The organism is Candidatus Saccharibacteria bacterium (genome assembly GCA_016700375.1).
In the GTDB taxonomy this organism is placed as follows: Bacteria; Patescibacteriota; Saccharimonadia; order Saccharimonadales; family UBA4665; genus JAGXIT01.
The window spans coordinates 1,206,146-1,256,494 of the sequence record CP065016.1 but is presented as its reverse complement, the minus strand read 5'-3'; the positions used below and the strand labels follow the sequence as shown (position 1 = coordinate 1,256,494).

Here is a 50,349-nt window from a genome sequence, read left to right as displayed (position 1 = left end):
TATCGTTATTTTGCATATCCCAAAATCTCCTTACTTAAACCGCTATTTCGAGCTATTGCCTGTGTCAGTTTGGTGTACGTAACAGATACGGAATTGTCTTTTAGGCTGATCTTCTCGAATAGTTTGGTTAAAATTATTCGTTTGTCGTCACTGCTTGTATTTTCGTCTGCGAATAGCCGTTTAGCGTCCTGTGACAGCTCTATCTCGGATATCCCATTCATGTACTTAGTTTCGTATTCTTGGCTTACGCCTCCTTTCTGCTTTTGCAGATCATTAATTTCACTAATGAATGAATCATGCTTACTCTGATAGCGCTCGCCAGAAATAAGTCCGGCCAGCTTATCGTCATACAGCATGTCATCCATCCGCTTGATACGCTCAATTCGCTCGTCAAGGGCTTTCTGGGCCTCTTCGACGTTGTTGACTGACAGTTGGAAGTCTTGATGCAGTAACGTCGTCAGCCACGTTATAACCTCAGGAGATGGGCAGATAAGTTCGTCCAGCTTGCCTTGGATAAGCTCTAGGACGGCATCTTCGCGGACAAAGCTCTGTTTCTTGCAAGCCTCTAACTTACGCTGACATGAGCCGTACAATCGGCCTTTCTGGAGCTGCCACGTAATGTTCTTACCACAGTGTTCACAGATCATTACACCCTTGAGTAATGGGTTGTGCTTGCGATACTTCGCAGGTCGTTTGCGTGAGATTTTGGCTTGTACTGCATTAAACAGCTCTTCGGATATCAGGTGTGGCTGCTTACCTGGGTATTCGTTGCCATTAAAGCGAATGGTTCCTATGTAGAATGGATTTGTCAGTATTCTATGTGCATGGCTCTTGGAGAATGGTCTGCCTTTACCGGTCACCAGCCCAAACTCTGTCATTTTATGACGGATCGTTTCTATGGTGTACTGAGGTTCAAGCATGAGCTGAAAAATTCGCTGCATAGACTTGTAGGTTTCGGGGTTGAAGTCGTGAATACGCTTACCATCGCGAACAACGGTCATATAGCCTGGGGGTGGTGGTGCTGGCATCCAGCCTTGCGCTAGTTTTTCGGCCCATCCTTTCATGGCTTCTTCACGTAGGTTATCGATGTAGTTCTTAGCAAGAACGACACGCATACCCCAGTTAAGCCACTCTTGAGATCGAGAGTTTTTATGTAGAACAATTGCATCTTTAACGAAGTGTACTTTTCTCGTCTCGTCTTTAGTGAGCCAGTCATGCGTCTCGACCGCATCATGCAGATTGCGCACATGGCGGTCTACCTTTTCGACAATGAGGTTCTTAACGTGTTTTTTCTCCACAAACTGCATGGCTTCTTTGAATATCTTGCGCTGCTCAGTCTTTGATGCGGACTCAGCAATCTTGAAGACTTTAATCGGATTGATTCGCGTATTCGTACAATACATCCTCAGATTTTTAACCTGAGCCTCAAGCGAATAACCCTCATCTTCCTGCCCCTTAGTTGAGACACGAGCGAGAATAACGCCTATTTCATCAGGATTCATCATTTCCTCTTACTCCAATAGGGGGCGTCCTATCCCTTGCCAGACACTCGTAGAGTGACACGAGCTGTATGCCCACCTCCTGCGCTTCTTTGAGCGAAACTGATTCATGTGATTCTTTCTGCAATATAGATTGCAGCAATACAATCTGCTCCTCACTCGGAGAGTAGAAGCCTGCGGCGACTTCCTGCGAATTGTTTGTACTGTTGCGATCCATATTACCCTCCGTAATACGTTAAAAAAGACGTTCCGAGGCTGGTACGTCTTAACAATTCGGCTAGATAATAGTTTTATTTATCCCAGGGTCGTCCTGGCTTTGGGCGCTCATCGAGTTCTTTTTTAGCTAGCTCTTTGAGCTGCTTGTCTCCAGTGCTTGCCAGCAGTTGAAGTATAAGCTCACTTAACGTAAGCCCATTTTTCTTTGCAACAACCTTTGCTCGTTCGCGCAGGTCGTCTGTGACACGAATTTGCATACTGACTATCTTTCTGGACATATGTCCTTATTTTAACATGTAATGCTATTTAATGGCCACAAGTCTCACATTTATGTGAATGGCTAACGATAGCCTGTAAGTCGCTGTCTGGTGTCTCATAAAGCGTGTCCGCTAGGTCGTAATACCAGCACGCACACACTTCCGCCATTGCTTCTTTTTCGAGTAATTCTCTGTCAATCATACCCCTCCTTTTTACCTGTAACTAGCCGAATTATTAATGTACAACCTCTATATAAATAGTATTACTAATTAAAATAAAAAGCAATACTAATTACCCAATATCTTGATGTATAATTTACCTACTGTGCATAGCAGGTAAATAGGTATTTATTAACAGATACAGAAGCTATACATTTACTCTCCCTTTATATATACTACGTATAGGAGAGAGAAGTAGTGATGGATGGAGATGTAAAAGGTCAAAAACTAACAGGTCAGCAGCAACGTGTCTTAAAGTTATTATTCAAGTTTCGATTTGTATCAGCAGGATTATTAGCAGATGTTATGGGTATTCATAGGGTCAGTGTCTATGAAGTATTAGAGCAATTAGTTAGTAAAAAGTTAGTGGCAAAAGTCTATGAGCCGAAGTTCCGTATTGATAGAAAGCCTGCCTATTATTACCTGAATAAAAGCGGCGTTACGGCCGTCCGCAAGCTCATGGATGTCAAAGAGTCTGTTGTACATGCCCTGTACAAGAATGATGAAATGACTGATGATTTCGTTAGTCATAGCATGAAGCTCATACAATGCTACACGGCTATTATCAAATACCTGCCTAAAGACTCGGCCGTGTTCTCAAAGACCGAGATCAACCGTTTCCGACAATTCCCCAAAAACCGTCCAGACCTCTACATACGCACACCAGACGGTAAAGAGGCTATCGTAGTCATTGCCGATGATAAGCCACCATATATAGTCCGCAAGCGCCTCGATGAAATTATCACGCATAGCGAAGATGAAAGCTGGGAGGGTGATAACTATCCCCATATATGTTTTGTCTTAAAAGATAGCGCCGCAAAGTTCAGCTTTCTCTATACCACAAACAAGAAGCTAGAGGGCATGGGCATGGATGAGGGTGAACTGCCGATACTCGCCTCAGCACTCACGGCGTTCGACAAACCAGCCGCACATATCTGGTCTTCCCCCTTTAACCCGAAAAAACAGACTGCGCTTTTCGATTAGTTTACGGATATGAGGATAGCGTGACGATGACGCGTAAGCTTGCGTCGTGTCATGGTCGCGCCTGTTTGATCTATTACGAGCCTTTGTTGCCAGCGAGTGCGTCGGGTGTGTACGTTTTCTCCAAAGGAGAATACGTGCCGCCCGTCGTGCTTGATGGTGACTAATCATTTAATTATTAACCGATGTCGTACCAGAGGTACGTCCAGGACATGATTCATTCTTGCACACGAGGACTTCACTGCGGGACGCATGTGATAGTCCGAGGGGGTAAGTATGGAGCGGTGTCGTTATCTGCTGCTTGAGCTGGACGGACGATGCAACTAGCCCAAAGGGCTATGTTGCATGGTGCGGCCAGTGTGCCTGTTCCTGATGAGTAGTTTTACATCTTACTCAGGATGAGGGCTACTTACAGCCCTGGATAACTGATGGGTCGCCCCTCGGTTATCTCGTTATATTCGTCGATACACTCGAACTCATACATCCGATCCTGATAGTATTCTCGCAGCTCATCGGCTAGCTTGATGAGTTTCTCATCTTGCCGCCAATCCTCGACAGTACAGCTATTACCAATCGAGCCAAGCATGCCACCACCTAGATAGTTTTGGTAAGCACTCAAAAGCTCATCTTCGTAGCCAAACTCAGTCAAGTTCAGCTCGCAACCGCCGCCACGGTAGCTATATTCTTCTCGTAGGATATTTTCACTAATCTTCATAACATTCTCCTTAAATTAAAAAAGCGAGCCGTTTATCGTCATGCTCAGGACGTACTGCTTAGTTATGGCAGTCTACTTGGACAACCCATAATCTAGTGGTATCTTTCAAGTACCATTCAAGCTGCTTCTGGCTCGTGATGGAATCTCCACCCTCACCGAAAAGCTGGCACGCATTCGCATGGTAGCCGCTCGCTCGACTGAACTGATATCGAGACAGGTAGTGTCCATCCACTTGCTGGAACTCCTCGTTAAATATCTGCTCGTCACTATAGCTGTCTAGCATAATGCGGATAGTCGCTATTGTTTGCTTGAACTCTGCAAGTTGACCTTGCATCGCATCCTGTACCATAGCTTGCGCTTTCTTGGTGCTCAGACGCATCGGTTTCCAGCAATCTTCCCACCGGCTATCGTCAGCTTCGGTGTGATACCAGTCAAACTCTCTCCATTCGATGAGATCCATCATCACGGAATCTGCCTGACTATTCGCTTCTTCAGCGCTATCAGCTTCAACTATTAATCGTACTAAGTAATGCATATCTAAACTCCTTTAGGATTAAACTTTGTCGGGCAGTTTCATAAGTCCTACCCAGGACTAAAAAACCGAGGAGCTAGTACTCCTCGGCTAACATGATGGTGAGAACTCGTCTACACCCCGGGTCTAGCGGATCGCACCCACTAGACAAGTCCTGTGTGTAGTAATCTATCTTCCAAAAGACTTTGTTACCGGCTACCGTAAACGAGCCAAAATCATGCTCGCCGTAGGGATCGTTGTCTTCCGTGAATTTGCTAAAGTCCTGCACGGCGACGAAGATTTCACCGATAGTCACTTCATCGAGCGACATGATGCCTCGTGTCGCCATGTAGTTCGCAGCATTACTGCGTGCCGCGTCATTCAACGCAGCAATCTTTGCTGATGTTTCGTTTGCTATTGTTTCGGTGTCCATAAGACCCTCCTTGCTTTATCGAGAGGACTTCCTGCCTCTCTGTCAAAAGGGCTCGGGATGAATCCGCAAGGGTCAAGGTGGAGCGCCCCTTGACGTTTACCAAGGGACGAACGACCTTGGGGCTTGTGGTTCACCCGTATAATGAAAAGACAGAGGGAGGAAGCCTCTTACATGAACACACTGATGCTTGTAACGCTTATGCCATTTTGATGCAACAAGGTATACTACGGGTATGAATACTAGGAAACAAACAATTCATTTTCAAAAATCAAAACTACTTATCGCGCTGATTGTCTTAATCGCAATTGTTACACTCGGTATTACATTATGGGTATGGCATCAAAAGTCGGAGGCTGCATCTACCGCTCAAGAAAAGACCCATCCCGTAAAATTTGTGTACGATAACGCAAAAACTCCAGGCTGGTGGACATCTGGCAACAATTATCCAGATCCTAGTACTGCTGACAGTAATACGCCAAAAGATACTAAGTGGCCTATCGCTGATATTTCTCTGCATCAGTGTAAGGTCACGACAAAATGTAGTAATCCCGAGCAAGATACAGCAGGCGCGCACTGCTTCGTCTCAACATTCTATATGGACGGTACGATCGAACCCGATAAGGCTATCGCCGACATGATTAGCCAAAACAAAGGATGGGGCACGACCGTTACAGAGGTTGGGAGTAAAACCTTAACAATGAACACGCCAGACGGAGATACATCATACGTTCTTCACCAATTTGATTACAACACGAATGGCGGCGAGACGTTCAAGCGAGGTAATGCGCAGGGTTACATCCCACTAGATAGTGGCTACATAGATATTCGAGCGGTCTGCGATGAAGCTAGTCAGCTAGATGAGGCTACTCCAGCCTTGAGTGCGATTAGTCTCATAAAGGCTTCGTAAAAAAGCAGTTTTTCGTCATACTCAGGACGTGTCGTGGCTACTCCATGTTAGCTTCGACAATTCGGTGCCAGTCCACTCTATCGAGTGCCGTGCCGATGATGTCTGACCAAAAGGTCGGATAGTCGTACATATCTTCAAGCTGGTCTTGGAACTGCGTCTCAAGCTCTTCGGCCTTCTCCCACAGCTTGCAATCCTTGCGGCAGATTTCTTGCAATTGCTCGTAACTACCCATGTCGTTGTTCAGCCACAGGTTCGTGAGCCACGTCTCGCGATTAGTCCACCCGTTGTACTCGGTGGTTACAGTTGATGATTCTAGAGCTACGCTAGTCATGTCTTCCTCCTTTACTTTACGTAACGGCTTGCCAGTACGGGGTCGCATGGCAAAGGCGTCACAGGTGGAGATTCCCCTTGAATACATCAATTAAAAGAAAAATCGTATTCAGGGGTGAATACGACCTTGATGCGTTTGCTCGACCCGTATAATGAACGAGTACGTGAAGTGAAGAGATTAATTAATAATACTTTTTATTGTATAATCGAGCCATGAGTACCGAAGTAAAAGAAAAGACTGAGAACAAAAAACCAACCAGGCTTCGTCGATTCCTCTATGGACTATCGTGGGCAGCAATATGGCCAATCGTAATAGCTGTTCCTGCATTCATTGTGATGCTATCTATCCTTGGGGTCGTGCTAACGAACAATATTCAGAATAAAGAGTTTGCTGATACCGTAGGCACGCAAGGTATATTCCTCCTTGAGCTATACTTCTTTGGTTTCGTGACCATTCTAGTTGCCGTGCTACTACTCGTTAAGTGGCTACTAAAGACGCGTAAGCGTCTATTCTTCCGATCAGGCGCAAAAGTTCTTGGCGTATATATTTGGGTTGGTATCTTTGCTACAGGACTAACAATGGCTTTCATTACGCGCAATCCTGAGGCAATTAAGCCGCCGGTGTCACGCGATGACAACATAGTCGCCATACTGCATGCCGTCGGTGGTAAAGACGAGCTTACTGATAATGTAACTATGAAGTATGTAGACGGGTATGATAATGCCACGACCAATGGTGAATACTCACCAGTCATAAATAGCGACGGCACCTTCTCATACGGTACGATCACTGTCAAAAAGGGCGTCGATCCAACCTATGAAAAAACTGTTGTAGCGCACGAGTATTTGCACCACATCTGGCAAGCGCAGCTTGACCAGCAAACGCTACATGACCTGACGAGCCAGCTTATGACGCTTTACGGGAATGACGAGTGGATCAAAGACCGCACTAACTGGTATTCGGACACGAACATGCTATTGCCGACAGAACTGTTTAGTTTCTACTGCACAGAAGTTTCCGATAAGTACCTGTCTCAATATGTCCTAAATACCTGCAATAAGTATATCGACCGTTCATCACTAACTTTCACAAGGGCGTAACTATGAGTACATGGGTAATCGCATCAAATCCAGCAACCTACAATGCCGAGGCATCGCTTCAAACTAATGGCCAAATGGACTGGGTAACGAACAATAAGTTTGAGGTTGGTGATTTCGTGTATGTATACGAAGTTATCCCTCCCCGTGGGCGAGGTGGAATAGTTTATAAGTTGGAAGTGGTGGCTGACGATATTACGATGGCCACTAAAATTGATGACCGTCGATTCTGGGCTGGGGGTGTCTACCCTAAAGACCTCGCAAGCTTTCCACGAATTTTTCGCTTGAAGCTTTTAGGTGAAGCTGAGGATGGGGTTATCCCTCTCAAAGAGTTGAAGAAGCGTGGATTTACAGCACCGCAGGGGCTGGCGAATTCACTTGATGCTCACCCCGCCTTGATTGAATATATCGAGGATTTCATCGTATGAGTTCGAAAAAGAAGAGACGACCACTGACTCAACAGGAGACTGACGAGATTATTACCGTCATTCTACCTACAATCAACCAGAACGGGTAAGGAAGCAACGCGAAAAAATATTTACTGATAAATAGCTGATGCATGTAGTAAAACTGACCACTAACAGCTATAATCGGAAATGTCTAGGTTAAACAACACGAAAGGTCTTTTGATCTTGGTCAAGCTTTGAAAGCGGCAACCATTCGAAAGACACTGGAGCTTGACTCTTGTTGTTTGGCCTAGACAACCTAGAATGGTTGTCGTTTTTTTAATTTTAGAGAAAGTGAGGAACATACGACATGTCAGAAGCGAGCAAAACAGAACAGACGGGTGGTCAAGGACACTCAACGGCGGCATTAGTACTTGGCATTTTGGCAATCGTTGCTTCTATCGTATGGTATATTGGCATTCCTTTAGGTGTTATTGCTATTATCCTTGGCGTGAACTCTCTCAAGAAACAAGGTCACAAAAAGGCAGTAGCGGGTATTGTTACGGGCGTCATTGGCATCGTTATTAGCTTACTGATCGTTTGGATGGTACAAGCTGCACTTCCCGCATTACAGAAGAGCCAGCGCGATACTGCCCGTAAAAATGACGTTACCGTTTTGACTACTGATGTACTGAACTTCCAAACGACTAATCGCGGACAGCTTCCAGCTCCAAGCGATCTTTCAACCTCTAGTCTTGGTCAGGTTACAGCTCTCACTAGTGAGGGTGACCCAACAACAGATAGCGCCGTCTATTCAGTCGGTAAAAACTGCGATGGTGCATCATCTGAGCGTGCTTACTCAATCACTATTCTCCTTGAGAACGGTTCAACATACTGCCAGGGTTCGTAGGTGTTAATATGGAACGATTCTTTACCGGTCTCATTACAGCGCTAAGCGCTCCTATTCTCATACTGAACGTACTCGGTGGAATTGTTGGCGGTATATGGCTAATGGTCGCTGGTGAGTGGTCACTATTTATCGGTGGCTTACTCTATATGATGTTTGGCGCGATGATTATTGGTCTATTCCTTATGCCTAGCTTGCTCTTTGCCGCACCAGCGGCGGCTTTTGCCGAAAAGCGTAAATATGTATTGTTTTTCATCTTTGGCTTGCTGGGTATTGCGTATACGTATGGGCTTATCGCTGTCTCGACATATTACATCGCAGATATTGCGTTAAGCTCGCCATCCGCACCGCTTTGGGCAAGTCTCCTATGGCTCTATGCTGTTGTGCTTGCGCCATGGCAATACATGGCATCTAAAGAACAGGACAATACCTCGACAGGTATGACAACATTTTTCCTTGCACTCGGTGTTGTCGCACTTATGATCTGTATTGGTATATTCGGCATGACTCTCGGGCAAGCATTCCCTGTGCTTGTTACTATCCTCATCATCTCATTGGTTATTCAACTACTGTTTACATATGCTCTTACTCGTGCCGAAAAACACGCAACCCGACACGATGAAGTTATAGATATCGAGCAGCCAGATGACACTAAACGAACATGGGGAGACCTAGAGTAATGACGCAACAAAAACAAAGCCTAAAACTACCAATATTTTTGATTATCGGGCCAGCACTCGGACTCATATTATCAATTATTTTGTATGCAATTATCAACTTTATTCTTGCAGGCTCCGCGCCCGTGTCTGATACTTCATCACCAAGTCTTTCGGATGGTGCAAGCATAGCGCAAGGTGTAGACGGACAGGAACTGAACGGCAGTGACAATACGTCAATGTTTCGGACTATCTCGAATGTCGTACTGTTCCTACTCGGTGCCGGAAGCATGCTAGCTTTTGTGCCATGCCTCGTCTTCGGTATTATCATTCTCAATAAGCGTCGCAATCCTCAAGGGAGTACTGCGACTGCTACAAAAGATAAAGATTCGCGAGACTGGGGAGATTTAGAATAGTGCAACTTCCACACTCAAAAACTCGCCAGACTTATATAGAACAAATTAAAGTCGTCGAGGCAAACCTCAAAGATGCAACATCTCGCGAAAAAGATAAAGCACTACTGGCTCTAGTTCAAAAACGACTCGATTCCTTAGCTGAAAAGTACCAATATAGTGACGAAATCGGTACGGCGAGATATAAACTTTATGAGTTACAGGCGTTAGTTCATTACTTCAATGGACATGACGATGATGCGCTAGATTTTATCAATCAAGCGATAGATATGCGTGGCGAAACTTATGCGAAAGCAGAAAAGCTGAAAAATCAATTGTCGCCTGGAGATTCCTACCTTACAAAAACCACTAATCCCGACAAAATAACAAAAGAGCAACGACGCGATCAGAAGATCGGACTTGAAGGCTGGCTGGCATACTTTATTGTCGGGCTAGGTATCGCGATCATTTATAATATCTTTCAAATCTTTACGTACCCATCCGCATTCAACGAGATTGAATCTGTAAGGTCACAAGCTCCCGGGTTCGTTGCGGCCATGATGCCTGCTCTATGGTTTGAAGTCTTCCAGTTCGCAGCACTAGCCGCTGTAGCAATCTGGTTAATTGTGCTCCTTGCGCAGCATAAACGACTCGCCAAACATGTTGCTATCGCATTCTTGGTGGCAAATATAGTTCTTGGTGTCGTAGATTACGCATGGGCAAGCTCAATCTTTAGCGAGTACAACATAAATGTCGATAGCGAGATGAGTAAGCAAGGTGGGTCTATTGGTCGAGCCATTATCTTTTCTTGTATCTGGATCCCATACTTCCTTGTTTCTAAGCGGGTAAAGGCTACGCTAACGAAATGACACAGCATAAAGAAAACTATTCATGGGTATATATCGGACTCGCGATACTAATAGGTGTTGTTATACTATATGCAATCTTTGCATCCCCTGGCTCTGGCTATGTGAATGTTAAATACCGTGATGATAAAGTAAATATTTCAGCTAGCAATTTTGAGCCACTCGACAAGTCAGACTCAACTGTAAAAGGTGCTTGGTATGATAGTGTGAACGAGTATTTGGTCATCAAGCTTGGCAGTACCTATTATCATTATTGTGGCATGCCTAGCAGTACGTGGAGTGGTCTTAAATCATCTGCATCCTTGGATGCATACTATCAACAGGACATTAAAAGTAATTTCGATTGTAGAGAGAATCCTGTTCCGAGATATTAAATATGAAAAATACCGTATCTATCAATAAATATGTACTCGTCGCCTTTATTATTGCTGCACTGGCTGGTGGTGCTTATGGGGGTTTTTATTTCACCTCTCAGCACTACAAAGACAAGGAAGCGAGTGAGCTGAGCAAAGAAGCCGAAACAGATGAGAAGAACTTGATTTGTGAGGCACGAGTTCAACGCGGTAAAACAGGAGATATTAAGAGTGATTACTTTATCTTTGAGCGCAGCGCAAAGCAGGAAGACTGCGAGAAGTTCATAGAGTATAAAAACATCCCTGACGATACCGAAAGCTACTGGCTAGGTTTTTAATCACTTCGATTTTTCTGCAAGAAAAGTCGAAGTCCCATCCTAGTAAAACTAGGATGGCCGTATACTAGAAAATCATTAAGCGATACTTGCTATACTAAACAATATGAATAACTCCTCCATACTGCCACCGATAGACCTATTGAAAGAACAGAGCTCTTTGCGTAGCGCTATTGAATCAGAAGAGCTTATAAATGCAGCTTCACCCCTGGTATTTCCTGTTGGCACAAATGCCGATGGCGTACTAACGGTAGCCGATTTTCGCGCCACTGGACATTTTATCTCAAGCGGCCATGTAGGATCGGGCCACGCTAGCTATGATGAGGGGGCGTTCGTGCTGAGCTTGCTGTATAGATACACCCCTGATGACCTAAAGCTGGTATTGATTGATCCAAAGATGGTGCAATTAACTCCGTATGAGGGCATTCCTCATCTTCTTGCTCCGATTGTTCAAGACCCCGAATCAGCAGAGCGAGCGGTTAGTCAGGTACTTGAAGAGATGGATCGACGATTTGAACTTTTTGCGAATGCAGGAGTGAATAATATTGACCAATACAATCAAGCTCAAGGCAAGCTACCTTATATCGTAATAGTCGCCACGGAAATTGCCGATCTCATGATGGTCAATGGCTCGTTTTATGAAAAAGCATTTATCACATTAAGTCAAAAAGCAAAAGCAGTTGGCATACACATGTATCTGGCAACTCAGCGACCAAGCAAGGATGTCGTCACAGATATACTGTTAGCTAATATCTTTGGCCGCATTGTTTTTGCAGTTGCATCTGAAATTGATAGCGTACGATTACTTAATAGTACAGGCGCTGAAAAGTTATCTTCCCAAGGTGCACTTCTATATAGCGATCTAACTACAAAAGATGTTGTCCAACTTCAAGCGCCTTATGTGTCAGATGAGGAAGTAATGAAGATTGTCGAGTATCTAAAGGAAGAAGCTTGAACGTCTACCTAGATATTGATGGCGTTCTACTTGCCAATGAAGAGAACCTTGCAATCGGTGCAACCGAGTTCATCAAGTATGCCGTCGAACACTTTGATGTCTACTGGCTTACGACTCATTGCATGGATGGCACGACAGAACATGCCATTGAGTATCTCCAACGTGCGAGTCATGAGAACATCCGTCCATGGCTTGAAAAGTTCAAGCCGGTAACATGGAGCTTGAAAAAGACGGAAGCAATCGACTTCACTAAGCCGTTTCTTTGGTTTGATGATGACTGCTTCACTGGCGAGAAAATAGATCTGCATGAGCACAACGCAGTAAACTCGTGGATTGAGATAGACCTTCGTAATGTGCCTGACCAAATGATTAAGGAACTCGTTACACTTCAAACTTTTACTGAAAAAATAAACGTTTGATACAATAGGCTCAGAAGATTCGTGTTTCACCGCTTGCGAGGGAACAGGAGTCTTCTTTTTTGGCGACTTTTACTACCACTTCGATTTTTCTTTAGAAAAGTCGAAGTCTCACGCGACCTACTAGCTATGATAAATCACCTATAGCTTTCTTGGTCGCGTGATTTTGCGCTTGCTGTGAGTCGTCGGCCCAAACTACGTTACGGATAGTTTGCGAGAGCCTATAGGCATTTGCATGAGAACATACCCCAAGGTAAGACAAGTAATTGTCGGCATTAACTTTTGAATGTACTCTCTTTTGTGTTTTTGTGCGGACCACGGTGGCGTGTGGCAGTAAGACGTAGCCAAGAAAATCTATGCCCTGTCTCCATGATCGAATCGACACTTTTGATGGATGCAAATCAAGTTGAAGTTCGGTTTTTAGAAAATTACGAATGGGTGTAATGAGGCTTTCGAGGTATGCTCTGTCCGATGAGACGATCACAAAGTCATCACAGTAGCGAATATATTGCTTAACTCCAAGGCTTTGTTTCATAAACCAATCCAATTCATGGAGATATATGTTCGCAAACAACTGGCTGCTAATATTGCCGAGCGGAATGCCTTTACCGGTTTCAGCACCATGGCTCAGAATAATCGTTCGTATCAGCTCCAAAGTTGCATCATCTTGAATATGGTGAGCAATAAGGCCCAGTAATATCTCGTGGTCAATCGAAGCAAAGTATTTTCGTACATCGCACTTGAGCGCATATACTCCTTTTGTGTCATTTTTGCTTGTACCGGCAAGAAAAGTTTTCAGGCGCGACACGCCAGCATGAGCACCTTTATTGACGCGACAAGAGTAGCTATCGTATATAAATCGCCTCTCGAAGAGTGGTTCAATGGCCGTAACGACTGCCTGATGTACAATTCTATCGGCTACCGTTGCTTTATGTATCTGGCGTTGTTTTGGGTCATGTATGGTGAATCGTTGGTAGGATTTATGCTTGTAGAGACCAGATGAAAGCGGTGCATGTATGTCAGCGAGATTTTTTTGAAGATACTTTTGGTATAAGGCGACATCTTTCCTCGATTTTTTACCTCGCGAGAACTTCCGCCATGCGGCTGACAATGCTTTAATAGATACAATGTCTGTAATTATTACTTTGAGAGGGTTGGTTTGAGCGTGGCTATCGAGAGAGAGAGAGAGAGAGAGAGAGAGAGAGAGAGAGAGAGAGAGAGAGGTTCCGCGCTGCGGAAAGTTCCCATTGTCAACAGCGTCTATCACCTATATGAATCCTTTCATGATTGTTTAATTGCATTTCCAAAATCAGAGCGCTACGGTCTCGGCGCGACGTGTCAGAGCGAAATACTTGAGCTCCTGCGACTGTCACTGCGAGCTGCTGGTAGCACTAAACCATCCGATAAGGCCGCTTATATCAAAGAAGCATCCGTACGGCTCGATAGCCTCCGCCTGCTCCTCAATCTGTGCAAAGACTGTAAATGCGTTTCTAACCAGACCTACCAGCAGCTTGACTCAACCTGCAACGAGATTGGACGCATGCTGGGAGGCTGGCTAAAATCTATCACGAGCAGTCCCTGACCGACGGAGACGACCAGTTGTCATTCCGGTTGTCAGCCCAGTTGTCGTTCAGCTTCAGCTGGCGGTCGTCGTCCCACCGGTTGAGGTACGGAACGTTCGACCAGTCGGTATAGCGCAATCCACCGTCCGGTGCCACTGAGTCCAGACGCATCCAAACTCTGTATTTTATACGAGATACATATCTCTAGCGGATTGCACGGAGTGCTCGATATTTTGCCTGCGCACTTACCTCATCCGTAAATAAGATAATTCTGTCAGTTTCAAAACACGGAATCGGTGACGTACATCCATGAACATACGTTCAGTAACCAATTCATTTCCTATTTTAGCAAAAAATTAAAAGCGCCTCTGCTAAAGCAGAGGAACAGATAAGAGACAAATTCAAAAAGTGAGTGCAGGTATCCGGAGAGGTAAAGTTTTCAAGGACCAAAGTCCAAGAATACAAGACCCCTCCGGATACCAAGGAACCAAGGTTCCAGTATCAGCACTCCCTGACCGACGGAGACGACCAGCTGTCACTCCGGCTGTCAGCCCAGCGGTCGCGCAGCCCCAGCTGGCGGTCGACGTCCCACCGGCCGAGGTACGGAACGTTCGACCAGTTCCCGTCGTATTTGAGCTGGTAGCCCGTGAGGTTCGGAGCCGAAGCACCATTGAACCACGCGAGTGACCACTCAGGGAACTGGATCAGCGCCGAGAAGACCTCGCTGGCAGCGGTGTCGGCCTGACCCCAGAAGGAGTCGGGACGCTCACCCTTGCCACGTTCGGGGTCGAAGGCCAGCCAGACGGGCTCCGTGTACTCGACCTTGTTGGGCGCGAGACGCAGATTCCGCTTGTCTGACTTGACGCCCTCCCAGCGGTACTTGGTGTAGCCCTCAGGGGCGTTGACCAGGTTCCACAGGTTATCGAACGTGTCCGGCACGTGGAGAAGCAGTACCTCGGACTTCGTCCGGGGCGTGAACTCCTTGGGCGGCTCGGGCAGAACGGCGTTCGGCCAGAGCTGACGGGCACATTCGAGCTGACGCTCGGGCGAGACGTACCAGGACGGCACAGTCGCGACGGCCTTGGGCTGGATCGCCACGTACATCGTGGAGGCCAGATTCGGCTCCTTGATGATGCGGGCAATGTCGCTGTCGGTGAAACCTGCCGAGGCCAGCACGCGCTGGAACTCGACCTGCTGACCGATGGTGGTGTCGAAGAAGCTTGCCATGATGGCTCACTTCCTTTCTGTGATCGCCGTAGACTTACTCGATGGTTCGCATATGGATGCGACGAGCTTATCTTTGGTTTGAGAACGGCGTATTACATGCAAGATTTGTATACAAAACGCCGTTCTCAGTAGGGAGTGCTAAACTGTTAAGGTTCGATGACTATTATAGCACGAAATAAGAAAATAAGCAATAGCTTGATCTATGTGACCCTAATTATGCGACCGGCTTCATCTCCGATAATTCATCACTGGCTTTTTTGGTCGCGTGATTTGTCTTTGGTTTACGCTTTGCACTCGGCTTTTTAATAGGTTTTGGTTCTGGCTCGATTGTTGCTACTTCTGCCTCTACTTCAATCCTCTTTGCATAAAGTTCTCTTGAGGATTTAAGGACTTGTTCGGCAGTAGACCCACTACCATTCTCCTCAACAACAATAGTTATGCCGGACATAGGTTCTTGCGCATTTACGGCTGAGATTCGGACGTAGTACGAATACGCTGGCAGATTGGCTATTTCACCCTGGTCAATGAATGGCATGAAAAGTGGTAAGACGAGGCGTTCGTCCGCTGGACTACCAGATCGGAAACATACGACCGTACCCACATTCGCAAGTATGATGTCGACAAGGCGCTGCTCGTCTTGCTGTGAAGTAGACTGTTCTGCCATCGTCAGGAATAGCTTGTACTTGCGAGCCTCTGATAGCATTTGCACAAACCCAGTTGTAGCGAAGTTTTGAAACTCGTCAACATAGAGATAGTATGGCGAGCGATCACTTTGGCCGATACGGGCACGGCGCAAGGCCGCTGTTTGTATCTTTGCGAGTACTGTCGTGCCGAAAAGTGCTGACGTGTCTTCACCGAGCAAGCCCTTTGAGAAGTTGCAGATCAATATCTTTTTGCCAGCAAGGACATCTTCAAAGTTGATAGTTGATTTTGGCTGTTCAAGCATCCGGCGTGCTGAAGCCGAGAATAGGAAGCGACCGATTTTGGCCGTGATGCCAGCCGCCATCTTAACTTTCTGCATATCACCGGCTTTGCCAATCTCATTGCTCCAAAAGTCTTTCAAGTTTTTGTCCTCAAGGCCTTTCACTACCTTGCGCCTGAACTTTGCGTCATTCAGTAATTCAAAGATAGTGAAAAGTGTCGGCTCTTCGAGCGTTAAAGCAGTCTGAATCGCATTTCGCAGCACGTATTCAATGCGATGGCCGCCAGAGTCATCATCGGAGAATATCTTACGTAATACAGATATCGTGGCTTCTGTGATAAGGTCTTTCTCGCGCAGCAAGTCATCCCCCGTAAGATCAGGCGATAGCTCCAATAGATTCATGCCAATTGGGTACATGAGGTCGTCAGGATTCATGTATATCACGTCCTTTACGCGATCCTCAGGGATATAGCGCAAAATCCTCTCTGCTAAGTCACCGTGCGGATCAATGACCGCGAGGCCATTGCCAGCGCGAATATCTTGCAGGATTTCATAAAACAGCATGGTTGTTTTACCGTTGCCCGTACCACCGATAATATACATATGTCGTTCGCGCTCTGCTTCCGTCAAGCCGATTGGAGTAATAGTCTCGTGATGATGGTTTTCACCAATCTTGATTGCCAGTTTCTTGCCGGACTTTAGCGACACCGGCGCAGGCAGTGTGCGACTAAGTGATGTGATGAGATTGTCTGTTTTGCTAACCTGGCTCGACGGGAAGTGGTAGAGGCTCGCTAGCTCAGTTGATGCAAGAATCAGCGAGGCACGACGCGAAAACGTCGGCAACCGGTTTGCAGCAGCTTTTTGTCGGATTGTATCGAGAATAGGCAGAGACATTTTTGCTTTGAGCGATTGATAAGGCGGAACGCTATAGCCATCAAGTGCCGATCTTAGTGCTGAGATGTGTTGTTTTGCCTCTGGGCTTTTGACCAAAACTCTCAAGCTGACTTGAAAAAGTGGACGTGTCACTTTTTGGTGCATTGTTTCCATGAGTTCCAGTTCAAAGGCGCTTAGTGTTCGTGATGGTCTGTCGTGTGTGGTTACTCGCGCTTGCTGCTGCACTGTGCGCGATTTAGAACTGTAGTACTCTTTATGACCAAATGTCGTACCCATATACACTTCACCAGCTAGATCGGTAAGTCCCGATGAAGCTTTGCCAAAAATGTTTGTAAAACGTCCGAGTATGGTTAGCTGTTTACCGCTCACTTGCTGCAAGATATTTTCGTTGCCGAGAATCTTATGTGAAAGTATATCGGCTTCACGTAGCCTGACCGGTGTAGCGACGATTTGTAGAGTAATTTCTTCGTCGTCGTTTAGCTTTGTCATCGCACCTGTGACGTATGACAAAGGGTCGTGTTGTTCGATCACAGAGGTCAATGTAAGGGGTAGAACATAGTGTCCAGTTTCCTTAAAGTCGATGACCTTATCGACGTCACCTATGTCACGAGTAACTTCTTTAACCTTGGAATCCGGAATATACGATGTGATCGTCTTTTGTATGTTTTTCGAGCGTGTTTTCTCAACCTGTAGCAAATAGCGAATACCGTCTTTGCGCGTCGATACAATCTCAAAACTCATCACTGGCGCACGATTGTACAGTTTCTCCTTGAGCTGCCTAGCGGCACGAGCACCGTGGATTACAGAAAAGAGTTGTTCAGTAGCCTCTGGTGTTTTTGCAATACTGGCCGGTGGCGTAATCTCAAGCCAAACCATATCGCGGCGTAGGAGATGACGACGGTTGAAAAGTGCGCGTACAAAGATAACCACGAAGAACGTAACGACGATAGCCGCTAGAACGACAACGATGGGCTGCCAATGTTCAACGATGGATTCAAGATAGGCTTTGGTGTCCATGGCTCTCCTTTCTTGCCGTGTATAAAGCTATAATACTGCGCCGAATCTTTCGAGAACGTCCGCTGCGAAACTACATTCAGATGCGGTGCGTTCATCTCTGATATCGTCCAGTCTCCAGTTTTGTCATCGACTTTAATGACATAGGCAACGTGACCCCAATCGCCCTCATCAGTCTGGAAAACGGCATTTACGGCTGGCGTGTGGTTAACTTCATAGCCATCGGCACGAGCGCGATCATCCCATGTATTCGCATTACCCCAGGTTGTAGGTATCGGAGTACCAGCCCAAAGCCGCATCGCGAATGACCAATAGGTACAGTTGCCCCATTCGTAGGTATCTCCAGGAACAGGGCCACCCATATAGAAACCTTGAGTCTCGGCAGCTTTTGCATCTGGTGTGCCAGATAAAAAGCTCAGGACATCTGTACCCATCGACATGACGGCCATGAATGGCAATGACAATATGACGACAAGGGTTGCAAGCACGAGTGATATAGTGCGCTTCGGATTATATCCAGCGACACCAAATAGCACTACGGCTGGATTCACGAGTACAGCTCCGCAGGGTTAGTGGTGATGAGAGGATGTTCTTTGTCAGATGCCACCACCTTGACGGCTACGTGGTTCTGATCGGCAATGATAAGTGCATCACCTCGTTCGCAAGTAAGCAGAAAGCTTTGTTCGTACTCACTCAGGTTAAACTCTGAGACAACATTTTTAATCGTGGTTGTATCCTGACGCATCAGAATACGCAGTGCAGACTGTGATGCAATGGCACGGCCATAATCACTGCGCAGGAAGTCATTTGCTTGCTGCGAAATGATAGACACACCAAGATAGTACTTACGTGCGCGACGAACTAGACCGGCAACAAACCGAGCTGACTCTTCGTGTTCCAGGAGCATCCAACCCTCGTCTATTATCAACAGACGCTTTTCTGGAGCGGCCATGACCTGATTCTTCACGAAGTTGCTGATGATGAGCATCATGATCTGACGCAAACTTTCAGGCAAATCCTTGATGTCGAAAATCACGAGTCGATTATCAAGCTTGATGTTTGTCTGTGCGTTAAATACATCCGCTAGTGAGCCTGATATATACCTCTCGAGTCGTTCGCAGAGTTTTAGCTGTCCGAGAGACTGCAACTCCGCGTACAAGTCTTCAAGAAGGGGCTGCTGCTTCTTGGCTTTCTTGTAGATTTTGAGGATTGCTTTATCAACTGAGGCTTTCTCGCGGGAGGATAATCCCTCGGCCATCAGACTAATTACTTCAGTAAGGTCTTGGGCATGTTCAGACAGGTCGCTAATCTTATGAAACGTCGTCGCCAAATCAAACGGATTGATCTTTTGCTTGCTCTTGGCAGATAGCTTGATGTACGTGCCTTTGACGGATTCAGTAAGTCGTTTGTATTCACGCTCCGGGTCGATGACGATGACTTTAGTACCTTGCATGAGCTGGCGTAAAATCTCCACTTTTGTCGTGTAGCTCTTGCCTGAACCGGACTGAGCGAACACAATACTATTCGCATTATGCAGACTAAACCGATCGAGGATAACGAGTGAGTTGTTTGATTTATTGACTCCGTACAAAATACCAGATTCCTGTACAAGCTCCGAAGACATGAATGGGAATGTCAAGGCGGCCGAACTACTGTCCAGGTTTCGTTTCTGACCAAGTTGATCTTCGCCACGAGGCAAGATAGATTGCAACGCTTCGAGCTGCTGATAGCGTGCGACTTTTGAATAGAACAACCGTGCTGACATTGTAGCTTCGAGTAGCTGTGTCGTCTTATCTAGCTCCTCTAGACTCTCGGCCCGAATACTGACATAGATTGCCATTTGGAATAGCTTTTCTTGGCCACGTTGGATTTTGTCACGTAGCTCCATCGCAGATTCTAGCGGATCAGTAATCTCCGAGCCGACGATCTTCCCAGCACGCATCATGGCACGTTTAGTAGATTCAAGCTCAGTGATCTTACGATGCAATTTCGGCAATGCCGATAATGCGCTCACTTCATGTAAATGGTAGCTGATATCCGAGTTGTGGTTGAAATTGATGAGGCTGTCCATCCAGCCAGAGTTCGCGACAAAAGGATATCCCGATATGTAGAGAGTGCGAATATATACGCCGTCGATACAAAGATAATCAACGTTTTCTTCAAGTCCTGCGTATGACAGCGTGTCGATTGCATCCTGTTCGCCAAAAGCAATAGTTAGCTCTTTCTGGCGGTCAATCCGTGCTTGCTGACGCTTCTTAATTGGCGTCATAATAGGGTCAACAACTTTATGACTGAGCTTATTTAGTTTTTCGAGTTTTACGGGCATGGGTTTCTTCTCCTTTCTCAACAAGTGCGGTATGTATCAACTGCAATGCCTGTTCGGTTAGCGGCTGTATCTTTGCCTGAGTTGGACTATAGAAGCTATAGAACAAATCAAGCACCTCAAGACTATCCAGTTGATTAGTGTGCATACCGAGTCGCGTCATACCTTTGGCCACAATGTCGAGCTTAATGTTTAGTTGTTCTTCGATAAGCTCAAAATCCGCTTTACCATTCGGCCTGTACGGAACAATGACATAGAAGTGTCGGGTGAGAATCTTGTTGTTTGTGATGAGCGATCTAATGAACTCGTCGTAATTAATCAACTGAGAGCGGTAGATTTCCTCAGTCTCGTCGTCTAGTCGTTCTGTCAGGTCTTCAAGGTACTTATCCATATCAATTTCACGAGTACGTATTAGTATCTGGAGGGATGATCCGACGGAGTTTAGAAAACTCTCATATATGTCGATGATTGCGTCTTGCTCCTCTTCGCTGCGCAATTCAAAATTAAGCGATGAGACTTGCAGAATTGCACGGTACTCGTTATTTGGCAGCATAAGTACACCATCGCGTACACCTTTGATCGCGATCTGATTACGTGAACTGGTTTTACTCTTCGATTTCTGTAAGGCGAACATTTAGGCCTCCTTTCTTTGTGGTTTCAAAACGAACTCTTGCGGCAGGATTTTCAATGGTTGCGAGGATTCTTGCGGTATCGGGGGTATTCAGACGAGGTAATGCAATTCGTTCTTTGCTTTTGGCAGTCGTTTTATCTTCCTCTTTTACCTCAGAGACGACTGGATAATCTTGTCGTAGGGTCAACACATTTTTGTTAAAGAGATAATACTTCGGCCGGACATTATAGCGAGATATTGTTACGAGCCACGAGGCGAGGATTCTTCCTTTTATGCGTATCGCAAGGATGCAGCAGACGAGCGCCAATATGCCCATGATGAGATATTTATACAGAGCGCTCCCCATAAACGGAGGGAGGAGGGCGAACAGTGCCGCACTTACAAATACAGGGATAATCATCAAGAGCATCTGAGAGAAGCCAAGATTACCAATAATTCGATCTTCTACGGTTGTAACCTGAGCTGGTACGACTGTTACTTTCATCCTATTTTGTCCTTGCTATTGTTTTTAGGGTGGTTGATTCTGGTGACTTTGACTGCCGGAGCTTCATAGGTCGTGCCAGTGGATTTTGGTGTCCCTTTTGGATTTGGTGTTGCGGTATGGGTAATTTCTGCGTTACCTTTCTTGTTCGAGTAGCTGACACTTTGGGTTTTACCAGTGCGAACAGCTCGCGACTCTACGCTTGACATTGCACGAGCCTTTTTAGCACTGTCAGTCTTTGAGCGAACGGTGCTGGCGGCGGCTTTGCCTTTGCCGGTCATGTAGCTTACGCCATTGATAAACTGACCGCCTAGCTTTCGCATGTTTCGCGCTCCCATGCTGACGTAGCTGAATTGCATCATGACACTCTGAGTTTTCAGTAGGGCCATGACGGTAGCCAGCCCAACGACCATGGCCATGAGCGTGTCTGGTACATCATTACCGCTACTTGCCGCCATACCGGTGAACAGTGATGCGGATAGCTGAAGAATGACGACATGTACGAATAGTACAAAGATGGTTGAGAGGTACGTTTTGAATGCTGTCTCTGCAAAATCCCGGAAGCCAGGTACAAGCCAGAGTAGTGTCACCAGTGGAGACAAGACTGCACCGATGAATAGTGTCACTAAACGTCCGACATAGTACACGAGCAGGATGACCGAGAAGACAATAAACGCCATCATCATGATTAGCGCTGCCAATCCTTGACCCCCTGCCTCTTTTACGACAGATGTTAGAGTGTCCCAGACTGATGATGCGCCAGACACTTTGCCTACCGCAGTTATGAGCGCGTTCGATAACTCAATGATTCCATCAATAAAGAATATGGACGTATTCATGAGCAAGAAAACTAACGCAACACGGGGGAGAAGATGCTTGAACTCGATCTCATCGAATCCGAATGTCGAAGCACTCATGACATGGAAGCCCAAGAGCGCGATAATCACGACGAACAGCACGTCGGATATACCAACCATTGCCAGCCAGAAGTTGAAAACACTTTGATTCTCTGCCATTAGAGGCGTTGACTTCGTGAAGAAGTTGAGCGCATCCAGGAATGGCGTTGCGACTGCCTGTATGATGTTGTTGAGGAAGCCCGTAACTGCCTTAATCAGAATATCTATCAGTCCATTACCTACGTCGTTTGGAGGGATTGACTGTAGGTTTGGCAAGGTCGCGTTATTAACATCGTGCGGCGATCCGTAAGCATTCGACAGTATTGAAACAAGGGTTGCGGCGGCCAGAACAATCAGCAATCCTAAGAGTGCATTTTTCAGAACATGCTTAGCGTGATCCATTTGCTCTGGCTTGCCGCTGCTTGTCATGTAAAGGTAGCCAGCGTTTACAATAAAGAACACGCAAGCTATCGAAGCAAGTGCAGCAAGTGTTTGTATCGTCGGTGCAACGTAATTTTGCATGGCCGTTACAGCACCGGACGTATCAGCAAACAGCGTTAAACTCGTCGCCAGGACGTCACCCATACCCCAAAACATATCCTAGCTACCCTCCGAATGATTGGGTGGCCAGTGTCGTAACGATATTGCTTATGACGAACGCTGCGATGACAATAGCGAGGCCAATAGCCGACCATGTCAATGTACGCTTTGCTTTGTCGAGCTGCTCAGGATTGCCCGAGCTAGTAATGTAGGTGAAACCGCCAGCAACAAAAAAGCCGGTCGCGACAAGACCAGCTAAACCTGCGATAACTTTAATGACATTGCGTATGAAGCTCTCGACTTGCGCAACGTCACCCCCTGCGGCAAACGCTGGAGCAGCAAGTACAATTGGCGCTCCGACGGCCACAATAAGCCCTACTATTTTTATTTCCGTGGAACTTCTGATCATTATAACCCTCCGTGAATATATAAAATATTGTGATTTGAATATATCACGAAACGTGTCATAGCTTGTTTAGCATAAACATTTTCAGCGAAAACACAAGCTTTTTCTACTTCTGTCAATGGTGTAGTTAATTCTACAACTGATTACCACATCATGACCGTATAAGGGAGCAATGTCGGAGACGTTTTTCGTTCCGAATGGATTTTCCTAGAATAGCAAGGATTTATGTAAAGTCAAACGCTAATTGGTATTACTAATTACACAAAATACGGTATAATATTAAACAATGATTACTGTCTGTATACAGGGGAAGATTTAATTTAATGCGACTGACTTTTGCTGATGCCCAAAGAAATGTAACAGAAATTGCCAATCGGGAGTCATATAGCCTCGATGTTATATTTGAACTATTGGCCGCATATGGTCGTTCTGCTTCGGCGATCACAAAGCTTCGTAGTGGTGCGCTCAACCTAGCTACTGACAAAGAAAATGACGTATTGCAGCGTGGAGTTGTCTACTTCAAACACGTCCCGAATGGCAACTTACTATCTGTTGTTGATTCGCTCGATCAAGACCCTCTTGTGGTCCGATATAACCCTCGTTATCTCATAGCAACTGATTATGACCAGCTTGTAGCCAAAGATACGAAAAAAGACACAACCCTAGACATAAAACTTCGTGATATCGACCGCAACGTAGATTTCTTCTACGGTTGGACTGGCGATGAAGTTACAAGCGAAAAGACAGAAGCAGTGGCCGATCGTCGCGCTGCCGATAAGATGAAAGACCTCTATGCTGAGATAGAAAAGGTCAATCAGGAAAAGCTTACCGATCCAAAAAATACATTCAGACACGACCTCAACGTATTCTTTTCAAGGTTGTTGTTTTGTTTCTTTGCAGAAGATACAAAGGTCTTTAGTAAAGATGAAAAGACCATCTTTACCAGCTCCATCAAGGACTATACACAGACAGACGGTAGCGACCTGGACGTTTTCCTCAATACACTATTTGATGCTTTAGATACTGACGATAAGTCGAGCTTCACTAGCCCTTATTCAAAGTTCCCGTACGTCAACGGTACGATTTTCGACACCAAGAAGCACAGTATCGCCATCCCGAAGTTTAATGCGCAAGCTCGAAAACTTATGCTTGATTGCGGAAACTTGGACTGGTCAACGATTAACCCAGATATTTTCGGTTCTATGTTCCAAAGTATCGTTGACGAAGAGCACCGCGCGACTAACGGCATGCACTATACCAGCGTGCCAAACATCATGCGGACTATCGAACCTCTATTCCTCGATGAGCTACGCGAAGAGTTCGACAAGTATTACGACAATCCAAATAAGCTCAATAACATATGGTCGCGGATTAGCAAAATCAAGGTGTTCGACCCTGCCTGTGGTTCTGGTAATTTCCTGATTATTGCCTACAAAGAACTGCGCAAAATCGAGCATGGTATTATCGACCGTCTGTTTAGCAGCGACTACCAGCGTGCGATGCTATCTGGCAAGCTTGAATCAAAGATCAAGCTCGATAACTTTTATGGAATAGAGATTGACGATTTCGCACATGAGATTGCCATTCTTTCGCTATACCTTGCTAAACACCAGATGAACATCGAGTTTGAGCAGCACTTTGGTAAAGAAATTATCCTGATCCCGCTCAAGGATAACGCAAAAATCGTACAGGGTAACTCTATGCAAATTGACTGGCGAGAAGTTTGTCCAAATATCGAACACGTCATAGATAATACTCAGCCAGATCAGCAATACCTCCTCGATATCGAAGTCGAAAACGAACAAGAAGCTTTAATCTCTGACGAAGACCTAAAGCAAAAGTATTGGGATGAGATTTACTTAATCGGCAACCCTCCATATCTTGGCTCTAGCTTGCAAGATGCAGACCAAAAGCGAGACATGACGCACGTATTCAAGAGTTTTAAGAACTACAAGAATCTCGACCTCATTGCTGCATGGTTCAAGATAGGTGCAGACTATATACAGGATTCTAAAGCACAGCTCGCATTCGTATCAACAAACTCTATTTGCCAGGGCGAACAAGTGGCCTTATTGTGGCCATACGTCTTCGACAAGAATGTAGAGATAGGCTTTGCCTATACTTCATTCAAATGGACAAACGGCGCTCGCAATGTAGCCGGTGTAACAGTTGTCGTTATCAATTTACGTTCAACAAGTAAGGCTAAGAAGTTTATCTACGACAATCTTGTTCGTACAGAAGTACCTAGTATTAGCGCGTATCTTACTGCCGGTTCAGACTCGATATTCTTTACTCGTCGGGCCAAGTCAATCAGTGGACTACCTGACTGCGTAATGGGGAGTAAGCCAACAGATGGTGGATTCTTGATATTCGATGAAGAAAAGAGAGAGAAGATAATTTCTGAATATCCTGATGCTGCCAAGTTCATTAAAGGGTTCACTGGTTCGGGCGATTACATCAATGGCAAAACTAGGTACTGTTTATGGATTAGCGATGCGGATGCTGATGAAGCAAAAACGATTCCTCCTATTGCCGAAATGATTGCGAATGTCGCAGAGTTTAGGGCTAGTCGCAAAGATACACCCTCAACGGTTGAGTATGCTAAATACCCACATCGATTCCGTCAGCGAGCACATAAAAATGGTCAAGCAATTATCATACCTAGTGTTTCGTCGGAACGTCGTGAATACATACCAATTGGGTTCTTAGACGGCAACACTGTAGCCTCAAATGCTGCGAATATAGTATATGATGCTCCTATTTGGCTATTTGGAATCATATCTTCTCGCATGCACATGGCATGGATTCGTTCCGTTGCTGGGAAACTTGAAGATCGGCTACGATACTCTTCTGCAATTGTTTATGCTAACTATCCTGTACCGCCACTAACTGAGCCACAAAAGCAGATGCTCACTTCTGCTGCACGCAATGTGCTTCTTGTTCGTGAAAACCATAGCGAAAAAACTCTTGCCGAAATGTACGATCCAATCAAGATGCCGGAAGATTTGCGACAGGCTCATCATGAACTTGATCTTGCGGTAGATAAACTATATCGACCAAGACCATACGGTAATGACGAAGAACGACTCGCCGATCTATTCGCACTATTTGAACAAATGACCGCTACTGAAAAGGAGAAAACAAAATGAACGACGAAACCCTGAACATTATTGATGTAACCTATGAACAGACTGGCGAAAGTACCAAGACTGATGAAATGGGAATGCGCGAAATGCAGCGCCGCGCATTTGATAAGCGCAACAGCAATCATCTACTCATCAAAGCGCCACCAGCATCGGGTAAGTCTCGTGCCCTTATGTATGTCGGCCTCGATAAACTTATCAACCAAGGCAAGAAAAAAGTCATCGTTGCCGTACCAGAAAAATCTATCGGTTCATCATTCGGTAACACAAATCTGACAGAAGCAGGCTTTTTCGCAGACTGGGAAGTAGAAGATCGCAACAATCTCTGCCTCGGTACTGGCGACGACAAATCAAAAGTGAAATCATTTACAAGCTTCATGAAGTCCGATGACAAGATACTTGTCTGTACTCATGCAACCCTACGTTTTGCATTTGAGGCCGAAGAACTCCCTATGGAGTTGTTTAATGATACCGTTCTGGCTATCGACGAGTTCCACCATGTGTCTGTTAGCGAAAACAGCCGATTGGGTGAACTGCTGCACCGTGTCATGAACGGCACTAACATTCAGATTATTGCTATGACCGGCTCATACTTCCGTGGCGATGCCATTCCAATCCTTACGCCAGAAGACGAATCAGAGTTCGATAAAGTAACCTATACCTATTACGAACAGCTCAATGGGTATACATACCTCAAGACGCTTGGTATTGGCTATCACTTCTACACTGGTAGTTATCTCGATGACGGCGCACTAGATGCTGTGCTAGATACGAATAAAAAGACAATTATTCACATTCCAAACGTCAACTCAAAAGAATCGACTCAAGTTGGTAAGCACGAAGAAGTTACGCGCATTTTTGACCTTATTGGGACATGGATAGAACAAGACAGCGAGACCGGTGTAGAAATCATAGAAACGCCAGATGGTCGTCGTGTAAAAGTCGCCAATCTCGTAGAGGATGACCCGTTGCATAGGGCTAAGATCACCCAGTACCTCAGTGACGTTGCTAAAAACGATATTGCTGGCGTAGACATCATTATCGCACTCGGTATGGCAAAGGAGGGCTTTGACTGGCCCTACTGTGAACAGGCGCTAACTATAGGCTACAGGGCAAGCCTGACGGAGATCGTGCAGATCATTGGCCGCTGTACTCGTGATAGCTACAACAAGTCTCACGCGCAGTTTACAAATCTAATCGTGCAGCCAAATGGCACAAGTGACGACATACAAGTTTCAGTCAATAACATGCTCAAGGCGATCACCGCCTCTCTCTTGATGGAACAAGTACTAGCGCCTAACTTTACATTCACGCCACGTACATCACCCGACCAAAAAGCAAAGGCTGGTGAAGTATTTGTTAAAGGCCTCAAAAAACCACCATCAGAAAAGGTTAAACATATTCTTGCCACCGAACTCGAAGACCTAACGGCAGCCGTACTGCAAGATACACAGATTCAGCGTGCAGCGGCAAATGGCCATACTGGTGACTACATGAAGCACTTACAGTCTAAAATCATTCGTGAACGTCTACCTGGACTTAACGAGGAAGAAGTCGAAGTAACCCGACAGTACCTAGCAAGTAATCTTGCATTTAAGACTGCTAAGATTACCGAAGATGGCGACAAAAAGTTTATCACGCTCGCCAATAGTTTTGTGAACCTTGACGAACTCAGTATCGACCTGATTGATTCTATAAACCCATTCCAGCACGCATTTGAAGTCATCTCGAAGCGCGTTGGCGCTGATGTATTCCGCGTCATCCAAGACACGATAGCAGGCTCACGTATCGACATGTCAGACGAAGATGCCCTTGCCCTCGTGCCACAGATCAAAGCATTCGTCGTGGCTCATGACGGCAAGTACCCAGCAATCAATAGCCCTGATAAAAATGAGAAGTTACTTGCTCAGGCGCAAGCATACCTGACTGCTCGTAAAGCAGCATGGCTTAGAGAGAAAGAAAAGCAGGCATAATGGACTTTTCTGATGAGTTAATAAATCTATTCGATACAGATAACGAGGGTCTATTTACTGCGCAGGAAAAAGCCAAGCCTATTACTGCCGATGATCGACTGACCTCATCATTCAAACAGATCACCGAGTTTGTAGAAATCAATGATCGCTTGCCCGATATCAATGCAACCGATATTAGCGAGGCATCATTAGCGGCTCGTTTGAACTCGATAAAAACAAATAAAGACAAGGTTGAAGCGCTCAAGCCCGTCGATAGTCTTGGACTGCTCGAAGAACTTGAAGCGCCAGAATCAATAGACGAACTATTTTCTGATGATACATATGGATTATTTAGTAGCGATGGCGACGACATCCTAAAAGTCAGTAAAGTACTGTCCAAGCCGCGACCCGTTAAAGAACGAGCCGACCGCAAACACGCAGCAGATTTTCAGGAGTATAAACCTGGATTTGTCGAACAACAGCAACTTCTCGCAGAGGGCAAGCTAAAGCTCCGTCGTTACGTGTCAGTCAATCAACTACATATGGGGGCGTACTATGTGCATGCTGGCCAGATGCTTCGCATCATTGATGCCGGTGAGAAGAAATGGGTATACGACCGGAACAAAGAACGGTTTAGAATCATATACGAAAATGGCACTGAATCAAATATGTACCGGCGATCACTTTCTATGCGTCTATACGAAGATGGATATGAGATTGTACCGATAGCAGATGAATCCGTATACGAAGAGCTAAGTGACACTGATACTATTGTGGGCTACATTTACGTTTTACGTTCACTGAGCGATAGTCCACAAGTGCAAAATATCAAGAATCTACACAAGATTGGATTCGCAACTACCACTGTGGCTGATCGTATTAAAGATGCAGAAAAAGACCCAACATACTTGATGTCTGGCGTAGAAGTCGTCGATAGCTATGTACTGACTGGAGACTATAATCCTCAAAAAGTAGAACATTTTATTCATCGAATATTTGCCGATGCAAAAGTAGACCTGACGATTATCGACAAAGACGGACGTGACTATACGCCGAGTGAGTGGTACTCAGTGCCACTGCTTGCCATTGAGCAGGCAGTCAACATGCTACAGAACGGCGATATCGTAGATTTTCACTATGACAAAGATTTACAGGCGATTGTGCCGAACAAGGAGGATGAATAATATGATTTCGGCACAGACTAATATCCAGAAGATTCTCAACGCCTCAGAGACATACTATGAGATACCGAACTTCCAACGACCCTATGCATGGCAAACAAACAATGCGAATGAGTTTCTGATTGATCTCGAAGAGAGTGTTGCTAAGCGGAGAAACCATTATTTCGGTACGGTTGTGCTTGTCGAAGACACCGCCAGCAGCTATTCAGTAGCTATTATTGACGGTCAACAGCGCGTCACGACGTCGCTTTTGATGGTAACGGCAATTTATCACCTCGTCAAAAAAGATCCATCGCTGATTGAAAACCCAGAGACGACACCAGAACTTATCCGCGATCGTTATCTCTTCAACGCGAATATTGACAAGAACAAAGTCAAGCTCCGTACCGTCACAACTGACAACCAGATTTTGCAACATATTTTTGATAAAGATGGCGAAGAATCGCGCCTCGAACCTCGCGAACGCGTGAGCAATATCTATCAGGTCTACTCGACATTCCGCAAGTACTTCCAGGCGCGTACCGGCCTTGATAAGTACATTGACGGCTTGCGTATGTTTGAGGTTATTTCCATCACTCTCAACGGCAACGACGACAACCCTCAGCGCGTCTTCGAGAGCATTAACTCGACCGGCAAGCCTTTGACAGATGGTGACAAAATTCGTAACTTTGCACTCATGCTTAGCAATGATCAGCTCCGCAACCAAGTTTATGAAAAGTACTGGTCAATTATCGAAGAATCGCTGGTGGACTCTAACAAAGACCATATTACTGATTTCTTCCGTAGCTACATAATCTCGAAGCGCCAAGCTATTGTACGATTGGATGCCGTCTACCCGGAGTTCAAGAAGCAGTTTGATAAGCATGTCGGTGAAGCACAAGAAGAAGACAAGATTGACGTATTCTATAGCGATATCGTCGAGTCACTTGGATTTTACAAGCTCCTGAAGCTGATTGACACGAGCGAGTTTGAGCCAAAGTACAAAGGCATTAGTGAAACCATCTTCAAGATGCGCTACTTGCAGATTGATTTGTATATTCCGTTCGCCATGAATGTGTTGCGCCATCATGCGGCTGGTGAACTTACCGATTTACAGCTTGAGGATGTCTTTAAGCTCATCGAAACGTACTTCTCGCGTCGTATCGTGAGCGGCATAGATACTACGAGCGTAGACCGCTTCTTGGCATCGCTTCACAAAGATGTATTAAGCTACCAGAAGACAAGCCCCGACGCAGATTACGTAGAGGTACTTCGATATATTCTGCTTAACCGTATCGGTCAAACGCGCATGCCAGACGACGCAGAGTATGAAAACGCGATTCGCTCGCGCGAGGCGTACTACCAGCGAAACTCATTCCTCGTCTATGTTCTCACTGCTGCCGAGGAATCATCAAAAGAGGCCGTCCATACGCTGCATCAGATTTCCGATGGCAAGCTAAAACTCTCAATTGAGCATGTCATGCCCCAGACGCTGGCAAGCAAAGACTGGCAGGCTATGCTCGGTGATGACTTTGAGCGCATTCACCGTGATTATCTCCATACACTAGCCAACCTCACGCTAACTGGCTATAACTCTGAGTATTCTAACCGTCCATATCTCGACAAAATGAATCTTGAGGTCAAGGATAAGAAAACGGGAGAAGTGCGAAAAGTCGGCTTCGCTGATAGCAAATTACCACTCAATGAATGGATTGCGAAACACGATACCTGGAACGAAGATACTCTCAAGGAGCGTCAGAATTGGTGGGTTACCAGTCTCAAAAAAGTATGGCCACTCCCTGTAACCGCTTTCCAGCCGGTAGAAGAAGACACCACGATATACTTGCTCGATGAAATGGATCTGAAAGGCGCAGGTATCCGTTCGGTCGAAGTATTCGGCGAAGAGAGTTCGGTGACAACTTGGGCCGAGGCGCTGGACGCTATCGCAGAAGCTATTTACAGCCGAAATCCCGACTTTATCGAGATGGTAACTGAGGATGAATATCTTTCGCGCTTTATCCGACAGGATGCCAGCGCGTTCTATAACAGCGCCGAGATATTAGACACTGGGTACTTCATCGACACCGGAACAAACACAAACAGCAAACGGCGGCTTATTGCTGCACTTGGAAGTACGTTCAATCTCGCACATGATGATATCAAAGCCGAACTCACTGCCAAAAAGACGACTGATGAGGAGGATGAATAAATGGACGCAACAGAAGAATCGGTAAAAGCATTTTCGGAACTCAGTGATGAGACTTGGGAGCAATTTGTTGATATCAACAATCGCGTCCAGTCCCATGAGGGTAGTTGGGGCAAGACTCAGGGTGGTGAGACTGACGAAAATGGCGTTATACAAATGCCATACTGGGTATCCGATCCTCTTATAAGCGAGTTCGTCGCATTCTTTTACGGTAATGAGTTTATCGTTAATTTTAAGTGGTCAGAATGGGATGAGGGCCGCGACTGGTATAAGAATAGTGATGAATCGAAGTATGATGCCCTAGACGTACCTACAACTCTTAAGTTACTAACGGCAGTAATTCGCAATGATCGCTTTTCAGATGGCGCATTAGTAGGTGCATTTGAATCGGGTGAGTTTCCAAGGCTAATCAATACGCTCGTAGGGTTAAGAGGCAAATAGACTATGCTGCTATCTAAGTCGGATTATATGCTCTACCTCGCACATCCGGCTTGGTTGTGGCTCAAAAAGCACGACAAAGATAAGCTGCCCCATATTGACGACAATACCCAGGCGACCTTTGACGCCGGTAACTTATTCGAGGGCTACGCAGAAAAATTATTTGATGATGGCGTGCGACTAGGCTTTAGTGACTACGCCAGCTACTTAGCATTGCCCGAACAAACCATGGAAGCACTACTTGGCGGCGCAAAGACTATTTACCAAGCTCGCTTTATTGCTGGGCAATTAACCTGTATATGTGATGTCGTGCATGTAGTTGGCGACAAGACATTCGATCTATACGAGATTAAATCCAGCACTAAAGCGAAACCTGAACATGCAACCGACCTTGCATTTCAGGCTCATGTACTTCGTGAATCTGGCTTTACCGTGCGGAACATCAATGTGGTCCACGTCAACAATGAATACACACGTCACGGTAACATCAACCCTGAGGAGTTCTGTACGATCACTGACGTAACCTCAGAAGTGAATGCATTGAGTGAAGCCACAAAACTGCACGCTCAGGAAGCACTTGAAGTCATGCAATCACCAGATATACCCGACCTATCGCCGGTTCTTGCGGCCGGTAGTTCGTTTGGGGATTGGCTATCAATCTACAGAAGCCTCACGAATCCGCCCAATGACAGTATTTATTATCTCTGCGGCCTCAATGCGGCAAAAGTAAAAGCACTTGAAGATGCCGGTATTGAAAAAATTGCCGATATCCCAGATGACTTCAAGCTATCGCCAAAACAGCATAAACAAACTACTGCCGCAAAACTTAATCAGCAGCTCATCACCCATGAACCAATCCAAGACTTACTAAGGTCGTTTGAATACCCGCTCTACTTCCTTGATTATGAAACACTCGCCGGTATCGTGCCTCCATTTGAGGGCATGCGCCCATACCAACAAGTTCCATTCCAGTATTCACTACACATACTTGATTCTCCTGATTCTGAGCTACGACACGAAGAGTACCTGCACCGTGAGGGCACGAACCCATGCAAAGATATCGCTGGGGCTCTACGCAGCCATATTGGCGATACGGGCACGGTTCTGGCATGGAACATGGGCTTCGAGAAAAGTTGCAATAAAACTCTAGCCGAAGAAGTACCAGAACTAAAAGACTTCTTACTCAATGTTAATGATCGGATGAATGATCTCATGCTCCCATTCTCGAAACTTTGGTACGTGGATAAGGACTTTTACGGTAGTGCTAGTATCAAAAAAGTTTTGCCCGTTCTTGTACCAACACTCTCTTACGCTGGACTGGGTATTCATGAGGGCGCATCCGCTCAGAGGCTTTGGATGCAAGGCGTGATTGATGGTAAGGATTCAATAGATAAAGAGGTGCTGTTCGCTGATCTGTTGGAATATTGCAAGCTGGATACATTGGCGATGGTTGAAATATTTAATGTTTTGAGGAAGCTATGAGTGAAAAGTTAACATCAGAAAAAATAGTAGTATCAGCGCCATTCTCTTTTTCGGGATCGGCTCAACGTATATGGAAAATAACTAATTCAGGTAACGTCTGGATAAAGTGGCTATTGCTCGTGCCGATTGCCCTCATGTTGATCGCTTGTGCATGGATGTTTGTGGCGTGTTGGTACTTTATTATGTATGTACTGTTTGGCATTCTTTTCATTCCTTGGCGGCTATGGCGGCGCGGCGCACGAAAAAACAAACGGAATGAACTTCGTCACCGAGAATTACTCGAAGCTGTCCGAGACGGTAAGACTGTAAAGTAGGCATGGCTACTAAAAAGCCCAAAGAACATTCGTTTGTAAAAGAGGCTTTTGATGAAGTGCCTGAGATTGGTCATGGTTGGAGATGGCACTACGATACCGCATACAAAGTATTATGGTGGCTTATCAAGCACAAGAAAGTAACTCCTGCGCCCATACGCACGCTTGCCTTGCAGGGGGTAAATAATCTCATACAGATTAACGAACTTGACCGGTTGAAATCGTGGAATAAGGTTGACCATTATCACAATGTACATATACCCAAGGATGAGCATGTTACTGTAGCTTCCGTCATTGTCGTGGAGTTGTTTACACCAAACGAAGCCGCTACACTTGAGAAATACATTAGGAAGAACAAGTGGAACGAACGTACCCGAACGGCAACCAGAGAAACTAATAGTGAACGTCTTGCGCAGGCACGATCACGTAACGGTATGTCTTGGTGGCGATTGGCAGATATAGTTAATACAGAGGGATATTATGTACCTGATGCCCATCGCACGAAGCTGCCTGACGGCATTGAATGGATACAACTTAAGGCTATCCAAGTGGGATCAGGCCTGACCGCAGTTGTCGCGCGTGTTAATTTCAACGATGCGCACTCTAAAAAGCTTGATGATGTCTGGCATGCTGACCATGAGCCGTATATGGAACGCTCAAAAACAATGGGCGCGTTTAGCAAATTGCATCCCGTAGATCGGCAATTCGCTACATATAAAGCAACTCAGAAGACCCGAGATGACCTCCATAGTCTAGCTAGAGATTGGATGACTAAGTATTGTCCTGGGTACTTCGCTATGCATGGCGAGAAACAGCTCTCGATGGATGTAATGATGACGGAAAAATATAATCCGGTCAGCAAAAGCACGAAAAGAACTGACAATGATGTTCATGATGCGCTTCGGGCGCTGGGTATCGACGGCTCAGATTTTTATAGGATAACTGCGCCAGAGATTCCCGACATGTTGCTAGCTCAAGCTAGTAGGCTCTCTGAGTCAGTTATAGACCCGGAACGTACATGGGGACTTATCGTTAATAGAGGTAAGATAGTTAAATCGACTGAGAACTTCAAGGGTTTTGGCGGTGACGCTAATCACGCTGTCTCATACATTGCAGAAGAACGCGTCGGCCCGACACTTGTACTTCTAGCTATATCTCAATTACTCTTAGTTCTCGAAGCACAATATGCAAAATTGCGTGATGGCGCTCAACTTCAGCACAAAAAGTTTAAGGTGGGCAGCGTAAACAGTTTAAGTGGCATTGTCCTCGATTCAAGTCTCACGCTTGCTAGTATCCGACAAGATGTTGCCAATCTTCGTCGGCACAAACGATGGTTTGAGGGCGCTAACTTCGTAATGACCCCTGCGCCGATCTTCACTGCAAAGTTGAAGCCCGAAGAGAAAAAGCCTATTGATTTCTTCAATGATGTCATGGATCGCAATGATGAAACTTTCAAGAGATTATCAAAGCTAGATAGTGATTATAGGGATATCCTCACGACCATATCACAGCTCGGCGCAACGGGAACCGACATAAAAACAGGCCGATGGGCGCTTGCGGTATCGGCTTTATCACTTATAGTTGCTATTATTGCTTTATACGTTTCGTACAAAACAGGCGTACCGCCTAGTGTGACGGGAGGAAATTAAATGAACATTTATCTTGATATCGACGGAGTACTCCTAGCAAATGACAAAGAAGCGGCGCGTCATGCCGACGAGTTTTTGCATGCTGTTTTGGAGAAGTACCCCGACTCAACATATTGGCTGACTACTCACAACTGGAAAGGTGAAAACAGGGCAAAAGAAATACTCGCTCCCCATCTCAATCCCGAAACTGTCATCTTGCTAGACAAGGTGAAGCCGTCGGAGTGGAATGAACTCAAGACCGATGCAATCGACTTTGAGCAAGATTTTCTATGGTTTGATGACGATCTTTGGCCTAACGAACTCAATGTACTTGAGAAACATGAGGCAGTTCAAAACTTCATCATGGTTGACCTCCATAAAGACCCTGATATGCTCGAAAAGCTAGCTCAAGTCTTTCTCAATAAGTAGATACGTATTTATTAGCTCCTGTAAATCGTAGCATCTCCTCAGTAAGTATTGCCGATACGATACGCCTCATGATCTCGCAGCTATCATTTTGTGAGAGTATATTTAAGCTGCCCTCCCACAGAACATCATCAATCACTGCTAGCTTGCGGTGGTGCTTTACGGTATAAAGCACCTTTACCCCCAGCTCCTGCATTGCCTGAATGCCGTCGGAAGCCTGCCTGACATATTCTCCGTCATGCTCGTCAGGGCATCGAGTGTTAACTGTAACTGCTATGCCCCTGCGCCGTAGTCCCTCAAAGACCGGTAGCAACTCATCAATGCGCCTTTTTGTGATGAACGGACTCTCAATATGGACACGTTGTTTCGCGTACCGTAAGTCGCTAGTAAAAGACTTGTAAAACGACTCGTTGTTGAAGAGACGAGAACTACATAGCCCTTGCGTGTCAGTTGTGCGTGAGAATAGCCTAAACATCGCTATTCTCCTCACTATCATCGTCCTCTTCTTTTTCGATGATATCTAAACTATCTACCCCTATCAAAGTTCTATAATCGTTCTTGATGCCCAGCCATACAAAAAGACTCGGCTTCGCCCGGGTCTTTTTGTATGCTTGAAGTGGGGGATTATAGAACGAGGTTCGGCGTATGTGAGCGCAGAGAACGGAGAAGCGACGAGGCGTAGCCGAGGGAAGCGCTATCCCTCATCCCCAGCCATACAAATAAAGTGCCGTAAGGTAGGCTCTATTTGTATGCTTGAGCAAAGCAGGACTCGAACGCAAATACATCACGTCATAACTGAACGCTCCATGCAGTATATAAAACACAAAAACCAGCAGTACGCTGGCTTTTTTATACTTCCCAAAACTTCACATCACAACCACGGCAGATTGAGCTGTCTCGCAAGATTCATCTCAAACTGCTAGTACTTATTATATCATACATTTTTTCTATGCAATCAAACTTTTAGATTTTGCCGTTGTGATTTATATAACATGAAATTTTACCTCTGTTAATCGTCAAAAAAACATGTGGTATAGTATGTTTTACGAGTAGCTTAAGCATAAAAAATGCGCCTTTTCGGCGCGACTACTTACTACTTACTACTTACTACTTACTACTTACTACTTACTACTTACTACTTACTACTTACTACTTACTACTTACTACTTACTACTTACTACTTACTACTTACTACTTACTACTTACTACTTACTACTTACTACTTACTACTTACTACTGCGGTGCTTCGTGGAACGGCACGTCGGCTAGCGTGGCACCGGCAGGCGGGGTGTCTGGCGCAGAGATGGGTTCCTGCTGCATATCTGGGCGCAAGATGCCATTTACTATTCGGTCTACGGTATCTTCGGTCATCATGGCCTTCACCGAATACCCAGAAATGCCCAGGTCGCGGAGGTCTTTGGGCGCCTCCGTTTCATTAAGATTAGAGATAACATATACTGGAATATTCTTTCCCCAGTCGGTTCCCCGCATGGTAGCAAGTAGCTGGCCACCAGATATATCAGGAATCATCAGGTCAAGCAGGACCAAGTCTGGAATTTCTTTTTGGATAAAATAGAGGCCAGTTATGCCATTGTAGGCCACAAAACAGGTATAGCCGAGTAGCTCTAGACGGGTTTTGTATATTTCTGCAAGCGCAGTGTTATCTTCGACAATGATGATTTTCTTGGAGTCGTTTGATGGATTCATATACTTGATTGTAGTACACCATTGCCCCATTTACTACTTTCATCAAAAAAATGTTGCCACCTGCTTGTTTTTGTCACGAAAGTTTACGTTATACTATTTACTATAGAGGAGATTTATATGGCAGATAGCGTAAAAACATGGGGACTCATTGGGCGCGGGAACATTGGTCGTGAGCTCGAACGGCAGATTGGGCAGCAGCATGTCGCGAGCCGGCTCGGTCTGGAGCAAAAACCGCGCATGATAGTAGAAGTAAACGGCATTACAGATGCTAGTGGCAAAATAGACAGTGCCACACAGTTTGCCGATGCAAACATTCCCGATGTTATGTTCCTAGCCATTCCTTCCGGCGGCGATGGCACGTTAGCCTACGGCTATGTATCGACTATCTTAGCAAAAGGCAAAATGGCGGTCACTGCTGAAAAGGGTGCGCTCTCGCATTTCTTCCGGGAGCTCAAAACGGCCTCTGTAGATTTCACCCGGTTTGGCATCACGACGACGGTGGGCGGCGGCACGCGTATGCTGCGTGTGGCCGAGCAGTACAATATAGACCAAGCAAATATAACTGAAATGCACGCCGTTCTAAACGGCACAATGACCGCCATCATGAGTGAGGTTGCCCCTGCCAATGGGAGTGATATTGCACTTGAAGCTGCGGTGGAGCATGCGGTGAAGGCCGGTTACGCTGAACCAGGCGCCGACTCGCCGCAAGCAGTTTTACGCGGCGAAGCCGAGGGCGACATACCAAAGAAAATGTCCATCATATTTAATACACTCGGGCTGGGCAATACCACCGTCACTCCCGAGATGCTGGCGTTTTCACTGTCCGACGAAGATATTAACGCTGCCGTTGGTGCTAGCGAGCCACACCGTTTCATTGCCTCGTTCTACCCTACCGGTAGCTCGGCAGACCCAGGAAAACGGCTCGGTGGGTTTGATGTCACAATCGACGGCTGGCGACTCGTTGCTGGCTTCCGCCCGCTCACGGCAAACCCGTTGTTTGCAAGTTTTGCGCCGCTTACCCAGGCCGGGAACGGATTGGTGGTTGGGCTCGGACCAAACAATAGTGACGGTGTTTACAGCGTGACGGGACCCGGTGCTGGTGTTGAACCAACCGTCAACGCCATGATTGACGATTACGTGCGACTCTCCCGCTTGGAGCAATCTGCATGATAGTAATGAAATTTGGCGGCACATCTGTCGGCAGCGCCGAGCGTATCAGCGATGTCGCACAGCTCGTGAAAGGCTACCAAAAAAGCCAGCCAGTGGTAGTGACCTCTGCCATGACGCAAATAACCAATCAGCTCGAGGAAATGGCGCGACTCGCCACCACCGGCAATAGGAAACGTGTAATTGCGAAAAAACTTGCTGCCGTAAAAGCCGTGCACGACACCGCCATCACCGGCCTACAGCTCGAACCAACCGCTGAGGCCGATTTACGCGAAATTATTGACAGCAAGATTGCTATTCTGGGAAATATTCTGAAAAGCGTGACGTCACTGGGCGAGCTCACCCCGCGGGGACGCGACCTTATTTTGTCATTTGGCGAGCGGCTTTCCATACACCTAGTTGCTGCCGCGCTGAACGCCCAGGGCGTACCGGCCGTCGCGGTAAATGCCACCGACTTTCTAGTGACAGACGATACATTCAATGACGCACAGCCGCTCCTGACCATTTCTAAGAAAAAAGCACAAAAATTACTCATGCCATTAGTCCAAAAAGGTACTGTGCCAGTAGTAACCGGCTTCATTGGCGCCACGCGTGACGGTGTAACCACCACACTCGGTCGCGGCGGCTCGGATTTTTCAGGAACAATCCTTGGCTACTGCCTTGACGCCGACGAAGTCTGGATATGGACCGATGTGAACGGTGTCATGACCAGTGACCCACGCGTTGTGCCGGCCGCGCGTACCATAGAGCGAATGTCGTACGAAGAAGCCTCGGAGCTTTCCTATTTTGGGGCCAAAGTTATTCACCCACGCACCATGATTCCCACGGCCGAGCTGGGTATACCTATTGTTATAAAAAACACCATGAACCCTGAGCACCCTGGTACGCAAATTACTCCTAATGGGGATGCGGCCGCCAAGGGCGCTAAAGCACTTACCCTCATGAAAGACCTTGCCATGATAACCATTCAGGGCAAAGGTATGCGCGGCGTTTTTGGCACCGCGTCGCGCGTGTTCGACACGATGGCTGCCGCAAAAGTCAACGTGCTATTCATATCGCAGGCATCGTCTGAAAACAATATCACCATAGTAGTAGAAAAGGCCGCTGGTCAGGTGGCTACCCGGGTGTTGCGACAAGCTTTTGCCAGTGAAGTACGTGCGAAGCGGATTGATTTTGTTGAGTACCATGGTGGCGTCTCACTCATAGCGGTGGTCGGCACGGGCATGCGCCAGCACGTTGGTATGGCGGGCAAAATATTCACCGCACTTGGCAATGGCAATGTTAATGTAATTGCCATTGCCCAAGGTTCCTCGGAGCTAAATATTACCATCGTGGTCGAAAGTACCGAAGATGCAAAAGCATTGCAGTGCATCCACGATGCGCTGTACAACACGAAAGGAAAAAAGTGATGAACACATACAAGGCTGCCGTACTCGGCGCCACCGGCATGGTCGGGCAGCGTTTTATTGCACTGCTTGAAAACCACCCGTGGTTTACGGTGACTACCGTTGCCGCCTCACCCCGTTCTGCCGGAAAATCGTATGCCGATGCCGTAGCGGGCAGATGGGCTATGCCCACGGATATCCCGACGGCCATTGCAAATCTAACCGTGCTTTCGGTGGAAGACGACCTGCAGACAATTGCGGCCAGCGTTGACGTTGCCTTTTGCGCCCTCGACATGGAAAAAGAAGACATCCGCCGTTTAGAAGAAGCTTATGCTAGCGCGGGAGTTGCCGTTATATCAAACAACTCCGCCCACCGATGGACGCCCGATGTGCCAATGATAATGCCGGAGGTTAATTTTGATCATGTAGCACTAGTGGATGCCCAGCGTAAAAACCGCGGGTGGACCACCGGACTCATTGCTGTCAAGCCAAACTGCTCTATTCAGTCATATGTGTCCGTTCTAACGGCGCTGAAAGAATTTGAGCCTGTCAGCGTAGATGTCACCAGCCTGCAGGCTATATCTGGTGCCGGTAAAACGTTTGAAACCTGGCCAGAGATGGTTGACAATGTCATCCCCTTCATTGGCGGCGAAGAAGAAAAGAGTGAAAAAGAGCCAACCAAAATTTGGGGCGAAGCAAAAGATGGTACAGTCATACCCGCCACAAGCCCGACCATCACTGCTACCTGTATTCGTGTTCCCGTAACTGACGGCCACATGGCTTCACTTCGGGTTTCATTCCAGAAAGCCCCTACTCGGGAGGCTATTATCTCGGCAGTTGCTGCGTTTGGAAATCCGCTGCAAGAGCTCGACCTACCGTCAGCTCCATCGCAGCTTATTCAGTACTTTGAGGAAGATAATCGGCCACAGACTGGCTTAGACCGTGACTACGCAAACGGCATGGGCGTAAGCATGGGACGTTTGCGCCAGCTTGGTGAGCACGAGTGGACATTCATAACCCTCGCACACAACACCGTCCGCGGTGCCGCAGGCGGCGCCATTCTCATGGCCGAACTCCTCGCCGCGAAAGGTTACATTATAGGAGGGGCTAACCCCTCCGCTTCATAACCGAAATAAATTCGGGTATTCGGTTTATTCTACCGCTGATTAATGTGGGTATTTCGTATCAGCGTCCGGGTAAGTTACACTGGAGCAGTATGTGGTATACATCAACTGTTCAGCATGGTGATGAGTACGGTCGGACGCTGGGGTTTCCGACGGCGAATCTTGATGCGGCAGTATTAGTGCATGTAGAAAAAGAAGGCGTGTACGCCTGCCAGGTTCGTCTGGGAAAGCAATTTTACAGAGGTGCACTTTACCTGGGACCCCGAGTTGTCCTGCGCGAAACCAAGCGTGTTCTAGAAATTCATATCCTCGACTTTACTCAGGAAATTTACGGCGAAACGCTCTCATTTCAGCTCGGTCCTTTCATCCGCCCCCCCATGGACTTCGATAATACCGATGAGCTTAAAGCGCAGTTTTCCAGAGATGTGGCAGCTGTACGCTCGGATGGTGGACGTTAGACGTTGGTGCGGCCGCAGGCCGCCAGGAATCATCCAGCCCGCTGGCGGGATACAACTAGAACGAGCATGTGTAGTCACCTGGCTGTCATGTTGTCAGGCTTTGCATAGCTACCGACAGGCGGCAAAGCTTGTTAGAACGGAAGGAATGACTGCCGGTGGCAGTCTGAGTGGAGTGAGTTGTTTTGTCGGTTGCAAAACTGACAACCTGACACCGAGAGACGCAGCCTTGCTCTGGCTTTTTTGGCCAGCTTTTTTGCCACCAAAAAAGATGGTCGTGGCGCGCGGACGAGACCGTGCATATCAGTGGGAGGGCGTGGAGACACTGCGAGGTGCGGTAGACGCACTGACGCCGATGGAGGGGTATGGATGCTGAAACTAGTTCAGCATGACGGGACTGAAAAAGCGCATGGATTCCCGCTTGCGCGGGAATGACAAGGCTTTTGTTGGTGGCAAGGCATGAATTACCGCTGGAGTTTACCCTCGACTTGGGTTGTGGGGCGGGAATGACAGGCGGGGGGATGGGAATGAAAAGACTGGGGAGATATTCTTCACTTTATTCAGGGTGACAAAGCCATGAGTGCTATAGTGTAAGCATGGTAGACGCACTTGACCCAACAAATACGGCTTCTTGGCAAAAACTTCAGGAACATAAAGACAATTTTTCCCAAACCCTTCGCGACCTTTTTGCGGGAGACCCAGAGCGCGGTCAGCGCCTAGCAAAGCAAGTAGGCGATGTATACCTCGACTATTCAAAGAATATTGTTACCGATGAAACCCTCCAACTCCTTTTCGGCTTGGCGCAGGAGTGTCAGGTCGAAAGCCTTCGCGATGCCATGTTTGCCGGCGAAAAAATCAACACTACCGAAAACCGCGCTGTGCTACACACCGCCCTGCGCAATCTATCTGACCGTCCCATCGAGCTCGACGGCGAAGATGTTATGCCAAACGTACGAGAAGAACTACGCCACATGCGGGAATTTAGCGTGGCGGTGCGGGGCGGCGAATGGAAGGGCTTTACGGGCCAGCCCATCAAACACGTCATTAATATTGGGATTGGCGGTTCCGACCTTGGCCCTGTCATGGTCACCGAAGCACTAAAGTTTTATAGCAAACGCGACCTACAGGTACACTTTGTATCGAACATAGATGGCACACATATTGCTGAAACACTTGGTAGACTTAACCCCGAAGAAACCCTCTTTATCATTGCCAGCAAGACCTTCACTACCGACGAAACCATGACCAATGCCACCACAGCCAAACAGTGGCTACTGGCGGTACTGCATGACGAAGCGGCGGTGGCAAGGCATTTCGTCGCGCTCAGCACCAACACGGAAGCCGTCCAGACCTTCGGGATTGACCCGGCAAATATGTTCCAGTTTTGGGACTGGGTCGGCGGGCGCTACAGCCTGACGAGCGCAATCGGCCTCAGCATCATGCTCGCAATTGGCCCCGAAAACTTCGACGAGATGCTGCACGGTTTTTACGACATGGATGAGCATTTTCGCACTGCCCCGCTTGAAGAAAACCTTCCTGCCATTATGGCCCTCATAGGCCTCTGGAACACAACTTTCTTAGGGGCTGAAACCGAGGCAATCCTCCCATACGACCAGTACCTTCACCGCTTTCCCGCCTACTTCCAGCAAGGCAACATGGAAAGTAACGGCAAGCGCGTTCGGCGCGATGGCAGCACCACCACCTACCACACCGGCCCGATTATATGGGGCGAACCGGGCACGAATGGCCAGCACGCGTTTTACCAGCTCATCCACCAAGGAACCCGGCTTATCCCATGTGACTTCATTGGGTTTGCACGTTCACTCAATGACCCCGATGAACAGGGCACACACCAGCGCAAACTCGTGGCAAATATGCTGGCACAAAGCCAAGCCCTTGCGTTTGGCAAAACGGCCGATGAAGTCTGCGCCGAAGGGGCCACCGAAGAACTCATACCGCACAAAACATTCCCCGGTAACCGGCCATCGAACACCCTGCTCCTAGCGAAGCTCACTCCTTACGCCCTTGGTCAACTCATCGCTCTCTATGAGCACAAAATTTTCGTTCAAGGCGCAATATGGGGTATAGACAGTTTCGACCAATGGGGTGTTGAGCTCGGTAAAGTTCTCGCCAAAAATCTCTATGAAGATACATCTGGCAAGACGACGGGCTCATATGATTCATCGACAACCCAGCTGCTGCAACTGTGGCGTAACATGCAATAACCTACCCAGTGAGAACTTGGTCCAGGGGAACATCATGAGGTTCGTGGGGCAGATTTTGTAACTCTGCCCAGGCATAAGCGAGGCCTATTTTGTGCGCCTGAGGCTGCATTTTCAACCAGCGGTCATACCAGCCGCCGCCCATTCCCAGACGAAACCCGCCTCTGTCAAAACCAAGCACCGGGACGAAAATAACGTCGTATAAACCCTCGGGAAATGGTGCATCGAGCGCGCCCTCACCAACCGTCACGCAAATGTCGGGGTAAGCTACCGCCAGCCAGTCGATGATAGGCTGCGTGTCTATTTCGCCAAGCGCTGGGAGTGAGCGGTACATATGTACACTATGAACCTGCTGCCAGTTAGCAGCCTTTCGCACCTGGCGCGCAATCTTCAGACTGTCTTCGGAAATAACCTCCTTAGTAAGCGCCTTTCTTTGTGCCAAAAGTTTCTTGCGAATTTTAGCTTTTTCCTCCTGCATAGCACCATTGTCCCACCTACACCTTAAAAAGAAAAACCCCAAGGTTTCATGGGGTTTTCTCGTTTGAAAGTGGGAGTTCTAGCTTTCGACTTCTACCACTTCAGCGTCTGCGGCCGCACGAGCAACTGCCTCACAGCCACGAACCGCACCGTCTTTGGTAGTGTATTCTTCGCCAGTTGCGACAACTTCACCATTACCGGCCTTCAGGCGCCAGCGCCAGCCACTTTTACTCTCATAAACTTCAAACTTTGCCATACTAACCTCCCTCTTACCTTGTGTTTCCATAATGCGCTTTTCGGCAAAAAATAACAAGTCTTCGCTATACTGTATGTATGCCCTTCTTCACCGCAATTAGTCGAACGACGTACCGAAACATTGTTAAGCCTATACTGTTCAAATCCAGCCCCGACGATGTCCATGCCAGGCTACTGCGCATGAGCAGGCTCCGGCAAAAATACCCATTCACGGATAGTCTTGCTTCAAAACTATTGAGCTACCAGAACAGTGCGGCTCTCAGTCAGAGCGTAAACGGAATTCACTTTCCCAATCCGGTAGGACTTGCAGCTGGTTTCGATAAAAATATTGAACTTGCACCCACCATGAAAGCAGTGGGGTTTGGGTTTATGACCGGTGGTTCGGTGACGTTTCACGAATACAACGGCAATCCTCGACCATGGTTTTACCGCCTACCAAACCAAAAGTCACTGGTTGTAAATGTTGGCCTAGCAAACGAAGGCACCCAAGCCGTTATGGAAAGGCTGCGGACGTATAGAGCATCTCAATTTGAACAGTTTCCACTCGTGGTATCAGTGGCAAAAACAAATAGCCCCGAAGCGTGTGATGACCCGAGTGCCATAGCGGACTACATTGGCAGCCTGAGCCTGCTGCAAAACCAACCGCAGGTGAGCGCCATAGAAATAAATATATCGTGCCCGAATGCGTACGGCGGTGAGCCCTTCACTGACCCATTGCGGCTTGGGCAACTGCTTGTAGCCGTAGATGCCCTAAACATCGTCAAGCCAGTTTGGGTAAAGATGCCAATTGACCTTGCCTGGCCTGAGTTCAATGCGCTGCTTCAGGTAATTATCAGCCACCGAGTACAGGGCATCACCATAGGTAACCTGCAGAAGAATCGAGGTGAAATACCGCCCCAAGATTTGCCAAATGAAGTAAAAGGGAACCTGAGCGGCCTCCCCACACAAGCACCCAGCAACGAACTAATACGCCTTACCTACGCAAATTATGCTGGTCGACTAACTATCGTAGGAGTCGGTGGTGTGTTTAGCGCTCAAGACGCCTACCGCAAAATTTGCCTCGGCGCAAACCTAGTAGAACTTATTACCGGCATGATTTATGAAGGCCCGCAGCAAATTGGTCAAATCAACCGTGAGCTTGTAGAACTACTAAAACGCGATAATTTCGCGAATATTAGCGAGGCAGTTGGCTCCGCTCATAAGACCCCACAAAATTAGGCTACACGTACTTGCATATACTAAGAGCCCCGGGTTGCCGAGGCTCTTCACATTTTCTTGCTGGTATGTATCATATGCATACTGTGTGCGCTTAGAGCGCAAACCCCGCAATACGATGTGCCCGCCTGCGGCGCTGCCACTTCGCTTCAAAGCGTCGTATGACCGCCTGAAGCTCGGCTTCGCTGCGAGGTTGCAAGTTAAATGTTTGTGTAAATATGGTGTTCATACGCATTCCTCCCGTATGATACTCATATACTACCCTGAGTATCGGCTGACGGCAGTAATACAATTCACATATTTGGTGTGATAAATAATACAACTACGCTAGGTTGTTAGAAAAACCTACGATTGTCCGCCCTTACGACCAGCCTCGCGGGCTCGTTCTGGGTTGTTTTTAAAATTACCGGGGCTAACTGCACCGCCAATCTTGCCAGCAGCCGATGCTCGTTCTGGGTTATTCTTGAAGTTACCAGAACTGATTTTACCGCCTTTTCGACCAGCGCGAGCATGCCCCGCTGAATCACCATGCCACCCTTTGCCTGGTTTCTGTGCCATACTAAACACTCCTCGCCTATACATAGTATAGTACTCTCACTAACCGCAGCTTAACTATGAAAAATCTTACAGTTAGCACCTTCATGAAATTTGTGTGCAAACAAACAACTTTGCGCAAAAAGTCACATACCCATGCAATTCTTAGCCTGTTGAACTTAAGGGCGTTTACACTCTTGGCCAAACAACTTTACCTAAAATATCCTCGAGTCGCACAAGCCCAAAGTGACGGCTATCGGTACTTTGCGAAGGGTTATCGCCCCGCACATCATACTTCTTGCCCTCAACTGTTCTAATACGTTTTATTTTTTCTTTCCCATTGTGCAGAATTACCACCACTTCCTCAGGGAAATACCTTGTTTTTCGTAAAACTACAACAACTTGGTCGGGGTCAAGCACCGGCCACATACTCTTACCGACCACCCGCCTGATAAGGAATATTTTTGAGCGTTTTCTTGCCTCTTGACTCATGTCTCTTGATTCTACTTTTTGGTCTCCCAAAAGATTTTTGCAATATCGTCTATCATGGCAAGGAGCTTATCTGCCTCGGCCACGTCGAGATGGTGCTTGCACTCGCCAGCTTGCTTTGTTGCCAGCCAGAATTTCTCATGCAAATCTGGGTATTTTTCAAGGTGTGGTGACTTAAAGTAATCAGTCCATAGCACCCACAGGTGGTGCTTCACTAACTCAGCCCGCTCCTCTATAAGTATGACTGCGCGCATTTTGTTGTGCTCGTCTAGACCCTCGTACTTCTGCATCATGGCCTTTACGCTCTCGGCCTCTATCCGCGCCTGCGCCGGGTCGTACACCCCACACGGCAAATCACAATGCGCATACACCGGTTTAATTCGAAATAACTTCATAAAAAGCCTCCTAGTACGATAAGTATACCCCGGCGCGTCTAATTTGACGAATTGCGCCATTTGGCGATTTCGGCGTGGTGGCCGGATAGTAGGACATCGGGTACGTTCATATCCTTGAACACTTCTGGGCGAGTGTACTGTGGGTATTCTATGCTTTCGTCGTCATCCTGAAATGACTCGTTTTCAGCACTGGTTTCACCCCCGAGCACGCCAGGTAACAAGCGCACAACGCTGTCTATGATAGTCATTGCCGGCAGCTCGCCACCGGTCAGCACATAGTTACCCACGCAAAATTGTTCGTCAACCCATTTCGTGACACGCTCGTCATAGCCTTCGTAGCGCGGACAGATAATGATGAGACCTTGTTCTTCGGCGGCGAGTCGCTTGGCATCTGACTGTTTGTATAGCTTCCCTCGCGGGGTTGGCAGCAAGACTTTTGCCCTTTGCCCTTTGCCCTTTGCCCTGCTTTGTGCATGTTCTATGGCGGCCACCAGTGGCTCCACCATAAGAAGCATGCCATCGCCGCCGCCATAGGGAGTGTCGTCTACCTGCTGTCGTGGGCCGAGCCCAAACTCACGCAGGTTTATAAACTCGTACTCTACAATACCCCTGTCAGCCGCTTTCCAGAGCATGCTACTACCAAGCACACCGGTAAACATTTCGGGAAAAAGCGTAATGACTTGAATCTTCATTCGTTATAGTATAAACCAAAATAACCTCTGTTGAAACAGAGGTTATTCAGCCACATAAGGCCCCAACACGGTTTAGCGTGTCGCTCGCATGGGCAACGTACATGTTTTTGTTTTATCAGTTTGTCTTTTAAAAAGACTCTTACTACCCTAGCACAACACCGTAGAAAACACAAGGGGGATAGAGTGCTAGAGCTCAGGTTGCAGAGCTTAGATCTCAGATGCGGCCGCCGGCCGCTAGTACATTATCGCGAAGCGATATAGCTAGAAATGGCCATGCGCAACCTCATGGCTCAGATGATGTCAGGTTCTACAACTTCCGACAGGCGGCACGAGTTGTTTGAGGAAGACAGGTATTGCCGGTGGCAATACCTGTCTGACGAGTTCTCATGTCGGTTGTAGAACTGACAGCTTCTGACCAAGAGGTGGAGCCTTTGGTCGAGACTTTTTGCCTACTTTTTCTTCGGCAGAAAAAGTAGGTCGGCTACAGGACGAAACCAGCATGTGTTTTGAAGAAAATGACCCCGGTCGGTCTGGCAGTCCGGGAACTACCGGTGACAGTAAGGAACGTAGTGAGACTGTGGGGTTTATGGAAAGCACAGACACCTGAGAAAGCCATGAATCCTGAAACGACGAGTTCAGGATGACTGAGTGGCTAGATATCGAGGTCGTCGAGGTCGGCTAACTCTGCGCGAGTTCGAGCAACGGTGTCGCTTTCTTTCTTTTCGGCTGGCACATCAAAGGCATCGTCGTCATCGTCACTCGCCACTGCAGCGGAAGATGCCTGGGCTGTATCGTCGCTGGCGCTGTCACTGCTGGCAACTGACTGTGAGTCATCCCGGACGGGGCGGTCATCGCGTTCTGGGCGAGGCAGCGGATTACCATTTTCATCCAAACGGTCAACGTCGACAATTTTTAGGTTGTATCGGGCTTCTTGCTTCGTGCCGAGCGCACGCAAGAGCGTGCGAATACTCTGAGCGGTTGCGCCACGCTTACCAATCACCCGCCCAAGGTCTTCTGCGTCCACCGTGAGCTCGAGTAGTACGCCCTTTTCGTCTACGCTGCGCTTTATGCTGACTGCCTCTGGCTTACCTACGAGTGATTTGACGACGTACTCGACAAATTGTTCATCTATAGTTGCTGACATGTTCTGCCTCCTCTGGCTTTATCTGGTACCTGTAATTATAGCGTATATGCCCCCAAATGCGAATAATGCCAAAGCTTCCACCAGCCCGGACAAACAAAAAGTGCCCCAGTGGGGCACTTTTAACTACATTATATCTTCTTTTACTCGGCAGCTGCTCCAGTGGTTTCTGCCTCTGGTGAAGCCTCCGCTGCCTCTGCAGGTTCTTCTGCGGGAGCTTCCTCTGCTGCAGGTTCTTCTTTTGGTTCTTCTGGGCGGTTGCGGCGTAGTTTCTCTGGGTTACGGAGCTTGCCTTCTTGTTTTGCCGGAAGCTTTACCCATGATGGTAGCTTCACCCCTTCTTTTTTGAGAATAAGCGCCACGCGGTCGCTTGGCTGTGCACCGTGGTCGAGGTAGTGCTGCGCCCGCTCTTTGTCGAGGTTAAGTGTTTTTGTATGTGGGTCGTATGTGCCTACTTGGGCGACAATCTTGCCACTCGTGGGGGTCCGGCGACTGTCCTGAACGACGACGCGGAATTGTGCATGACCTTTGCGGCCAGTGCGTTGCAAACGAATAACTAACATCGTTTTACGAATCCTTCCCTTAAAATTTTATACTCAAACTATTTTACAGCTTCCCACCTCTGTTGTCAAACATCCCGTCAAAACCTTTGATATAAAAATGCAGGAATATGATTTGCGCTATCGACAATTAACGTCATCGAACGTAACTGTTGTAGGGTCCGGCATCCCGGCAATTGCTAGTTCCGGCCTCAATAAGCCTTCGCGAGCACCTAATCGTTCCAAAAAACCGTCCTGAACTCCTGGTATGCGATCTAATGCGTTAAGTATCGCAGCAGTTCCAGCAGCCGAAGAAACTGATATGAATCTGATATCTTCTCCTTCTTCAGGCACAGGAGGCTTAATTACTACATCGTCTCCAAGTGAATCTGAAAGCCTTTCGGCGATCTTTTCATAACCCGTTCTATCCATAATTACTCCGTCAATCTCTAATATTTTTATATTACATTAATTTTGT

The 50,349-nt window shown here is 47.0% G+C and carries 55 protein-coding genes; 28 read left to right on the top strand and 27 right to left on the bottom strand.

From position 1 onward, the window contains the following. Positions 1-5: 5 nt before the first annotated feature. From IPP75_06490 to IPP75_06475, 4 genes are all read right to left on the bottom strand, one after another. Positions 6-1,505, bottom strand: a complete 1,500-nt coding sequence (locus IPP75_06490) for a recombinase family protein (GenBank protein QQS69523.1) — start codon at positions 1,503-1,505, stop codon at positions 6-8. Beyond that, entirely contained in the window at positions 1,492-1,716 is a 225-nt protein-coding gene (locus tag IPP75_06485; protein QQS69522.1) for a hypothetical protein, read from the bottom strand. Before IPP75_06485 ends, IPP75_06490 begins: the two co-directional genes overlap by 14 nt. Positions 1,717-1,789: 73 nt before the next feature. Continuing rightward, the gene (locus IPP75_06480) at positions 1,790-1,993 is read right to left on the bottom strand and encodes a hypothetical protein (protein ID QQS69521.1); all 204 of its coding nucleotides are present in this window, start codon (positions 1,991-1,993) and stop codon (positions 1,790-1,792) included. A 28-nt stretch (positions 1,994-2,021) separates the two neighbouring features. Then, positions 2,022-2,174 (bottom strand): hypothetical protein, encoded by a 153-nt coding sequence (locus IPP75_06475; protein ID QQS69520.1) that lies wholly within the window; start codon positions 2,172-2,174, stop codon positions 2,022-2,024. Between the two features lie 218 nt (positions 2,175-2,392). On the opposite strand from IPP75_06475, the gene IPP75_06470 reads away from it, so the two are divergent. Further along, positions 2,393-3,175 (top strand): replication-relaxation family protein, encoded by a 783-nt coding sequence (locus tag IPP75_06470; GenBank protein ID QQS69519.1) that lies wholly within the window; start codon positions 2,393-2,395, stop codon positions 3,173-3,175. A 406-nt stretch (positions 3,176-3,581) separates the two neighbouring features. Here IPP75_06470 and IPP75_06465 read toward each other — a convergent pair whose 3' ends face one another. The 3 genes from IPP75_06465 to IPP75_06455 form a co-directional block, all read right to left on the bottom strand. Beyond that, entirely contained in the window at positions 3,582-3,887 is a 306-nt protein-coding gene (locus tag IPP75_06465) for a hypothetical protein (GenBank protein ID QQS69518.1), read from the bottom strand. A gap of 58 nt (positions 3,888-3,945) precedes the next feature. Further along, positions 3,946-4,422 (bottom strand): hypothetical protein, encoded by a 477-nt coding sequence (locus IPP75_06460; GenBank protein ID QQS69517.1) that lies wholly within the window; start codon positions 4,420-4,422, stop codon positions 3,946-3,948. Positions 4,423-4,495: 73 nt separating this feature from the next. Beyond that, positions 4,496-4,831, bottom strand: coding sequence for a DUF3768 domain-containing protein (locus tag IPP75_06455; protein QQS69516.1), 336 nt, complete (start codon positions 4,829-4,831; stop codon positions 4,496-4,498). A 232-nt stretch (positions 4,832-5,063) separates the two neighbouring features. Between IPP75_06455 and IPP75_06450 the strand changes: the two genes are divergently transcribed. Continuing rightward, a complete protein-coding gene (locus IPP75_06450; protein QQS69515.1) occupies positions 5,064-5,738 on the top strand; it encodes a hypothetical protein in 675 nt (224 codons plus the stop codon). A 37-nt stretch (positions 5,739-5,775) separates the two neighbouring features. On the opposite strand, the gene IPP75_06445 is transcribed toward IPP75_06450, so the two are convergent. Further along, a complete protein-coding gene (locus tag IPP75_06445) occupies positions 5,776-6,069 on the bottom strand; it encodes a hypothetical protein (protein QQS69514.1) in 294 nt (97 codons plus the stop codon). Between the two features lie 212 nt (positions 6,070-6,281). Here IPP75_06445 and IPP75_06440 point away from each other — a divergent pair, with 212 nt between their 5' ends. From IPP75_06440 to IPP75_06395, 10 genes are all read left to right on the top strand, one after another. Continuing rightward, positions 6,282-7,169, top strand: a complete 888-nt coding sequence (locus IPP75_06440) for a hypothetical protein (GenBank protein QQS69513.1) — start codon at positions 6,282-6,284, stop codon at positions 7,167-7,169. A gap of 2 nt (positions 7,170-7,171) precedes the next feature. After that, positions 7,172-7,594 carry a hypothetical protein gene (locus IPP75_06435; GenBank protein QQS69512.1) on the top strand — a complete coding sequence of 141 codons (423 nt, stop codon included), beginning with the start codon at positions 7,172-7,174 and terminating at the stop codon, positions 7,592-7,594. Between the two features lie 328 nt (positions 7,595-7,922). Then, positions 7,923-8,462: a DUF4190 domain-containing protein gene (locus tag IPP75_06430; GenBank protein QQS69511.1), complete on the top strand. Its 540-nt coding sequence runs from the start codon at positions 7,923-7,925 to the stop codon at positions 8,460-8,462. Positions 8,463-8,470: 8 nt separating this feature from the next. Then, entirely contained in the window at positions 8,471-9,139 is a 669-nt protein-coding gene (locus IPP75_06425; GenBank protein ID QQS69510.1) for a hypothetical protein, read from the top strand. Then, positions 9,139-9,531: a hypothetical protein gene (locus IPP75_06420; GenBank protein ID QQS69509.1), complete on the top strand. Its 393-nt coding sequence runs from the start codon at positions 9,139-9,141 to the stop codon at positions 9,529-9,531. The genes IPP75_06425 and IPP75_06420 overlap by 1 nt, the downstream gene beginning before the upstream one ends. Continuing rightward, positions 9,531-10,376, top strand: a complete 846-nt coding sequence (locus IPP75_06415) for a DUF2569 domain-containing protein (protein ID QQS69508.1) — start codon at positions 9,531-9,533, stop codon at positions 10,374-10,376. Before IPP75_06420 ends, IPP75_06415 begins: the two co-directional genes overlap by 1 nt. Beyond that, on the top strand, positions 10,373-10,747 hold the full coding sequence (locus IPP75_06410; GenBank protein ID QQS69507.1) for a KTSC domain-containing protein: 375 nt from the start codon (positions 10,373-10,375) through the stop codon (positions 10,745-10,747). Before IPP75_06415 ends, IPP75_06410 begins: the two co-directional genes overlap by 4 nt. 2 nt (positions 10,748-10,749) lie before the next feature. Then, a complete protein-coding gene (locus IPP75_06405; protein ID QQS69506.1) occupies positions 10,750-11,064 on the top strand; it encodes a hypothetical protein in 315 nt (104 codons plus the stop codon). Between the two features lie 103 nt (positions 11,065-11,167). Further along, positions 11,168-12,016, top strand: coding sequence for a hypothetical protein (locus IPP75_06400; protein ID QQS69505.1), 849 nt, complete (start codon positions 11,168-11,170; stop codon positions 12,014-12,016). Beyond that, positions 12,013-12,435: a hypothetical protein gene (locus IPP75_06395; GenBank protein ID QQS69504.1), complete on the top strand. Its 423-nt coding sequence runs from the start codon at positions 12,013-12,015 to the stop codon at positions 12,433-12,435. The genes IPP75_06400 and IPP75_06395 overlap by 4 nt, the downstream gene beginning before the upstream one ends. A gap of 124 nt (positions 12,436-12,559) precedes the next feature. On the opposite strand, the gene IPP75_06390 is transcribed toward IPP75_06395, so the two are convergent. After that, positions 12,560-13,543 (bottom strand): group II intron reverse transcriptase domain-containing protein, encoded by a 984-nt coding sequence (locus tag IPP75_06390; protein QQS69503.1) that lies wholly within the window; start codon positions 13,541-13,543, stop codon positions 12,560-12,562. A 54-nt stretch (positions 13,544-13,597) separates the two neighbouring features. Between IPP75_06390 and IPP75_06385 the strand changes: the two genes are divergently transcribed. Beyond that, entirely contained in the window at positions 13,598-14,014 is a 417-nt protein-coding gene (locus tag IPP75_06385) for a four helix bundle protein (GenBank protein QQS69502.1), read from the top strand. Positions 14,015-14,495: 481 nt separating this feature from the next. Here IPP75_06385 and IPP75_06380 read toward each other — a convergent pair whose 3' ends face one another. The 8 genes from IPP75_06380 to IPP75_06345 form a co-directional block, all read right to left on the bottom strand. Beyond that, the gene (locus IPP75_06380; protein ID QQS69501.1) at positions 14,496-15,221 is read right to left on the bottom strand and encodes a hypothetical protein; all 726 of its coding nucleotides are present in this window, start codon (positions 15,219-15,221) and stop codon (positions 14,496-14,498) included. 214 nt (positions 15,222-15,435) lie between these two features. Beyond that, positions 15,436-18,054, bottom strand: coding sequence for an ATP-binding protein (locus IPP75_06375; protein QQS69500.1), 2,619 nt, complete (start codon positions 18,052-18,054; stop codon positions 15,436-15,438). Beyond that, positions 17,991-18,602 (bottom strand): CHAP domain-containing protein, encoded by a 612-nt coding sequence (locus IPP75_06370; GenBank protein QQS69499.1) that lies wholly within the window; start codon positions 18,600-18,602, stop codon positions 17,991-17,993. Before IPP75_06370 ends, IPP75_06375 begins: the two co-directional genes overlap by 64 nt. Further along, positions 18,599-20,377, bottom strand: coding sequence for an ATP-binding protein (locus IPP75_06365; GenBank protein ID QQS69498.1), 1,779 nt, complete (start codon positions 20,375-20,377; stop codon positions 18,599-18,601). The genes IPP75_06370 and IPP75_06365 overlap by 4 nt, the downstream gene beginning before the upstream one ends. After that, entirely contained in the window at positions 20,349-21,008 is a 660-nt protein-coding gene (locus IPP75_06360; protein ID QQS69497.1) for a TraC family protein, read from the bottom strand. The genes IPP75_06365 and IPP75_06360 overlap by 29 nt, the downstream gene beginning before the upstream one ends. After that, a complete protein-coding gene (locus IPP75_06355; protein ID QQS69496.1) occupies positions 20,980-21,489 on the bottom strand; it encodes a PrgI family protein in 510 nt (169 codons plus the stop codon). Before IPP75_06355 ends, IPP75_06360 begins: the two co-directional genes overlap by 29 nt. Next, entirely contained in the window at positions 21,486-22,967 is a 1,482-nt protein-coding gene (locus IPP75_06350; GenBank protein QQS69495.1) for a hypothetical protein, read from the bottom strand. The genes IPP75_06355 and IPP75_06350 overlap by 4 nt, the downstream gene beginning before the upstream one ends. Positions 22,968-22,986: 19 nt before the next feature. After that, entirely contained in the window at positions 22,987-23,331 is a 345-nt protein-coding gene (locus tag IPP75_06345) for a TrbC/VirB2 family protein (protein ID QQS69494.1), read from the bottom strand. A gap of 320 nt (positions 23,332-23,651) precedes the next feature. Between IPP75_06345 and IPP75_06340 the strand changes: the two genes are divergently transcribed. Genes IPP75_06340 through IPP75_06300 form a run of 9 tightly spaced genes read left to right on the top strand, consistent with a single transcriptional unit; the run spans position 23,652 to position 36,077 of the window. Beyond that, entirely contained in the window at positions 23,652-26,477 is a 2,826-nt protein-coding gene (locus tag IPP75_06340) for a class I SAM-dependent DNA methyltransferase (protein QQS69493.1), read from the top strand. Continuing rightward, positions 26,474-28,444 carry an ATP-dependent helicase gene (locus tag IPP75_06335; protein ID QQS69492.1) on the top strand — a complete coding sequence of 657 codons (1,971 nt, stop codon included), beginning with the start codon at positions 26,474-26,476 and terminating at the stop codon, positions 28,442-28,444. The genes IPP75_06340 and IPP75_06335 overlap by 4 nt, the downstream gene beginning before the upstream one ends. Further along, a complete protein-coding gene (locus IPP75_06330; protein QQS69491.1) occupies positions 28,444-29,607 on the top strand; it encodes a GIY-YIG nuclease family protein in 1,164 nt (387 codons plus the stop codon). The genes IPP75_06335 and IPP75_06330 overlap by 1 nt, the downstream gene beginning before the upstream one ends. Next, complete coding sequence (locus IPP75_06325; protein ID QQS69490.1) at positions 29,600-31,792, top strand: DUF262 domain-containing protein; 2,193 nt, start codon at positions 29,600-29,602, stop codon at positions 31,790-31,792. Before IPP75_06330 ends, IPP75_06325 begins: the two co-directional genes overlap by 8 nt. Then, the gene (locus IPP75_06320) at positions 31,793-32,230 is read left to right on the top strand and encodes a hypothetical protein (protein ID QQS69489.1); all 438 of its coding nucleotides are present in this window, start codon (positions 31,793-31,795) and stop codon (positions 32,228-32,230) included. It begins immediately after the preceding gene. Positions 32,231-32,233: 3 nt separating this feature from the next. Beyond that, complete coding sequence (locus IPP75_06315) at positions 32,234-33,709, top strand: DUF2779 domain-containing protein (GenBank protein QQS69488.1); 1,476 nt, start codon at positions 32,234-32,236, stop codon at positions 33,707-33,709. Next, entirely contained in the window at positions 33,706-34,023 is a 318-nt protein-coding gene (locus IPP75_06310) for a hypothetical protein (protein QQS69487.1), read from the top strand. The genes IPP75_06315 and IPP75_06310 overlap by 4 nt, the downstream gene beginning before the upstream one ends. Before the next feature lie 2 nt (positions 34,024-34,025). After that, positions 34,026-35,669, top strand: coding sequence for a hypothetical protein (locus tag IPP75_06305; GenBank protein ID QQS69486.1), 1,644 nt, complete (start codon positions 34,026-34,028; stop codon positions 35,667-35,669). Next, positions 35,670-36,077 carry a hypothetical protein gene (locus IPP75_06300; protein QQS69485.1) on the top strand — a complete coding sequence of 136 codons (408 nt, stop codon included), beginning with the start codon at positions 35,670-35,672 and terminating at the stop codon, positions 36,075-36,077. Positions 36,078-37,307: 1,230 nt separating this feature from the next. Here the strand turns inward: IPP75_06300 and IPP75_06295 are convergent. Continuing rightward, positions 37,308-37,781 carry a response regulator transcription factor gene (locus IPP75_06295; protein ID QQS69484.1) on the bottom strand — a complete coding sequence of 158 codons (474 nt, stop codon included), beginning with the start codon at positions 37,779-37,781 and terminating at the stop codon, positions 37,308-37,310. A 117-nt stretch (positions 37,782-37,898) separates the two neighbouring features. On the opposite strand from IPP75_06295, the gene IPP75_06290 reads away from it, so the two are divergent. The 5 genes from IPP75_06290 (at position 37,899) to pgi (ending at position 44,137) form a co-directional block, all read left to right on the top strand. Further along, positions 37,899-38,951, top strand: coding sequence for a hypothetical protein (locus IPP75_06290; protein QQS69483.1), 1,053 nt, complete (start codon positions 37,899-37,901; stop codon positions 38,949-38,951). Continuing rightward, positions 38,948-40,357, top strand: a complete 1,410-nt coding sequence (locus IPP75_06285; protein QQS69482.1) for an aspartate kinase — start codon at positions 38,948-38,950, stop codon at positions 40,355-40,357. Before IPP75_06290 ends, IPP75_06285 begins: the two co-directional genes overlap by 4 nt. Further along, positions 40,357-41,460, top strand: coding sequence for an aspartate-semialdehyde dehydrogenase (gene asd, locus IPP75_06280; protein QQS69481.1), 1,104 nt, complete (start codon positions 40,357-40,359; stop codon positions 41,458-41,460). The genes IPP75_06285 and asd overlap by 1 nt, the downstream gene beginning before the upstream one ends. Positions 41,461-41,549: 89 nt before the next feature. Beyond that, the gene (locus IPP75_06275) at positions 41,550-41,915 is read left to right on the top strand and encodes a riboflavin kinase (protein QQS69480.1); all 366 of its coding nucleotides are present in this window, start codon (positions 41,550-41,552) and stop codon (positions 41,913-41,915) included. 593 nt (positions 41,916-42,508) lie between these two features. Beyond that, positions 42,509-44,137, top strand: a complete 1,629-nt coding sequence (gene pgi, locus IPP75_06270; protein ID QQS69479.1) for a glucose-6-phosphate isomerase — start codon at positions 42,509-42,511, stop codon at positions 44,135-44,137. Position 44,138: 1 nt separating this feature from the next. On the opposite strand, the gene IPP75_06265 is transcribed toward pgi, so the two are convergent. Next, entirely contained in the window at positions 44,139-44,612 is a 474-nt protein-coding gene (locus IPP75_06265; protein QQS69478.1) for a hypothetical protein, read from the bottom strand. 78 nt (positions 44,613-44,690) lie between these two features. Next, a complete protein-coding gene (locus IPP75_06260; protein ID QQS69477.1) occupies positions 44,691-44,867 on the bottom strand; it encodes a DUF1508 domain-containing protein in 177 nt (58 codons plus the stop codon). A 77-nt stretch (positions 44,868-44,944) separates the two neighbouring features. Between IPP75_06260 and IPP75_06255 the strand changes: the two genes are divergently transcribed. After that, positions 44,945-46,084, top strand: a complete 1,140-nt coding sequence (locus IPP75_06255) for a quinone-dependent dihydroorotate dehydrogenase (GenBank protein QQS69476.1) — start codon at positions 44,945-44,947, stop codon at positions 46,082-46,084. A 342-nt stretch (positions 46,085-46,426) separates the two neighbouring features. Here IPP75_06255 and IPP75_06250 read toward each other — a convergent pair whose 3' ends face one another. The 7 genes from IPP75_06250 to IPP75_06220 form a co-directional block, all read right to left on the bottom strand. Then, positions 46,427-46,663 (bottom strand): general stress protein, encoded by a 237-nt coding sequence (locus IPP75_06250; protein QQS69475.1) that lies wholly within the window; start codon positions 46,661-46,663, stop codon positions 46,427-46,429. Positions 46,664-46,804: 141 nt separating this feature from the next. Beyond that, positions 46,805-47,107 carry a S26 family signal peptidase gene (locus IPP75_06245; protein QQS69474.1) on the bottom strand — a complete coding sequence of 101 codons (303 nt, stop codon included), beginning with the start codon at positions 47,105-47,107 and terminating at the stop codon, positions 46,805-46,807. An 11-nt stretch (positions 47,108-47,118) separates the two neighbouring features. Continuing rightward, positions 47,119-47,499, bottom strand: a complete 381-nt coding sequence (gene sodN, locus IPP75_06240; protein ID QQS69473.1) for a superoxide dismutase, Ni — start codon at positions 47,497-47,499, stop codon at positions 47,119-47,121. 38 nt (positions 47,500-47,537) lie between these two features. After that, positions 47,538-48,191: a tRNA (guanosine(37)-N1)-methyltransferase TrmD gene (trmD, locus tag IPP75_06235; GenBank protein ID QQS69472.1), complete on the bottom strand. Its 654-nt coding sequence runs from the start codon at positions 48,189-48,191 to the stop codon at positions 47,538-47,540. Between the two features lie 652 nt (positions 48,192-48,843). Continuing rightward, a complete protein-coding gene (locus tag IPP75_06230) occupies positions 48,844-49,323 on the bottom strand; it encodes a KH domain-containing protein (protein QQS70169.1) in 480 nt (159 codons plus the stop codon). A gap of 152 nt (positions 49,324-49,475) precedes the next feature. Further along, a complete protein-coding gene (gene rpsP, locus IPP75_06225) occupies positions 49,476-49,895 on the bottom strand; it encodes a 30S ribosomal protein S16 (protein QQS69471.1) in 420 nt (139 codons plus the stop codon). Between the two features lie 117 nt (positions 49,896-50,012). After that, positions 50,013-50,303 carry a hypothetical protein gene (locus tag IPP75_06220; GenBank protein QQS69470.1) on the bottom strand — a complete coding sequence of 97 codons (291 nt, stop codon included), beginning with the start codon at positions 50,301-50,303 and terminating at the stop codon, positions 50,013-50,015. Between the last annotated feature and the right edge of the window lie 46 nt (positions 50,304-50,349).

What these genes read in the sequence shown, in the direction of transcription:
- IPP75_06490 (QQS69523.1), bottom strand. Translation starts at nt 1,505, where the DNA reads ATGATGAATCCTGATGAAATAGGCGTTATTCTCGCTCGTGTCTCAACT.
- IPP75_06485 (QQS69522.1), bottom strand. Translation starts at nt 1,716, where the DNA reads ATGGATCGCAACAGTACAAACAATTCGCAGGAAGTCGCCGCAGGCTTC.
- IPP75_06480 (QQS69521.1), bottom strand. Translation starts at nt 1,993, where the DNA reads ATGTCCAGAAAGATAGTCAGTATGCAAATTCGTGTCACAGACGACCTG.
- IPP75_06475 (QQS69520.1), bottom strand. Translation starts at nt 2,174, where the DNA reads ATGATTGACAGAGAATTACTCGAAAAAGAAGCAATGGCGGAAGTGTGT.
- IPP75_06470 (QQS69519.1), top strand. Translation starts at nt 2,393, where the DNA reads ATGGATGGAGATGTAAAAGGTCAAAAACTAACAGGTCAGCAGCAACGT.
- IPP75_06465 (QQS69518.1), bottom strand. Translation starts at nt 3,887, where the DNA reads ATGAAGATTAGTGAAAATATCCTACGAGAAGAATATAGCTACCGTGGC.
- IPP75_06460 (QQS69517.1), bottom strand. Translation starts at nt 4,422, where the DNA reads ATGCATTACTTAGTACGATTAATAGTTGAAGCTGATAGCGCTGAAGAA.
- IPP75_06455 (QQS69516.1), bottom strand. Translation starts at nt 4,831, where the DNA reads ATGGACACCGAAACAATAGCAAACGAAACATCAGCAAAGATTGCTGCG.
- IPP75_06450 (QQS69515.1), top strand. Translation starts at nt 5,064, where the DNA reads ATGAATACTAGGAAACAAACAATTCATTTTCAAAAATCAAAACTACTT.
- IPP75_06445 (QQS69514.1), bottom strand. Translation starts at nt 6,069, where the DNA reads ATGACTAGCGTAGCTCTAGAATCATCAACTGTAACCACCGAGTACAAC.
- IPP75_06440 (QQS69513.1), top strand. Translation starts at nt 6,282, where the DNA reads ATGAGTACCGAAGTAAAAGAAAAGACTGAGAACAAAAAACCAACCAGG.
- IPP75_06435 (QQS69512.1), top strand. Translation starts at nt 7,172, where the DNA reads ATGAGTACATGGGTAATCGCATCAAATCCAGCAACCTACAATGCCGAG.
- IPP75_06430 (QQS69511.1), top strand. Translation starts at nt 7,923, where the DNA reads ATGTCAGAAGCGAGCAAAACAGAACAGACGGGTGGTCAAGGACACTCA.
- IPP75_06425 (QQS69510.1), top strand. Translation starts at nt 8,471, where the DNA reads ATGGAACGATTCTTTACCGGTCTCATTACAGCGCTAAGCGCTCCTATT.
- IPP75_06420 (QQS69509.1), top strand. Translation starts at nt 9,139, where the DNA reads ATGACGCAACAAAAACAAAGCCTAAAACTACCAATATTTTTGATTATC.
- IPP75_06410 (QQS69507.1), top strand. Translation starts at nt 10,373, where the DNA reads ATGACACAGCATAAAGAAAACTATTCATGGGTATATATCGGACTCGCG.
- IPP75_06405 (QQS69506.1), top strand. Translation starts at nt 10,750, where the DNA reads ATGAAAAATACCGTATCTATCAATAAATATGTACTCGTCGCCTTTATT.
- IPP75_06400 (QQS69505.1), top strand. Translation starts at nt 11,168, where the DNA reads ATGAATAACTCCTCCATACTGCCACCGATAGACCTATTGAAAGAACAG.
- IPP75_06380 (QQS69501.1), bottom strand. Translation starts at nt 15,221, where the DNA reads ATGGCAAGCTTCTTCGACACCACCATCGGTCAGCAGGTCGAGTTCCAG.
- IPP75_06375 (QQS69500.1), bottom strand. Translation starts at nt 18,054, where the DNA reads ATGGACACCAAAGCCTATCTTGAATCCATCGTTGAACATTGGCAGCCC.
- IPP75_06365 (QQS69498.1), bottom strand. Translation starts at nt 20,377, where the DNA reads ATGCCCGTAAAACTCGAAAAACTAAATAAGCTCAGTCATAAAGTTGTT.
- IPP75_06360 (QQS69497.1), bottom strand. Translation starts at nt 21,008, where the DNA reads ATGTTCGCCTTACAGAAATCGAAGAGTAAAACCAGTTCACGTAATCAG.
- IPP75_06355 (QQS69496.1), bottom strand. Translation starts at nt 21,489, where the DNA reads ATGAAAGTAACAGTCGTACCAGCTCAGGTTACAACCGTAGAAGATCGA.
- IPP75_06350 (QQS69495.1), bottom strand. Translation starts at nt 22,967, where the DNA reads ATGGGTGACGTCCTGGCGACGAGTTTAACGCTGTTTGCTGATACGTCC.
- IPP75_06345 (QQS69494.1), bottom strand. Translation starts at nt 23,331, where the DNA reads ATGATCAGAAGTTCCACGGAAATAAAAATAGTAGGGCTTATTGTGGCC.
- IPP75_06340 (QQS69493.1), top strand. Translation starts at nt 23,652, where the DNA reads ATGCGACTGACTTTTGCTGATGCCCAAAGAAATGTAACAGAAATTGCC.
- IPP75_06335 (QQS69492.1), top strand. Translation starts at nt 26,474, where the DNA reads ATGAACGACGAAACCCTGAACATTATTGATGTAACCTATGAACAGACT.
- IPP75_06330 (QQS69491.1), top strand. Translation starts at nt 28,444, where the DNA reads ATGGACTTTTCTGATGAGTTAATAAATCTATTCGATACAGATAACGAG.
- IPP75_06325 (QQS69490.1), top strand. Translation starts at nt 29,600, where the DNA reads ATGAATAATATGATTTCGGCACAGACTAATATCCAGAAGATTCTCAAC.
- IPP75_06320 (QQS69489.1), top strand. Translation starts at nt 31,793, where the DNA reads ATGGACGCAACAGAAGAATCGGTAAAAGCATTTTCGGAACTCAGTGAT.
- IPP75_06315 (QQS69488.1), top strand. Translation starts at nt 32,234, where the DNA reads ATGCTGCTATCTAAGTCGGATTATATGCTCTACCTCGCACATCCGGCT.
- IPP75_06310 (QQS69487.1), top strand. Translation starts at nt 33,706, where the DNA reads ATGAGTGAAAAGTTAACATCAGAAAAAATAGTAGTATCAGCGCCATTC.
- IPP75_06305 (QQS69486.1), top strand. Translation starts at nt 34,026, where the DNA reads ATGGCTACTAAAAAGCCCAAAGAACATTCGTTTGTAAAAGAGGCTTTT.
- IPP75_06300 (QQS69485.1), top strand. Translation starts at nt 35,670, where the DNA reads ATGAACATTTATCTTGATATCGACGGAGTACTCCTAGCAAATGACAAA.
- IPP75_06295 (QQS69484.1), bottom strand. Translation starts at nt 37,781, where the DNA reads ATGAATCCATCAAACGACTCCAAGAAAATCATCATTGTCGAAGATAAC.
- IPP75_06290 (QQS69483.1), top strand. Translation starts at nt 37,899, where the DNA reads ATGGCAGATAGCGTAAAAACATGGGGACTCATTGGGCGCGGGAACATT.
- IPP75_06285 (QQS69482.1), top strand. Translation starts at nt 38,948, where the DNA reads ATGATAGTAATGAAATTTGGCGGCACATCTGTCGGCAGCGCCGAGCGT.
- asd (QQS69481.1), top strand. Translation starts at nt 40,357, where the DNA reads ATGAACACATACAAGGCTGCCGTACTCGGCGCCACCGGCATGGTCGGG.
- IPP75_06275 (QQS69480.1), top strand. Translation starts at nt 41,550, where the DNA reads ATGTGGTATACATCAACTGTTCAGCATGGTGATGAGTACGGTCGGACG.
- pgi (QQS69479.1), top strand. Translation starts at nt 42,509, where the DNA reads ATGGTAGACGCACTTGACCCAACAAATACGGCTTCTTGGCAAAAACTT.
- IPP75_06265 (QQS69478.1), bottom strand. Translation starts at nt 44,612, where the DNA reads ATGCAGGAGGAAAAAGCTAAAATTCGCAAGAAACTTTTGGCACAAAGA.
- IPP75_06260 (QQS69477.1), bottom strand. Translation starts at nt 44,867, where the DNA reads ATGGCAAAGTTTGAAGTTTATGAGAGTAAAAGTGGCTGGCGCTGGCGC.
- IPP75_06255 (QQS69476.1), top strand. Translation starts at nt 44,945, where the DNA reads ATGCCCTTCTTCACCGCAATTAGTCGAACGACGTACCGAAACATTGTT.
- IPP75_06250 (QQS69475.1), bottom strand. Translation starts at nt 46,663, where the DNA reads ATGTATAGGCGAGGAGTGTTTAGTATGGCACAGAAACCAGGCAAAGGG.
- IPP75_06245 (QQS69474.1), bottom strand. Translation starts at nt 47,107, where the DNA reads ATGAGTCAAGAGGCAAGAAAACGCTCAAAAATATTCCTTATCAGGCGG.
- sodN (QQS69473.1), bottom strand. Translation starts at nt 47,499, where the DNA reads ATGAAGTTATTTCGAATTAAACCGGTGTATGCGCATTGTGATTTGCCG.
- trmD (QQS69472.1), bottom strand. Translation starts at nt 48,191, where the DNA reads ATGAAGATTCAAGTCATTACGCTTTTTCCCGAAATGTTTACCGGTGTG.
- rpsP (QQS69471.1), bottom strand. Translation starts at nt 49,895, where the DNA reads ATGTTAGTTATTCGTTTGCAACGCACTGGCCGCAAAGGTCATGCACAA.
- IPP75_06220 (QQS69470.1), bottom strand. Translation starts at nt 50,303, where the DNA reads ATGGATAGAACGGGTTATGAAAAGATCGCCGAAAGGCTTTCAGATTCA.